This is a genomic window from Sphingopyxis sp. BE259, from assembly GCF_031457495.1.
Taxonomy (GTDB): Bacteria; Pseudomonadota; Alphaproteobacteria; order Sphingomonadales; family Sphingomonadaceae; genus Sphingopyxis.
Window position 1 is genome coordinate 1800131 of record NZ_JAVDWM010000001.1, and the last position, 55041, is coordinate 1855171.

The window sequence follows — 55041 nt, forward strand, 5'->3', positions numbered from 1 at the left end:
ATTCTCGCTCGACCGCTGTCGGTTTCGACGAGCAGGAAAAATCCTCGGTCTTTCGCCAGACGGCGCGCGGGGTGAACCTCTATCTTGGCAAGCCGATCGGGCGGGGTTTGCGCGTTGCGGCCAACTACCGTTATTCCGACGAGGATTTCCTGATCCGGCAAAAGAACGCCCAGTGCGACGTCGGCCTTCACGGCAGCCCCTTTTGCAATGCGCTTGGCCAATCGACCAGTTCGGTGGTCAGCGTCTCGCTCAGTCTCGACCGCCGCAACAGCACCGTCGATCCGACGCGCGGGTTCCAGCTGCGGGTGACGCAGGACCTCGCCGGGCCAGGCGGCACAACGCGCTACGCGCGGACGCGCGTCGGCGGCACATTTCATCATCGGCTGAGTGGCAATTTCGACGTCTCGCTGGGTGTCGAGGGCGGGCTGATGAAGCCGATCGGTGGCCGCGAGATTCCGCTGTTCGATCGCTTTTACATCGGCGGCAACAGCATGCGCGGTTTCGACCTGCGCGGTATCGGTCCGAAAGTGGTGCCGTTGACGGCCCCTGCGGGTCTGACGACGGCGGTCGGCGGCCGCGCCTATTATGTCGGGCGGTTGGAAGTATCGTTTCGGCTGGAAGGCGCGATGGACAGATTCGGCGTGTCGCCCAGCCTGTTCGTCGATGCCGGGTCGGTCTTTGGCGCCTCGAAAGCCGAGCTGTTGCCGGGCGAGCGGCTGATCGGCAATTCGGCGAAGCCGCGGGTCGCGGTCGGCCTTGGGCTGGCGTTCAACGCCGGCCCCGGCAAGCTGCGGTTCAATCTGGCGAAACCGGTCGTGCGGCAAGAGGGTGATCGATCGAAGACATTCTCGATCGCCTTGGGGACCGCCTTTTAGCGTCGATTTCCAAGACCGCGGACCGGCACTTGTGCGATCGCGGGACAGTCGCCCTTTTCACGTGTCCCCATCAGGGAATGACGGAAAACTGCGATTTACGGCATGTCTGCATCGATAGTGGCGCGGTGTTTGAGGGGGGCGTCAATGGATGCGAATGCCATCGGAGAAAAGGACGTCATATCAAGGCGAGCTTGTCTTGGCGCGGCGTTGATCAGCCGGTCGCCGTTCCGCTGGGCGCGACGGCGATGAGCGCCTCGGCCCACCCCATCGAATATGAAATGGTCGAACCCTTGCCGACGCGGCTGCGCCGGTTTCGCGAGCAATGCGGGATCAGCCGGTCGGAACTCGCGATGCGAACGGGGCTGAGCCGTCCGACGATCTGGGCCTGGGAGTCGGGCAAGACCCAGCCGCGGCTCAGCAATCTGCGGGTGCTGGCGAGCGTGCTGGGCATCTCGCAACTCGAGCTTGTTGGCGGTCTCGAGGCAGCGGTTCCCGATGACGATCTGGACGTGATGATTTCGACCGACTGGCAACATGGCGAGATTCCTGCCGGCCTGGCCAATCCGCAGCGGCTGAGCATCATGATCTATGCCGCAAAGCTGAGCATTGCGGCGCTCGCCGGGATCAAGGCGCAGAATGTAAAGATCTCGATCGAACTCTGACCGGGCGCGCCCGAGTTTGGCCCCGGCGCTATTGCCGGTAGGCGCCGACGCCTTCGCCCAGATATTGATTATTTTCTTCGCGCTGCGCCGCGGCGGCATCGTCATACAGAAATGGCAGAAATGCATAGCGCCGTCCGCGGGTGACCGGCGTCGCCTCGTGCAGCAGCCCGCAGCCAAAGACGATCGCACCGCCGGGGGCAGGGCGATAGGTCCGCGTGCCATATTCAGGGAAACGCAACTCGCCACCGTCGAAATCATCGTTGAGGTTGATCGTCACCGCAAAGCGGCGGTGTGCCGTGCCCATCGTCGTATTGTCGCGGTGGGCGCGAAAATGACCCGCGACCGATGCGTCATAACAGGCAACGATGTAGCGTTCCATGCGGGTCGCGTCGAAGTTGAAAGCGCGCTGGATCACCGGGCGCAGGCAATGGTTCACCCGCGCGCTGAGCGCGCGGCAAAAGTCCTGATCCTTGATCGTGACATCGGACCGGCGCTTGTGGCCATGATCGATGATCGACACTGTCTTGCCATCGACTTCGCGCATGAAGCCCGAATCCTGGCCGCCCTCGGCATCGTATAGCGCGATCAGTTTCTGGCAGGTTGCGCGGTCGAAGACGCGCGGCACCGACAGCACCGGCGCCCAGTCCTCGGGCTTGCCCTCTTCGGCCAGGCGATCGATCAGCGCGAGAGCTTTGTTGGCGTCGGGCAAGTGATAGCGGCCCGCGACGCGCAACTGCCGGTCGAGGACGATGATATAGGGCTCGTAATGATTGCTGCTCGCGCTGCAAGCGCCATAAGCGTCGCTGACCGCGCGGTCGCGGTCGAGGATGTAGCGTATCCCGGGGGTGCGGGTTTTGACCCGCCCCGCCGTTTCGTCGGCGGGGTCGACGGTAACGCCGAAAAAACAGCTGCGGCTGTCGTCGAACCGGTCGGTATCCGCCATCAATATCTTGTGCGCCGCCGCGACCGCATCACTTGCCGCCGATCCCATAAAGAACAGCACAACGGCGCGTCCGGCAACCGTGTGAAAAGTATATTGCGGGTTGACGTCCAGAACATGCGCCTTGAACCACGGCGCCGCCGATCCGACGACCGGCTTCGGGATTGAATCGACACTCGTCAGCAATTGATTCATGATTTGCCCCCGCCCCCGCGTGATGCTTTGCGTTTTTTAGCATCGCGAGCAACGGCATACAAGCACGCACAGGCGGTTGTGGGCTGACCGAAATCAGGACAGCAGCTGGTTGACCGGCAGGCGCACTAGGTCATCGCATCATTCGCCAGGGGATTGCAAAACAGTCGGAAATATCGTCCACCGCGGATGGTCAGACGGTGCCGTGCCTGCAAAGGTTGCACATCGCGGACATTATGGCCTCGCGCGTCGCGAGCGCGGACGCGCTGCCTTTGTGGGGGACGGATGAAAAAAGCAGGAACGCGCTGGCTGCTGGTGGCCATTGGAGCCGGTGGGCTTGGCGGCTGTGCTTCGACCGCGTCTCAGGTCGCGCCGCAGACTGGCGTCCCGGTCCCGGCGCAATGGTCCGACGGCGTCGAGGCCCGGCTCGAGGAGACGGCGCGCAACGACACCCCGCGATATTGGGCCGCGCTGAACGATCCGTTGATCGACCGCCATGTCGATCTCGCGCTCGCCAACAACCGCGACCTTGCGCAAGCGGCGGCGCGCGTGGGGCAGGCGCGTGCCGGCGTCCGCGCCGCCCGGGCGGGCTTTTTGCCGCGGGTGGATGCCTCGGGCGGCCTGCGCCGCGATGTCGGCGACCTGGCCGACGACCGGCTGCTGGTATCACTGAGCGCCGACGCGCAATGGGAAATCGATCTGTTCGGCCGCATCGGCAACGACGTCGCCGCCTCGCGCGCTGATCTGGCCGCGGCGGGATATGGCCTTGCCGATCTTCGGCGGCTGATCGTCGGCCAGGTCGCCCAGGCGACCATCGCGGCGCGGGCGCTGGCGGTGCAGCGCACGATCGCGCGCGACACGCTGGCGATCCAGGACGACAATCTTCAGATCGCCCGCTGGCGCTTGCAGGCTGGCCTGGTGTCCAGCCTCGACGTCGAGCAGGCGGCGGCGCAGCGCGCCCAGACTGCGGCCAGTATTCCCGCGCTCGACCGTGATTTTGCCCAGGCCGCCAATAGCATCTCGACGCTGATCGGTGAGCCGCCGGGGACGGTTCGGACCGCGCTGGCGGCGACCGTCGCCCCGATCCCGGCGCCGCCCGATGCCGTCGGCCGCGATACGCCCGCCGCCGTGTTGCGCAGTCGCCCCGACGTCCGGCAGGCCGAGGCGGCGCTGATCGCCGACAGCGCGCGGATCGGGGTGGCGCGTGCGCAATTGCTGCCGCTGGTGCGGTTGACGGGCAATGTCGGGACGTCGTCCTTTGGCATCGACAATCTGTTCGACGTCGTCACCGGCGGGCTGTTCGCGGGCGTCAGCCAGCTGCTGTTTGACGGTGGCGCCGCGCGGGCGCGGGTCGCGGGGGCCGAGGCGGCGGCGCAAGGCTCGCTGGCGGCCTGGGAGCAGGCGATCCTGCGGGCGCTGGAAGATGTCGAGAGCGCTGGCGCCGGGCTGAGTGCCGCGCGCGAACGGGTGGTGCTGTTCGGCGCCGCGCTGGATGCCGCGAACAATGCCGCGTTGCTCGCGCGCAGCCAGTATCGCGCGGGGCTGATCGATTTTCAGACCTTGCTGACCGCCGAGAACCAGCTGCTCAGCGCGCGCAACGCGCTGTCCGCCAGCGAGGCCGAGCGCGCCAATGCGTTTGTCGCGCTCAACCAGGCGCTCGGCGGCGGCTCGGACGCCGCGAATTTCAATCCGGACCGCGCCGGTCCGGGCGAGGGGATCCAATAATGACCGACACGACAGCCGGGCCGCCCGTGCTCGACGAATTTCTGGGCGCCCAGCCGCGGCCGCGCTGGCGGCGCTGGATGAAATATTGGCTCCCGGCGCTGCTCGTCCTGGTGGTGTTGCTCGGCGTCGCGACCTGTTCGCGCGGCAACGACGAACCGCAGTATATCACGCAAGCCGTGGTCGAACGGTCGCTGGTGCTCAGCGTGACCGCGACCGGCAATTTGCGCCCGACCAACCAGGTCGAGGTCGGATCGGAAGTGTCGGGCAAGCTCGACAATGTCTACGTCGATGTGAACGATCGGGTGGCGCGCGGCCAGGTTCTGGCGCAAATCAACACCGATGTGATCGAGGACCAGATCACGCAGGCGCAGGCCAATCTGAATGCGGCGCGCGCCCAAGTCGCGCAGGCGCAGGCGACGCTGGACGTCGACCGGGCGCAGCTGGCGCGGCTGGACAATGTCTTTCGCATTTCGGGCGGCAAGGTGCCATCGCAGGTCGAACTCGATCAGGCCAAAGCGGCGGTCAAGCGCGACGTCGCGGCGGTCGCCGCGGCGCAGGCGAATGTGCGCGCGGTGGACGCGCAGCTGTCGTCGGCGGTCACCAACCGCAACCGCGCGGTCATCCGCTCGCCCGTGTCGGGTGTGGTGCTGGCGCGGCAGGTCGAACCGGGCCAGACCGTGGCCGCCAGCTTCAACACGCCGACGCTGTTCATCATCGCCGAAGATCTGTCGGCGATGCAGTTGCGGGTGGAAATCGACGAAGCCGACGTCGGGCAAGTGCGCGAGGGCCAGGGCGCGAGCTTCACCGTCGATGCCTATCCGGGGCGCCGTTTCCCGGCGCGCGTCGAGCGCGTCGACCAGGCGTCGAGCAACACCGCGTCGCAGGCGAGCCAGCAATCAGCCGCGGCGACCGCGGGCAGCAACGCCGTGGTCAGTTACGAGGCGCGGCTGGCGGTGGCCAATAGCGAAGGGGTGCTGCGACCGGGGATGACCGCCACCGCGACGATCGCCACCGGCAGCACCGGCAAACGGCTGCTCGTCCCCAACGGCGCCCTCCGCTTTCAACCCGACGCCAAGGAAAAGGAAGACGCCAGCGTCCTCAATCCCGAAATCGGGCTCGAACAGAATGAACAGCGCGCTACGATCGGCGCCGGTAGCCGCCAGCGGGTGTGGGTGGTCGGCAGCGACGGCAAGCTGAAGCCGATCGATGTGGTGACGGGGCAAAGCGACGGGCGGTTGACCGCGGTTACCTCGTCGCAGTTGCGATCGGGCATGAAAGTCGTGACCGGCAAGGCGGCGGCGAGCCAGTGACCCCAACCGCCTCCCATCCCGCTTCCAGCACCGCGCCGCTGATCGAACTGGCGGCGATTACCAAGACCTTTGGTCAGGGACCGGCGGCGTTCCAGGCGCTCAAGGGTGTCGATATGCGGATCGACAGCGGCGATTTTGTTGCGGTGATGGGGCCATCGGGCTCGGGCAAATCGACGACGATGAATATCCTCGGTTGTCTGGACGTGCCGACAAGCGGCGTCTTCCGGTTCCAGGGGATCGAGGTCCAGGCGCTGGACCGGGACCAGCGCAGCCTGCTGCGCCGCCGCTATCTGGGGTTCGTGTTCCAGGGCTTTAACCTGCTGGCGCGGACCACCGCGGTCGAAAATGTCGAGCTGCCGTTGCTCTATCGCGGCGAGAAAAAGCGGGTGCGCCATGCCGCCGCAATGCGCGCGCTGGATCAGGTCGGGCTGGCGCCATGGGCCGATCACACCCCCGCCGAACTATCGGGGGGGCAGCAACAACGGGTCGCAATCGCGCGCGCCTTGGTCACCGAGCCCGCGGTGCTGCTGGCCGACGAGCCGACCGGCAATCTGGATACCGAACGGTCGCTGGAGATCATGGATTTGCTGACCCGGCTGAACCGGGACGGCATTACCATCCTGATGGTGACGCATGAAAAGGAAATGGCGGCGTTTGCGCGCACCATCGTCAATTTCCGCGACGGGCTGGTCGAAAATATCGAACGCGGCCTGCGCGCCGATGCGGCGACGACCGGCTGATGTTCGGCGCCACCCTGCTGCTCGCGTTCCGCGAAATCCGCCGCCATCTGCTGCGTTCGTTCCTGACCACGCTGGGCATCATTATCGGCGTCGCGGCGGTGATAACGATGGTCACCCTGGGCAATGGCGTCACCGCGTCGGTCAAGGATCAGATTTCATCGCTGGGATCGAATGTGCTGATCGTGTTTCCGGTGCGCGGCGATCGCGGCGCGCCGCGGCCGTTCAAGCAGGACGATATTGACGCCGCGCGCAAACAGATTGCCGGCGTCGACGATGTTGCGGGCAGCGTGTCGGCCAGCGCCACCGCATTTCATAACGGTCAGAGCTGGCAAACGAGTGTGCAGGGCGTGGAAAACGCGTTTCTGCGTGCCCGGTCGATCGAGGTTGCCGAGGGCCGCGCCTTTACCAACGACGAAGTAACTGCGGGCCGAAACGTCTGCCTGATCGGTCCAAAGGTGGTGCAGGCGGTGTTCGTCGCCGGGGCCAGCCCGCTGGGGGCCAAGATCCGGCTCGACAATGTGTCATGCACCGTCGTCGGCCTGCTGAAGGAACGCGGCGAAGGCGGCGGTCCCGATCAGGACAGCGACAATGTCGTGATGATGCCGCTCAAGACGGTGCAGCGGCGCTTTACCGGCAGCGACGATCTGCAATATTTCGTGATCAAATATGACAGCGCTTATGCCAGTGCCACGATTCAGTCGTCGCTCGTCGCCCTGCTTCGCGAACGGCGGCTGCTTCAGGGCAGCACGATCAACGATTTCAACGTCGTCGATACCGCGCAAGTCAATCAGGCGCTGGGCGCGGCGACCGGGGCGTTGACCGCGATGGTGGCGGTGATCGCGGGGATCAGCTTGCTGGTCGGCGGGATCGGGATCATGAACATCATGCTGGTGTCGGTGACCGAACGGACCCGCGAAATCGGCATCCGCCTCGCCATCGGGGCGCTGGCGCGCGAAGTGCAGTTGCAGTTCCTGACCGAAGCGGTGGTGCTGTGCTGTTTCGGCGGGGTGGTCGGCATCGTGCTGGCATTCCTACTGTCGTGGGGGCTGGCGGGCGTGATCGATGTGCCGTTCCTGTTCGATCCCGTCGTCAATATGCTGAGTTTCCTGTTCTCGGCGTTGATGGGGATCACGTTCGGCTTTTACCCGGCGCGGCGCGCGTCAAAGCTCGACCCCATCGACGCGCTGCGCCACGAATAGCCGCCGGGCGGCGAACGCAAAAATACGCCGGCAGAACGGCCGGCGTATTCCCTCTCACGATGACCAGCGTCAGTCGGCGCGGGCGCTGCCCCGATCGGCGCGATTGCTTTTCTGGGCGCCCTGCGATGTCGGCTGGCTCGCCGGCTGAACGGCTGACGGGCTCGCAGACTGGCTGGCGGGCGCGCTCGCGGCCCCATCCTGCTGGTCAGCGCTTTGCTGATCGGCGGCTTTTTTTAGCTGGCCCTTGGTCATGCCGGTGACCAGCACGTCGCCCGAACCCGCAAAACTGGCGGCGGGCAGCGTCGCGACGCGGTCGCCGACTTCAACGGTCACCGCCTGCACCACACCGCGGCCGGTCTGGCGCAGTTCCTGAACATAGCCGATCACTTTGCCGCGCGGGTCGGTGACCGGCATGCCGGGCTCGACCGCGAACATGCCGCTGCCGTTCGCCGCGCCGCTTCCCGCGGCGGCGAGCTCGCCCAGACTGCCCTGGAAGCTGCCCGCGATCGCGCCGGCGCCGCTGGCACTGCCTGAGACGCCTGACAGCGCGCCACCGGCCCGATCACGGACAGTCCCGACCGCACCGCGCGCGGTGCCGGTAACGGTCGAAGCGGTGCCCTGTGCGGTGCTGACTGCGCCGCGCGCCGTTTGACCGACAAAGTCGGTGCCGACCGCCTGGGCGTCGATGGCGCCGCTGCTCGCGGCGCTGCCCGACCCGGTGGCGCTGCCGCCCAGGCGGTTGCCGAGCAGGTCGCCCTTGCCGTTGGCCGATCCGTTGCCGCGCGCATCGGCGCTGCCCTTGCCCTGGACGCGGCCCGAGCGGCGATCGATCTGGGTGTCGCCGCGCCCCGACCCGCTGAGCTCACCGGCGGAGCCGAGGGTGCCGCCGATCGGCCCCGTCGGATTGCCGAGCGTCCCGCCCAGACCGCTGCCGAGCCCGCCGCCCAAACCGCCACCAAGCCCGCCGCTGCCGCCCAAGAGCTGCGCCGACGCGGGGGTCGAAAATGCCATTGCCGCCGCGGCCAGCGCGAGGCTCGAGATGAAAATACGATTTGCCATTGCTCGTCTCCTGAATTTGCGACCCGCAGGAGCGGGTCTGAGTGGAGAACGATGGGGCTGGCGAAATTCTTCCGAAAAAAAGACCGCCGGTGTTACCGACCGCCGCAACGCCCGCAGATCAGGCCATGGCCATAGATTTTGTCGCGGCCCGCCTTGCCCAAGTCGCGGGCCTCGACGACCAGCGCGGTGACGGCGGCGGCGATATGGTCGGTCGATACGGCGGGATAATGGTGGGCGAGGCGTCCGGCGACCAGCGGCGCGGCAAACGACGTGCCGCGCAGCCTTTCGGTCGCGGCGGCGCCGGTGGCGGCGAGTACCGCGGCGCCAGGGGCGGCGAAATCCACATGCAGCGCGCGTCCGGCTTCGGTCAGGACACGCTCTTTGGCGTCGACGCCGGTCACCGCGAACACTCCGTGATAAGAGGCCGGATACGCCGGGGGCGCCGCGGGGCCGTCGTTGCCGACCGCAGCGACGATCAACATGCCGCGCTGCTGGGCCCGCGACACCGCGATGGCGAGCAGCTTGTTGTCGGGGCCGACCAGGCTGATTGTTGTCACCGCCACGCGGCGCGCGGCGAGCCACCCGAGCGCCCGCGCGATGGCGCTTGCGTTGCCGCCGGCCGGGTCGGTGCCATAGACATCAGCGGCCAGCAGCGATTGTCCCGGCGCCGCGCCGCGCACATTGCCGTTGCCGATCAGCAGCGATGCGACCGCCGTCCCGTGGCGACTGGCTGTCGGCGCGCCACTGGCAAAGCCGCGCTGCTCGACCCGGCCGGCCACCGAAGGATGCGCGGCAACGCCGCCGTCGATCAGCCCCAGCGTAGGGACGGATGATCGCGCGGGAGCAGTCGCCAGCGCCGCGGTGGGCAGCAAACCGCCCGGTCCGCTTGCGAAATAGAGATGATCGGCATCGATGGCGGCATCGGGCAGGCGCTTGGCGAGGCGCTTTTGCGCCCGCGCCACACTTTGCCCGGGCGGCACGGCAAAGCGGGCGATTTCCAGATCGAGCCCGTCGATGCGTTCGCGCCCGATCAGTTTGAACCCGTCACTTTGCGCGCGCGCAATCATCGCGTCGTCGATACCGTGGCGATCAGGATGCCGCGAACCGCAGGCTCGCCATTGCGGTCAGGCTCGATCCGATCGCGTTGTGTGCGCAACAGGTCGGTCATCCGGCCCAGTCGTGCCTGGGCCAATGTATCGCCCACCGCGATCAGCGGCTGGTTACCAAGTTTGGGGAGCGTGGGCAGCGTGCGCGCCGCATCGGGCAGCTGGACCGAAGGCAGCGCAATCTGGGCGCGCAGCTGCGGCCCGTTGCTCAACAGCAGGCCGATCATCAGCAATAAAGCGGTCAGATAGCGCACGAAAATTCCTCGGTCGGGATGGGCGGTGTCAGGGCCAGCGGCAGTTTTCGGAAAAACTTTAGCATGTCGGGGAAGAAACGATAGGATCGCGTCGTTTCTTCCGCAGCTGTGATGAAAAGGCAGATATGCGCTTCGAAGACGAACTGGTGGCCCTGTTACCGCGCTTGCGCCGGTTTGCGCGCGGCTTGACGCGGCACGCCAGCGATGCCGACGACCTGTGTCAGGCGGCCATCGAACGCGCCTTGAAATCACGCGATCAGTGGCAACACGGAACAAGACTGGATAGCTGGATGTATCGCATCACTCGTAACCTCTGGATCGACGAGCGCCGCGCCGCCGGGCGCCGCGGCCCGCATCAATCGATTGACGGCGACGTTGTGCAGATCGCCGGCGACGGGATCGCCGAGGTCGAGGTCGGCGCTTTGCGCGGCGACGTCGATGGCGCGATGGCGCGGTTGCCCGACGAGCAGCGTGAGGTCGTCATGCTCGTGCTCGTCGAAGGCTATGCCTACCGCGAAGCCGCGGACATATTGGAGGTGCCGATCGGCACCGTCACCTCGCGCCTGGCGCGCGGGCGCGAAACATTGATCCATTATCTGGGAGAGGCAGCATGAGCTTTGACCCCGACATCGTCGCGGCGTTCGTCGACGGCGAACTCGACGACCTGACGGCACGCCGGGTCGAACGCGACGCGGCCAGCGACACGGCTTTGGCGGCAGAGATTGCGCGCCTGCGGGCGCTGCGAAGCCAATTGACCGCCCATTATGACCCCATTGCCGAAGAAGCCGTGCCCGAGCGCCTGCGCGCGCTGTTGGTCGCGGATGGCAAGGTCGATACCAGTTTGGACGCCCGCCGCGCCATCAAGCGGCCGCGCTTTGAAGCGATGCATTGGGGGGCGCTGGCGGCATCGCTGGTGATCGGCCTGACGATCGGGTTGCAGCCATGGGGGCCGACCGCCGATGTGACGAGCGACAATGGCGTGCTTGTGGCGTCTGGACCGCTGGCCGACGCGCTCGATACCCGGCTGGCATCGAACCAGGCCGCCGACGCTTCGGTACGGATCGGGCTCAGCTTCCGCGACAACGCCGGTCGCTATTGCCGCAGTTTCGAAAGCGGCACGATCGACGGTATCGGCTGCCGCGCCGACGGCGGCTGGCAACTGGAACGCACCCGGCGTGGGCAGCCGCGCGGCGACTATCGCCAGGCGGCGTCGGGCGAACTGGCGGCGATGGCGGCCAGCATGATGGTCGGCGAACCGCTGGGCGCCGAAGCCGAGCGCACCGCCCGCGACAGCGGGTGGGCGCCGCGATAGGTCGGCGGCCGGGCGTCGTGTCGCCTTGTGGCCGGCATCGGCCGCCAATCAGGCCGCCCACGGGTTGACCGGCTGATGCCGCGATGAAATGCTTTCAAATTGGGTCTTAATGTCGCCGTTGCGGCACCGTTAAAATATGCAAAATACGAAGTTTATTCACGGTTAGCGATCAGGTTCGTCTGTAATCCGCCTTGCTTCGCTTATTGAGAGTTAACTATGACCAGCAATAACGTTGAATAATAATGACTTTTTTGATATTATCATGGGCCAGGATTGATGTTTGTCGCGATATGGATCGGGAACTGTCGTTCCCTGACGCTGCTTCGATAAGGTGGACGACATGAATCAGCATCGCTTCTCCCCTCCTGCCGACGAGCGGGATGCTGCCGTCGCCGATACCGATCGCCGCGGCGCAGATCGGTATCGCACCGTCTGGCGGATCGCAAAGGTCATGCGGAATGGTGACGCGGGCCTGTGGCGGGTCCGCAATATGTCCGATCGCGGCATGATGCTGGCCGCTGATGTGCCGATCAGCGTCGGCGAACGGCTTGAAATCGCGTTGTCGGATACGGTGACACTGATCGGGCATGTCGTCTGGTCGAAAGAGGGGCGCTGCGGCGTCGCCTTCGACAAAGAGGTCGATGTCGCCGACGTTCTGAAACAATTGGCAGCCGAACAGCGCGCCACCGGCTATCGCCAGCCGCGCCTGCCGGTGCATAGCCGGGCGCAGGCGGTGACCGACGAGGGCACCGGCAACATCGAGCTCGTCGATTTGTCACAGCATGGCGCGGGTTTCCTCCACGACGGCCATTTCGAGGTGGGCAAGGAACTCGATCTGATCCTCGCGGGCGGGGTCAAGCGGCGGGCGATCGTGCGCTGGTCGCGGGCGGGCCGCGGCGGCCTGTGGCTGACCCAGCCGCTCGATCGCGCCGATCTGGAAAGCATCCACCGCTTTCAGGGCTGAGCCGACTCAGATGTCTTCGACGAGCCGTCCGTACAGCTGGGGTCGGCGGTCGCGGAAAAAGCCCATCCCGGCGCGGTGCTTGGCCGCGCGGTCGAGATCGATCGTCGCGACCAGCACCCCGGTTTCGCTGGCGCCAAATTCCTGGGTCAAATCGCCCCATTCGTCGCTGATGAAGCTGTGGCCATAGAAATTGGCGCCGCCCTCGCTGCCGATGCGGTTGGCGGCGATCACCGGCATACAGTTCGACACCGCATGGCCCTGCATCGCACGGCGCCACATGCGGCTGGTGTCGAGGTCGGCGTCATAGGGCTCGCTGCCGATCGCGGTTGGGTAGAATAGCAGTTCGGCGCCCATCAACGCCATGGCGCGCGCGCATTCGGGATACCATTGGTCCCAGCACACCCCGACGCCGATCCGCGCCCCGAACACATCCCACACCTTGAAGCCGCTGTTGCCGGGGCGGAAATAATATTTCTCTTCATAACCCGGACCGTCGGGAATGTGGCTCTTGCGATAGGTGCCCATGATCGCACCATCGGGGCCGATCATCGCCAGCGTGTTGTAATAATGATGCCCCTCGCGCTCGAAAAAGCTGGTCGGGATCGCGACCTTCAGCTTGGCTGCGAGCGCCTGCATGGCGATGACACTGGGATGCTCGGCAGTCGGACGGGCGCTGGCGAACAAGGCCTCATCCTCGACCTGACAGAAATAGGGGCCCTCAAACAGTTCGGGCGGCAGGATGACCTGCGCGCCCTGCGCCGCCGCTTCCTCGACGAGCGCGGTGACCGCGTCGATGTTCGGCTGGACGGGGCCGGGCAGGGGCAGCTGCAACGCGGCGACAGTGATGGTGCGGGTCATCGTCGCGCTATGCCGGAAGCTGTTGGCTCGAACAATGGAAACTGCCGCCCCCGGCGATGATGCCGAGCGCCGGAACGCCGACGACGCGGCGGTCCGGGAACAGCGCGCCGAGTGCATCGACCGCGGCTTGGTCGTTCGCGACGCCATAGGTCGGCACGACGACGACGCTGTTGCCGATATAGAAGTTCATATAGCTCGCCGCCGCGATTTCGCCGCCCACCTCGACCCGCCCGGGCGAGGGCAGGTCGACGATCTCGACGCCGCCGAACGCCGCGGTGCGCGCACGGGCGTCGGCATAGACGTGCGCGTTGGGATCATCTGCGCCCGCCGCTACCGGCAGCGCCAGCCGCCCTTCGCCAACGAAACGCGCCAGATTATCGACATGACCGTCGGTATGGTCACCGACCAGCCCGTTGCCCAGCCACAGCAGCCGCTCGATGCCCAGCGACTGACGCAGCCGCTCCGCGATGTCCTCGCGCGTCAGGGTCGGGTTGCGATTGCTGTTGAGAAGACATTCTTCGGTGGTCACGCACAGCCCGCGACCATCAACGTCGATGCCGCCGCCTTCCAGCACCCAGTCGAGGTGCTGGGTCGGCATATCTGCGTGCGCGGCCAGGATCGCCCCGATTTCCCGGTCGCCGGGCATCACGAACTTGTTGCCCCACCAATTGAAGTCGAAATTGCGCGCCTCGCGCCTGGTGCCGGTGCCGACGATGATCGGGCCTGTGTCGCGCAGCCAGATATCGCCGAAGGGAACGACGAATAGCTGTACACCTTCATCGACGAGCGTCTCGGCAATGTCGGCGTTGGCATGATCACGCACAAGCAGATGCACCGTCTCGCCGCGCCCGCCGTCGTGAACGGCATTGGCAAAGGCGGCGACATCGCGCCGCGCGGCGTCGATCTGCCCCGACCATTCGTCGGTGAGGTGCGGAAAGCCGATCCACACCGCTTCGTGCGGCGCCCATTCGGCGGGCATGCGTAAGGTCATGCGTTTTCTCGTTCTAAAGCGGCCCCATATTCCGTTCGCCCTGAGCCTGTCGAAGGGCCGTTCTTTCTTTCAACGCAAAAGAAAAACGGAGCTTCGACAAGCTCAGCACAAACGGAAGGGAAGGGACCCTTACTTCGCGGCGCGCGACTTGTCGCGGGCGGCGCGGAATTCGTCGCCCTCCACCCAGTTCGGCCACGCGTCGGTCATCGCCAGCATCCGGCCCGCGGCGTAATAGAGGCGCAGGTCGGCCATCATACCGCCCCAGTTGGTGATTGCCTCATATTCGTCACCGGGCGCGTGATAGCGGTTCTTTTCATAGTCTTCGGACGCTTTCTGACCCGCCTCGACGCCGCCCTCGACCAGCTCGTCGCCGCTGCCGAAGTTGAACATCGGGACGCCCAGCTTGGCAAAGCTGAAGTGATCGGAGCGGTAGTAGAAGCCCTTTTCGGGGGTCGGTTCGGCCTTGACCGTGCGGCCCTCCATCTTGGCGAGTTTTTCGACATAGGCGTCGAGTTCGGATTTGCCGCCGCCGACGACCACGATGTCCTTTGCCGGGCCGACCGAGTTCAGCGCGTCCATATTCACCCCGCCGACGGTCTGCGACAGCGGGAACACCGGGTTTTCGGCATAAAATTTCGACCCGAGCAGCCCCGATTCCTCCGCGGTCACGGCCAGGAACACGATGCTGCGGTCGGGCGCGCCCGCCTTGTTGAACGCCTGCGCCAACGTGACCAGGCCCGCGATGCCGGTGGCATTGTCGACCGCGCCGTTGCAGATGTCGTCGCCATCGACCGGGCTGCAGCGGCCCAGATGGTCCCAATGCCCGGTATAAAGCACATATTCGTCGGGACGCTTCGCCCCCGGCAACACGCCGATAACGTTGCGCGACATCTTTTTGGCGATCTCGTTATCAAAACCGAAGTTGGCCTTCACGCCCGTCAGCGCGACGGGCTTGAACCCCTTCTTCTTCGCCGCATCGCGCAGGGCGTCGAAATCCTGCCCGGCGCTGGCGAACAACTCTTTCGCCTTGGGCAGCTGAATCCAGCCGTTGGCGACGGTCTGGCTGGCGCCGCCGTCCTTGCTTTCGGCCAGATATTGGGTGCCGGTGTTGCTCGATTCGACGACGTTCCAGCCATAGGCGGCGGGTTCGGTGTCGTGGACGATCAGCACCGCGGCCGCGCCCTGCCGCGCCGCTTCCTCATATTTATACGACCAGCGGCCATAATAGGTCATCGCGCGGCCGTTGAATTCGCCCTTGGCTTCGGCGGTCTGCCAGTCGGGATCGTTGACCAGAACGACGACGGTCTTGCCCTTCACATCCAGGCCAGCATAGTCGTTCCAGCCCTTTTCGGGGGCGTTGATGCCATATCCGACAAAGACGACGTCGCTGTCCTTGACCGCGGTGGTCGGCTGCACCCGGTAACTGAACGCGACATAATCCTTCGCATATTGCGCGGTGACCGGGGTCTTGCCGCCGGTGAAGGTCAGCGGCGTCGCGTTTTTCGCGGTAATCTCGACCAGCGGCACATCCTGCGTCCAGCTGCCGTTGTTGCCGGGTTTCAGCCCCGCTTCCTGATATTTCTTGATCAGATAAGCGACGGTCTTTTCCTCGCCCGGCGTGCCCGGTGCGCGGCCTTCATAGGCGTCGAGCGACAGCTCTTTCGTGATTTCCTGCAACGTCGCGAGCGACAGTTCGGGGATTTCGACGTCGGGGATGGCAGTGGCGGCGGGCGCGGCCGCTTTGTCCGACGCGTTGCACGCGGCAACGGTCAAAAGAACCGCGAGCGCGGCGGTCGTTCGGGGGAAACGAAGCATGGCATGTCCTTGGGCTTTGGCGTGTGATTGCGGGGTTGTGCCAGCCGGGCGCGGCGGGCGCAAGCATCGCTGCCACGCTGCAACTTTTCGTCCTTGGAAATCGCTGATCGGCGCTCTAGCAGAGGAAAACGGGGCCATAAAACAGGGGGATATCGGATGCGGGGTCGCTGGCTGGGCGTGCTGGGGTTTGGACTGGCCACGGGTTCGGCACCGGTCGTGGCGCAAGAGGACGAAGTGGCGCGGCGCTTTGGCACGCTGGCCGGCGTCACCCAGGTCAGCCTGTCGCCGGATGGCGCCAAATTGGCGTTCGTCGCCCCGAGCAAGGGGCAGGCGAACGATCTTTATGTCGTCGACATCGCCGACGGCGCGACGCCGCGCCGCATATTGCGCGCCAGCGGCGACCCCGAAATGCTGTCCTGGTGTCGCTGGGCGACCGACGCCCGGATCATCTGCCAGGTTGGCGGCCGGCAGAAATATGGAGACGATATTTACGGCTTCACGACCTTGGTTAGTGTGGACTCCGCGGGCGGCGACGTTCGGACGTTGAGCACGCGGCGCGGCGCCAATGCGCTCGGCATCGATCTGCGCGGTGGCAGCGTGATCGATTGGCAGCCCGGCCCCGCCGGCGCCGTACTGGTGATGCGAAGCCATGTTCGCGAGGCCAACCGCGAGTCGGCGTCGCTGATCGTCAAGGATGACGAGGGCATGGGAGTCGATCTGATGGACGCCACCAGCGGCGCAATCAAGGTCGTCGAAAAACCCCGCCGCGACGCCGTCGAATATATAACCGACGGCAAGGGCAAGGTCCGGATCATGGGGACGCAGGGCCAAAAGGGGCAAACTGGCTATGTCAGTGGCGTGATCCGCTATTTTTTCAAGCCGGGCCAGGGCGGTGACTGGCAAACCCTCTCTGCCGTCAATGTCCTGACCAACGAGGGGTTCGACCCCGTGACCGTCGACGCCGCCACCGACCGCGCCATCGGCTTTGCCAAAGTGGACGGCCGCTTGGCGGTCAGCGCGGTCCGGCTCGACGGTAGCGGACGCGGCGATATCCTGTTTCGGCATCCCGAGGTTGATGTCGATGGACTGGTCCGCGTTGGGCGCGAGCGCCGGGTGGTCGGGGCCACTTACGCCACCGATCGTCGCAAGATGGTGACCACCGACACCAAGGTGGCGGCGATGGCCGGTGCATTATCCAAAGCGCTCGCGGGGCGCGACGTCTATTTCCTCGACGCTTCGGCGGATGAGAGTCAGTGGCTGGTCTGGGCGGGGTCGGATGTCGATGCCGGCCGCTATTATCGCTACACCCCCGCCGCAAAACAACTCCGCCCGCTGCTTGAGGATCGTCCGATGCTCGCCGACCAGGCGCTGTCGCCGGTCAAGGCGATCCAGTATCCGGCGGCCGACGGCACGGTGATTCCAGGCTATCTGACGCTGCCGCCCGGGCGCACGACTGCGAAGGGTCTGCCCGCTATCGTCATGCCGCACGGCGGGCCGTCGTCGCGCGACGAATGGGGGTTCGACTGGCTTTCGCAATATTTCGCGGCGCGCGGTTTTGCGGTGGTCCAGCCCAATTATCGCGGCTCTTCGGGCTATGGCGATCAATGGTACCAAAACAATGGTTTTCAATCGTGGCGGACCGCAATCGGCGATGTCACCGATGCCGGTCGCTGGTTGATCAGGGAAGGGGCCGACCCGGCAAAACTATCGATCGTCGGCTGGTCCTATGGTGGCTATGCGGCATTGCAATCGGGGGTCGTCGCGCCCGACCTGTTCCGTTCGATCGTCGCGATCGCTCCGGTCACCGATCTCGCCGAGCTGAAGCTCGAAAGCGAAAAATATCGATCGGGATCGATCACCCGCGATTTCATTGGTTCGGGTCCGCATGTTCGCGAAGGGTCGCCGGCGCAGAATGCGGAAAAAATTGGCGTTCCGGTGCTGATGTTTCACGGCACACTTGATCAGAATGTCGATATCGAACAGGCTCGCATGATGAAACGGGCGCTGGCGGCGTCGGGAAAGACCGTCGAATTGGTAGAATATCCCGGGCTGGCGCACAGCTTGACCGACAGCGACGTGCGAACCGCGATGCTGGCGCGCATCACGACCTTTCTGGCGCGTTAAAACCAAAAAAGGGGCGGCCCGTTGTCGGCCCGCCCCTTTTTGAAGTTCGTGATCGAACCGATCAGCGCGAATAGAATTCGACGACCAGATTGGGCTCCATCTTCACCGGATAGGGCACTTCGTCGAGCGTCGGGACGCGGACATAGGTCGATTTGGTGCCGTCAACCGACAGATATTCGGGCAGGTCGCGTTCGGGCAGGCTCTGCGCTTCGGCGACCAGCGCCATTTCCTGTGCCTTTTTGCCCAGGGTGACTTCGTCGCCCGGCTTCACCAGGCGGCTGGCGATGTTGCACTTCACGCCATTCACATAGACGTGACCGTGGCTGACCAACTGACGCGCCGAAAAGATCGTCGGGGTGAATTTCGAGCGATAGACGACCGCGTCGAGGCGGCGTTCGAGCAGGCCGATCAGGTTCTGGCCGGTGTCGCCCTTCATCCGCGACGCTTCGAAATAGTTCTTCTTGAACTGCTTTTCGGTGATGTCGCCGTAATAGCCCTTCAGCTTCTGCTTCGCGCGCAGCTGGATGCCGAAATCCGACACCTTGCCCTTGCGGCGCTGGCCGTGCTGGCCGGGGCCATATTCGCGGCGGTTGACCGGGCTCTTGGGGCGACCCCAGATGTTCTCGCCCATCCGGCGGTCGAGTTTATACTTGGCGCTCTGGCGCTTCGACATATGTCGTCTCCAATATGCTGTGTGCCGAAGGATTTCGGCGTGTCCCGGGTCGCACCATATGGGTATCTCGACAGGCTCGACACCATATGCGACCGCTGCTTCACCGGGGTGCAGGGTCCATTGCGAAGGCGCGCGGTTAGACCGGGCCGGGGGCAAAGTCAAGCGCGGCAGGGCAGCGTGGACGCATCCTCGACAGCATCGCAAAAACCGCTAAAGGCAGCGCGCATGACCGCTGCCAAATCTCCCGAAACCTGCGAAACCATGATCGATGTGCGCGCCGGGGTCGATGACGTCGATCGCCAGCTTGTCGCGCTGCTCGTCCGGCGGTTCGGCTATATGGACGCCGCCGCGCGGATCAAGGAAGACCGCGCCGCGGTGCGCGACGAAGCGCGCAAGGCCGAAGTGCTTGACAATGTCGCGCGCGAAGCCGCGGCCGCCGGGCTGGCGCCCGAACGGCTGCGCGCGGTATGGAACGAACTGGTCGAACAATCGATCGCGTATGAGGCCGCCAAGTGGGACCAAATCCGCGCCGATCGCTGAGCGAATGGATTAGTTGGCGGCGCCGTCCGACGGCAAGGCGCCATCGGCGCGGGCCGCGTCGGGGACAGGCTTGGCTGGTTCGGCGACGATGCGGCAGACGCGCTTCGGCACCGTGCTGCCGGTGACTTCGACTTTTTGGCATACCTTCTTGGGTTTGGCGGGCTTTGCGGGTTTGCTGACGCCGGTGGTCGCCGCTGGTGCGGCGGTGGCCGCATCCAGCGATGCCGCCGACAGGCTGAGGGAGAGCAACAAAATCATCATGCGAATCAGACTCCTGAATAACATGGTGGCATAGGCGCCGATCGCGCGATGGCCAAGTATACTGGTGCACTGCACCATCGACGCTGCGGCTCACGGCGACCAAGAGGCGGAGTTGCGGCGCGGGGGGCGCCCGCGCCGCCTATTTTGCGGTCATCGGCCGCTTGTTGATCGATTCGGCTTGGCGGTCCCAGGCTTCCTGCGTGCGGCAATCGCGCTCGGCGAGGCGGCTACCCAGACGGCTGTCGGCGTCGGCGATCCGGCGGCAAATCAGCTTCGGTTTCGCCTTTCCGGGCTTGGCGGCGGCTTCTGTCGGCGGCGGGACTGCCGGCGCTTCGGCGATCGGCGTTGCAAGCGCCAACGAAATCAACAGGGAAAGCATGGATCACGGCACTCCAGAGAGGGGAGCCGCCTGCTATCGTGGTCGCGGCGCTCTGCCAAGACTGGTGATGACCCCGTGCATCATCCTGATATCATTGTGCGACCACCCGGTCTTGGTCAGGGCGGTGCGCAGGGTGCGCAGCGTCGCCTCCGTCCGTTCCGGCGGCACGAAATAGCCGCTGGCGTCCAGATCGCGAACCAGATGCTGGATCAGTTCCTCCAGTTCAGCGTGCGGGGCGACGGGATCGAGCGGCACCTCCGGCGGGCTGGCCAGCGCTACACCGCCCTCGGCTTCGCTCGGCGCGTGTTTCGACCATTCATAGGCGAGCAGGATCACCGCCTGCGCCAGATTGAGCGACGCGAATTTGGGGTTGATCGGCACCGTGACGATGGCATGCGCCAGCGCGACATCGTCAGTATCGAGCCCCGATCGTTCGGCGCCAAAGACATAGGCCGAACGGCCCGCGCTGGCGTGGACTGCCTGCGCCGCGGCTTCGGGGGTCAGCACCGGCTTGGCGACGCCGCGCTTGCGCACCGTGGTGGCATAGATGGTGGTGCAATCGGCCACCGCCTCGGCAAGGCTGGCAAACACCTGCGCCTCTGCCAGCACAATGTCGGCACCTGCCGCCGCCGGACCCGCGTCAGGATTGGGCCAGCCGTCGCGCGGGGCGACCAGGCGCAATTCGGTCAGCCCGAAATTGAGCATCGCGCGCGCCGCCTTGCCGATATTTTCGCCAAGCTGCGGGCGGACGAGGATGATGACGGGGGGCAAGATTGTAGTCCTTCGAGACGCGCCTTCGCCGGGGCTCAGTCGCTCCTCAGGACGAACGGGGTTTGTCTGCGTCCGTTCGTCCTGAGGAGAGGCAGAGACTGAGCTTGGCGAAGGCTCTGCCTCGTTTCGAAGGATTTTCGCGCGGCTGGCGAGCCTTTGGATTGCGGGCCAGTCATCGCGTATCAGCGCTTCCTTTTTGGCGCGCGACCATCCCTTTATCTGCCGCTCAGCTTCAAGGGCTTCCGCGCGTGTCGAAAACTCAGCGCGCCAGACAAGTTCTACGGGCCGCCGCGTCGCGGTATAGCCGGGTATCTCCCCGGACTGATGCTGCCCGAACCTGAACTCGAGTTGATCTGTATGGCCGATATAGTAGCTGCCATCCCGGCAGCGCAGCATGTAAGTCCAGAATGTCATAGGCCGTCTGCTTCTACGGTTCTCGCTGCGCTCGAAATAGTCCCTCGTCTTCGCTCGGGAAATCGGAGAAGAAATGTCTAACTCTTATGCGCCGCTTCGGTCACCGACGACGCAAATTCTTCGAAATCCTTGGCTTCGGTGAATTCGCGGTAGACGCTGGCAAAGCGGATATAGGCGACACTGTCGAAGCCTTTCAGCGCTTCCATCACCATCGCGCCGATCTGCGCCGCCTGGACTTCGCTGTCGCCTGACGTTTCGAGCTGGCGCTGGATTCCGGACACCAGCCGTTCGATCCGCGCCCCGTCGATCGGGCGCTTGCGGCACGCGATCTGGATGCTGCGCATCAGTTTCTCGCGATCGAACGGCTCGCGGCGGCCATCGGCCTTGAGCACGCCGACTTCGCGCAGCTGAATACGCTCGAACGTCGTGAAGCGCGCGCCGCAATCCTCGCACTGGCGGCGGCGGCGAATCGCGGCGCCGTCCTCGGTTGGGCGGCTGTCCTTCACCTGGCTGTTTTCATGGCCGCAATAGGGGCAACGCATGGTCTAGCGACGCACCCGCATCAGCAGCGCAATCGCGGCGCCAGCGAACAGCCCGACCGGCCAGGTTATCGCGTCAAGCAGCAACCCGATGAACCCGCCGATGACGCCGCCGACCAGCACCGGGCGGGTCGACGGATGCGCGATGCCCTGCTTGGCCATCGCCTTGACCTCTTCGATCGTCAGCTCGGCCAGCGTCGGTTCCTCGGGATGTTGCCGCGCCATCGTGCTTATCCCTGATAGATCGGGAAGCGTTCGCACAGCGCGCGCACGCGGCCGCGCACATTGGCTTCGACATCGGCGTCGCCATGCTCGCCCTTGTCGCGCAGCGCTTCAAGCACATCGGCCACCATGTCGCCGATGTCCTCGAACTCGGCGACGCCGAAGCCGCGCGTCGTGCCTGCGGGCGAACCGACGCGGATGCCGCTGGTCTTGACCGGCGGCAGCGGATCGAACGGCACGCCATTCTTGTTGCAGGTGATCGCGCTGCGCTCCAGCGCCTCGTCGGCGTCGCGGCCGGTGATGCCCAGCGGGCGCAGGTCGACCAGCGCGAGGTGGGTATCGGTGCCGCCCGCGACGATGTCCGCGCCGCGTGCCTTCAACCGGGCCGCCAGCGCCTGCGCATTGGCGACGGTGGCCTTGGCATAATCCTTGAAATCGGGGCGCAGCGCTTCGCCGAACGCGACCGCTTTGGCGGCGATGACATGCATCAGCGGGCCGCCTTGCAGCCCAGGGAACACCGCCGAATTGATCCGCTTTGCGATCGCTTCGTCGTTGGTCAGGATCATGCCGCCGCGCGGGCCGCGGAGCGTCTTGTGCGTCGTCGTGGTGACGACATGCGCGTGCGGGAGCGGCGAGGGATGGACACCGCCTGCGACAAGGCCTGCAAAATGCGCCATGTCGACCATCAGCAGCGCGCCGACATCGTCGGCAATCTTGCGGAAGCGGGCAAAATCGAGCGTGCGCGGATAGGCCGAACCGCCCGCGATGATCAGGGCAGGGCGATGTTCCTTCGCCAGCGCCTCGACCCGATCGAAATCGACCAGATGGTCGTCGGCGCGCACGCCATATTGCACCGCGTTGAACCATTTGCCCGACATCGCGGGCGGTGCGCCGTGGGTCAGGTGGCCACCGGCGTCGAGACTCATCCCCAGGATCGTTGCGCCCGGCTTGGTCAGCGCGAGCATCACCGCGCCATTGGCCTGCGCCCCCGAATGCGGCTGGACATTGGCATAGCCGCAATCGAACAGCTGCTTCGCGCGGTCGATCGCGAGGGTTTCGACCTCGTCCGACGGGGCGCAGCCCTGATAGTAACGGCGGCCGGGATAGCCTTCGGCATATTTGTTGGTGAACACCGAGCCTTGCGCTTCGAGCACCGCTTTCGACACGATATTTTCGCTGGCGATCAGTTCGATCTGATATTGCTCGCGTTCAAGTTCATGCTTCATCGCCGCCGCGACCGCAGGATCGACCGTGCCGACGCCGTCGGTGAAATAGCCTGCCGATTTGATGGGCTTGTTCAGCGTGTCGGTGGTCATCGGCTGGTCTCCAGTTGAGGCGGATTAGATAGTTTGTCGACGCGGCGCGCGTGGCGGTCACCGGCGAATTCGGTGGTCAGGAACGCGGTCAGGCACGCCTTGGCCATATCGATGCCGGTCAGCCGGGCGCCCATCGCAATGACATTTGCGTCATTATGCTCGCGCGCCAGCTTGGCCGATAGCGGCTCGGACACCAAGGCGCAGCGCGCCGCCGGGTTGCGGTTGACCGAGATCGAGATGCCGATCCCCGACCCGCACAGCGCCACGCCGCGGTCGGCGCGGCCTGCGGCCATCGCTTCGCCCAGCGCATAGCCATAATCGGGGTAATCGACGCTGTCAGGGCCGTTGGTGCCCAGATCCTCCACCGCATGGCCTTCGCCGCGCAGCCAGTCGGCGAGCAGCGCCTTCAGCTCATAAGCGGCATGGTCAGAGGCAATCGCAATGCGCATCGGCGCGGCTCCCGCTTTGGACAAGGAATCGATGAGCGCGCTTTAGGCGAAGCCGCACGGATTGGCCATAAGCGAGGTGGCAAATTTGTGACGCGGCCGATAAAGCCGCATCATGTCCGACACTGTCATATCCGTGCTGATGCTCACCGGGGTCGTGCTGACCGGCGGCGCAGCCTATGTCTTTCGCCAGGGCGACCGCCGCCGCGCGCTGCTGATGCTGGTCGCGGCGCTGGTGATGTTCGCCAATGTCGCGATCTGGCTGGTGCCGGTGAAGTAAGCTGCACCAATCGCTCGTCATTGCGAGCGACGCGAAGCAATCCAGAGTGGCGCAGAACCGCCCCTGGATTGCCGCGTCGCCTTCGGCTCCTCGCAATGACGAGGCGAATTGAATCAGCGGATCGGCGAATCGGGGGCCAGCCGCATATCCAGATAATTGTCGAGCGACTTCATCAGCTGGTCGAGCTCATGCTCGAAGAAGTGATTGGCGCGCGGGATTTCGTCGTGATGGATCGTAATGCCTTTTTGCGTGCGCAGCTTGTCGACCAGCTTTTGCACCGCGACCGGCGGAACGATTTCGTCCTGGCCGCCCGCGACGATGATGCCCGACGATGGGCAGGGGGCAAGGAAGCTGAAGTCGTACATGTTGGCCGGCGGCGCGACCGACAGGAAGCCGCGGATTTCGGGGCGGCGCATCAGCAATTGCATGCCGATCCACGCACCAAAGCTGAAACCCGCGATCCACGTCGTCTGCGCTTCGGGATGGATCGACTGGACCCAGTCGAGCGCCGAAGCGGCATCGCTCAGCTCGCCGATGCCATTGTCGAACGTCCCCTGGCTGCGGCCGACGCCGCGAAAGTTGAAGCGCAGCACGGCAAAGCCGCGCGCGACGAAGCTCTTGTACATCGCCTGGGTGATGCGGTCGTTCATCGTGCCGCCTCCCTGCGGGTGCGGATGCAGGATCAGCGCAACCGGCGCGCGCGGGCGCGGCGGCGGCGAGAAACGGCCTTCGATACGGCCCTCGGGGCCGGGGAAAATCACGTCGGGCATGGAAGCACCTCTTGTCTTTTGCGGCTGACCGCCGAATCGCCGGGCTGGCAGGGTGGCGGAGCGAAGATGGCGCCTATACAGAAACAGCGTTGCAACATGCAACTTTTGCGAATTGCTCGCAATAAGGGCTCTCGAGCCACCCTCCAGTTTCCGTTCGTGTCGAGCGAAGTCGAGACACGCGAAGGCGTGCGCGACCCAACGTGTCTCGACTGCGCTCGACACGCGCGGGATAAGGGGGCAGATGCCGCGCATGATCTACCTCGATTACCAGGCCACGACGCCGCTCGCCCCCGAAGCGCGCGAGGCGATGATGCGCTGGCTTGACGATGACGGCTTTGCCAACCCATCGAGCACCCACAAGGCCGGGCGCGCCGCCGCCGCCGCGGTTGAGGTCGCGCGCGATCAGGTCGCGGCGCTACTCCCTGAAAATGGCCGCGTCTTTTTCACCTCCGGCGCTACCGAGGCGCTCAACTGGGCGTTGCTGCGCGGCGCCGAGATCATGCCGGGCGGTGTCGCGGGGCTGAGCATCGAACATGCCGCGTCGCTGCAATGCCTCGAACGGCTTCACGCCGCGATCCTGCCGGTCGATGCCGACGGCGTCGCGTTGCCGCCCGACGACGCGCTGATCCCCGATACCGGCATCGTCGCCGCAATGCTGGTGAACAATGAGGTCGGCACGATCCAGCCGGTCGCCGAACTTGCCGCCGCCGCCCATGCGAAGAACAGCCTGCTGCTCTGCGATGCGGTGCAGGGCTATGGCCGCGTCGCGATCCCCGACGGCGCCGACCTGATCGCCATCTCGGCGCACAAGGTTCACGGGCCCAAGGGCATCGGCGCGCTGTGGATTAAGGACGGGGTCGACCTGCCGCCGCTGATGTTCGGCGGCGCACAGGAACAGGGGATGCGATCGGGCACCGTGTCGCCCGCGCTGTGCGCCGGCTTCGGCGCCGCTGCGGCGCTGGCCGCCGAGCGACAGGATGAGGACGCGGCGCATGTCGAGCGGCTATGGTCGCTGGCGCGCGACATGCTGCCCGAATGGACGCTCAACGGCGATGCCGACGCGCGCTATCACGGCAACCTCAACATGCGGCGCGAGGGCGTCAGCGGCCTCCGCCTGATGTCCGACGCGCGCAATGTCGCCTTCTCGCTCGGCAGTGCGTGCGGCAGCGGGTCGGGCAAGGTCAGCCATGTGCTGCGCGCGATGGGGATCGGCGAGGCCGACGCGCGCGCCTCGATCCGCCTTGGCTGGGGGCGCTACACGTCGGAACAGGAATTGCGCGACGGCCTGACCGTGATCAAGGACGCCGCGCGGTTGCAAGGGGTTACTTGATGCGCGTCACTTTCATCCACGCCGATGGCAAAGAGCGCACCGAGGCAGAGGCGGAACCCGGCAGCATCCTGCTTGACGTCGCGCAGGCGCATCTGATGCCGCTGGAGGGGACGTGCGAGGGCCAAATGGCCTGCTCAACCTGCCATGTCATCGTCGCCAAAGAGGATTTTGACTGCCTGCCGCCCGCCAGCGAGATGGAGGAGGACATGCTCGACCTGGCCACGGGGGTGCGCCGGACCAGCCGTCTCGCGTGCCAGATTTTGCTGACCGAGGCGATGGACGGGCTGACGGTGCATATTCCGGGGGAAAGTCGCAATATGCAGGGGCCGCGGTGAACCCAACCCTTGTCATCCCGGCCTTCGCCGGGATGACAATTGAAGAGGCAACACAACTTGCATTTCCGCTCATCCCCCGCCATATGCGCCGCGGAAGTCGGGCGGACGTGGTCTTCGCCAACCCGGTCAGGTCCGGAAGGAAGCAGCCGCAACGAATTCGCCGCGGGTCGTTCCGGCTTCCACCAATTTCCCCCTTCGACAAGATCGCGCGCCGTCCCTAAGACGATGCCATGAGCGATTCCGCCGACGACGAACCGACGATGCTGGGGATGGACCTGCCCGAGGTGAAGCCGCAGGCTTCCAGCGGCCCGTACCGCGTTCTCGCCCGCAAATATCGCCCGCAAACCTTTGCCGAACTGATCGGGCAGGATGCGATGGTGCGCACCCTGGGCAATGCGATCGCGCGCGACCGGCTGGCGCATGCCTTTCTGATGACCGGGGTTCGCGGGGTTGGCAAGACGTCGACCGCGCGCCTGATTGCCAAGGCGCTCAATTGCATCGGCGCCGACGGGCAGGGCGGGCCGACGATCGACCCGTGCGGGGTGTGCGAGCCGTGCCGCGCGATCACCGAGGGTCGTCATATCGATGTGATCGAGATGGACGCCGCGTCGAACACCGGCGTCGACGATGTGCGCGAGATTATCGAGGCGGTGCGCTATGCCGCGGTGTCGGCGCGCTACAAGATCTATATCATCGACGAAGTGCATATGTTGTCGCGTAACGCCTTCAATGCGCTCTTGAAAACGCTCGAAGAACCGCCGCCGCATGTCAAATTCCTGTTCGCGACCACCGAAGTGAACAAGGTGCCGGTGACCGTGCTGTCGCGCTGCCAGCGGTTCGATTTGCGCCGCATCACCCCCGACATGCTGTTCGCCCATTTCAGCGCAATCCTGCAAAAGGAAGGCGTCGAGGCCGAGGCACCCGCGATCTGGCTGATCGCCAATGCGGCCGAAGGGTCGGTGCGCGACGGACTCTCGATCCTCGATCAGGCGATCGCGCATGCCGATCTCGACGGGGGCGGCATGATCAGCGCGGCGCAGGTGCGCGTGATGCTGGGCCTGTCGGACCGGACGTCGATCGCCCAGCTGATGGCGTCGATCCTGGAAGGGGATAGCGGCGCTGCCATCGATCTCGCCCGCGCGCAATATGCGCTGGGGATCGAGCCGGTGGCGATGGTGCGCGGGTTGATGGACCTGACCCACGCGGTGACGCTTGCGAAAGTGTCACGCCACGACGATCCCGCGCTGGCCGAGGCTGACCGCGAACGTATCGGTGACTGGGCGCAAAAGTTGGGCTTCGCGCCGCTGAACCGGCTGTGGCAGCTGCTGCTCAAGGGGCATGACGAGGTGCTGCGCGCCAACAATCCGCTCGAGCATCTGGAAATGCTGCTGCTGCGGGTGATTTATGCCGCGGCAATGCCCGATCCCGGCGAATTGGCGAAGCTGCTGGAATCGGGGCGGCTGCCGACGATGCCGCTGGCGGCGCCCGCGGCCGCGACGGGCTCGGAGACCGCGGTCGCAGCGCCGGTTGCCGAGGCCGCACCAGCGGCGGATGTCCCCGCAATGTCGTTGACGATCGCGCAAATCCACCAGTTGCTCGAAAGCAGTGGCAATCATCGCCTCGCCGTGCAGGTGCACGATCATTTGCGGGTCGTTGAACTTGAACCAGGGCAGCTGGTTTTCGCCGCCGTCCCGGCGCTGTCGCCAGCGTTTCCGCGCGACCTTGGCGACGCGCTGCTCGCTGCCACCGGCAGCCGCTGGCATGTTCGCGCCGGAGAGGGGGAGGCCCGGCCCAGCCTGGGCGAGGTGCGCGCCGCGACCGCTGCGGACAATGACGCGCGGATTCGTGAACTGCCGGTGGTGAAGGCCGCACTGGCGGCTTTTCCCGACGCCAGCCTTGAAGACCCCGCCGACAATCGCCATAAGTCCAATCCATGAAATCGATCGAAGAAATGATGAAGGCGGCGCAGGAAGCCGCCGCCACGGTGCAGGCCCAGATGCAGGAGGCGCAGGCGAAGCTCGATAGTGTCGAGGTCGAGGGCGTGTCAGGTGGCGGTCTGGTGCGGATTTTGGCCAGCGCCAAGGGCCGGATCAAGTCGATCAGCATCGACGACAGCCTGATCGTGCCTTCGGACAAGCAGATGCTCGAAGATTTGCTCGCCGCTGCGTTCAACGACGCGCGTGAAAAGGCCGACCGGGTCAGCAACGAGGAAATGGGCAAGATGACCAGCGGCCTGCCGCTGCCCCCGGGCTTCAAGCTGCCGTTTTAAGCAACACCGTCGCCCCCGTTCGCCCTGAGGAGCCATGGAGCTTGTCGAAATGGCGTCTCGAAGGGCTTGGACGTTGCGGTCCTTCGAGACGGGTCTTCGACAGGCTCATCCCCTCCTCAGGACGAACGGGACGGGATTCGGGGGTGTCATTCACCGCAGCGACATTGAATGCGTGCGAAGTTACGCCATATTAGCGATGAACACCCTATAAGAAGGGCGGTGCGTCCGGTCGTGGCGCCTGCCCAGGAGCCGTAATGACGCAATCTTTTCCCCTGCTGCCGCTGCGTGACATCGTCGTTTTCCCGCACATGATCGTGCCGCTGTTCGTCGGCCGCGACCGTTCGGTCGCGGCGCTCGAAACCGCGATGGAATCCGACAAGGAAATCTTCCTCGTTGCCCAGCTCGATCCGGGCGAGGATGATCCGCAGCGCGATGACCTGTACGACGTCGGCGTCATCGCCACCGTGCTCCAGCTTTTGAAGCTGCCCGACGGCACCGTTCGCGTGCTGGTCGAGGGCAAAGAGCGCGCCAAGCTGGTTGCGCTCAGCGAGGACCACAAGACGGTGATGGCGAGCGTCAAGCCGATCGATGACACGATCGATGACAGCGTTGATACCGCCGCGCTGATGCGCTCGGTTGTCGATCAGTTCGAAAATTACGCCAAACTCAACAAGAAGATGCCGGCCGAAACCGCGGTTCAGCTGTCGCAGATCGACGACGCCTCGCGCCTCGCCGACTCGGTCGCGGGCAACCTCAACATCAAGGTGTCTGACAAACAGGCGCTGCTGGTCGAAGACGCGCCGTCGAAGCGGCTCGAAATGGTGTTTGCCTTCATGGAGGGCGAGCTGGGTGTGCTGCAGGTCGAAAAGAAGATCCGCGGCCGCGTGAAGCGCCAGATGGAAAAGAGCCAGCGCGAATATTATCTCAACGAGCAGTTGAAAGCGATCCAGCGCGAGCTGGGCAACGACAATGGCGAAGGCGGCGACGACCTCGCCGAGTTGCAGCAAAAAATCGACGGCATGAAAATGTCGAAAGAGGCCAAGGCCAAGGCGAACGCCGAGCTGAAAAAGCTGCGCGCGATGGCGCCGATGTCGGCCGAGGCCACCGTCGTACGCAACTATCTCGACACGCTGATCGGCCTGCCGTGGGGCAAGAAGTCGAAGCTGAAAAAGGATATCGCCGCGGCGCAGGCGGTGCTCGACAACGACCATTATGCGCTCGAAAAGGTCAAGGACCGGATCGTCGAATATCTGGCGGTGCAGGCGCGCACCAACAAGCTGAAGGGGCCGATCCTGTGCCTCGTCGGCCCGCCGGGCGTCGGCAAGACGTCGCTGGGTAAATCGATCGCCAAGGCCACCGGCCGCGAATTTATCCGCCAGTCGCTGGGCGGCGTGCGCGACGAGGCCGAAATCCGCGGCCACCGCCGGACATATATCGGCTCGCTGCCGGGGAAGATCGTCACCAATCTGAAAAAGGCGGGGACGATGAACCCGCTGTTCCTGCTCGACGAAATCGACAAGCTGGGTCAGGATTTCCGCGGCGACCCGGCGTCAGCGCTGCTCGAAGTGCTCGACCCCGAACAGAATGGCAAATTCCAGGACCACTATCTGGAAATTGATGTCGATCTCAGCGACATCATGTTTGTCACGACGGCCAACTCGCTCAACCTGCCTCAGGCACTGCTCGACCGCATGGAGATCATCCGGCTGGAGGGTTATACCGAGGACGAGAAGGTCGAGATCGCCAAGCTGCACCTGATCGCCAAGCAGATCGAGGCGCATGGTCTGAAGGACGGCGAATTTACCCTGACCGACGAAGGTCTGCGCGACCTCATCCGTTACTACACCCGCGAGGCCGGCGTCCGCACCCTCGAGCGCGAAATTGCGCGGCTGGCGCGCAAGGCGCTGCGCCGCATCCTCGAAGGCAAGGCTGAAAGCGTTACCATTACCGCCGAAAACCTCAGCGAGTTTTCGGGCGTGCGCAAATATCGTCACGGTATGGGCGATCTGGAGGATCAGGTCGGCGCCGTCACCGGGCTGGCGTGGACCGAGGTCGGCGGCGAATTGCTGACGATCGAGGCGGTCACCGCGTCGGGCAAGGGCCAGGTCCGCACCACGGGTAAGCTCGGTGAAGTAATGACCGAATCGGTGCAGGCGGCGCTGTCGTTCGTGAAGGCGCGCGCCCCGGCCTATGGCATCAAGCCCAGCCTGTTCGCGCGCAAGGACATCCATATCCACTTGCCCGAAGGCGCGGTGCCAAAAGATGGCCCGTCGGCGGGTGTCGGCATGGTCACGGCGATGATTTCGACGCTCACGGGGATCGCGGTGCGCCGCGATGTCGCGATGACCGGCGAAGTCACGCTGCGCGGCCGTGTGCTGGCGATCGGCGGCTTGAAGGAAAAGCTGCTCGCGGCGCTGCGCGGCGGCATCACCACGGTGCTGATCCCCGAGGAAAATGAAAAGGATCTCGTCGAAATCCCGGCCAACATCACGACGGGATTGAAGATCATTCCGGTCAGCCATGTCGATGAGGTGCTGGCGGTGGCTTTGGTCAGTCCGGTTGTGCCGATCGAGTGGACCGAAGCCGACGAACTGGCCGCTTCGCCGCCGCTGGCGCCCGGCGCGGACCCCGAAACGACGATTCGCCACTGACCTTGAACGCTTGGGGTCTTTTGCGCGTGCTTTTCGTCGCAAAATGGTCGTTTAGCCGGGATTTTCGCCCCTTTTTGCTTTGACAAGAAGGGGCGAAACGGCGTTAGTGACGCCCCATGGCACGGCCATGAATCATTCAATCAACCAAAAGCAGGGGTTCCTTAGGCATGAACAAACAAGACCTGATCGCCGCCGTCGCTGACTCGAGCGGCCTCACCAAGGGCGACGCGAGCAAAGCCGTCGAAGCCGTGTTTGAAGCGATCACCGGTTCGCTGAAAAAGGGTGGCGAAGTTCGTCTCGTTGGTTTCGGCACCTTCGCAGTCAGCAAGCGCAAGGCATCGACCGGTCGCAACCCGCGCACCGGCGAAACGATGACCATTGCGGCGTCGAATCAGCCCAAGTTCAAGGCCGGCAAGGCGCTCAAGGACTCGGTCAACTGATTGACCAGCCCGCTGGGTAAACATTCGGGCCGCGGCGCAAGCTGCGGCCCGATTTGCATCCGCCGGCTTGTTTCGGTGAAATCGCCGTTGCAATCACCGACGCAGCGGCTATGGCCATCCGGCTTTCGGGGGTCGACCATTCGGTCGGACCCGGACGGGCGCGTAGCTCAGTGGTAGAGCACACCCTTCACACGGGTGGGGTCGCAGGTTCAATCCCTGCCGCGCCCACCATGGCTCGGGCCGTGGAGTGCAAGTTGAAACAGTGGCTGACGGGGTCATTCATCGCCTATTCAATGCCTTTGCGTTAGAGACACGGCCATGATCCGCACATTGATCCTTTCTGTCCTGTCCGTCCTGCTTCTCACTGCGGCTATGCCTGCCGCCGCGCGCAACGACCGAGACCAGGATAATTTGCGCAACGCCGCGGCGCAGGGACAGGTCGTGCCGCTAAACCGCTTGATTGCCGATGTTCGGTCGCGCGCGCCGTATAACAGCATGACCTATCTCGGCGGGCCGCAATTTGACGCGGGCCGCATGATCTATGCGCTGAAATTCATGGATGGCAGCCAGGTCGTCGTGGTCTATGTCGACGCCCGCACCGGCCGCATCGTCGGTCGCAAACCCTGAAATCCCTCCCTAACGAAATCCGGCGCCGACAATTCATCGCAACGACATTTTGCGATGAACGTTCGGACTTGATACACAGTCGAAACATGCGACCGGCGCCGTCCGGTCGGCCAGTGAAAGGCGTCTGAATGCGGATCCTGATTGTCGAAGACGAGCCCACCCTGGGTCCGCAGCTGAAGGCCACGCTGGAAAGCACCGGCTATGCGGTCGATCTGGCGACCGACGGCGAGGATGGGCATTTCCTCGGCTCGACCGAAAATTACGACGCCGCGATCCTCGACCTTGGGCTGCCCGAAATTGATGGGCTTACGGTGCTCGACCGTTGGCGCCGTGAAAAGCGCAATTTTCCGGTGCTGGTCCTGACCGCGCGCGACAGCTGGTCGGACAAGGTGGCGGGGCTCGATGCCGGCGCCGACGATTATCTGGCCAAGCCGTTCCAAACCGAAGAATTGATCGCACGCTTGCGCGCGCTGATCCGCCGCGCCGCGGGCAACGCGTCGAGCGAACTGACCGCGGGCGACGTTCGGCTGGACACGCGGTCGGGTCGCGTGACGCTGGCCGGTGAGGCGGTGAAGCTCACCGCGCAGGAATATAAGCTGCTGTCCTACCTGCTCCACCACAAGGGCAAGGTTGTGTCGCGCACCGAACTGATCGAGCATATTTACGACCAGGATTTCGATCGCGATTCGAACACGATCGAAGTGTTCGTGACGCGCATCCGAAAAAAGCTGGGCGCTGACATCATCACCACGATCCGCGGTCTGGGCTACCAGCTCGACGATCCGCAGGGCTGAACCGCTCGGCCATGGCCGAAATGGACCCAGCCCCGGCAACCGCGGCGGCGCCCGATGCAGCGGACAAGCCCGCCGCGCTGACCGGCCGTATGACCGGCTCGCTGGCGCGGCGCATGATCGCGATTGCGGCGCTGTGGATTTCGGTGCTGCTGGTCGGCGGCGGCTTTGCGCTCGACCGGGTGCTGACCGGGGCGATTACCCGCAATTTCGATTCCAGCCTGGAATATGTGCTGATCGCGATGATCCGATCGTCGGAAATCGGCCCCGACGGCGAGGTGCGGCTGGTCGAACCGCTCGGCGACCAACGCTTTCTGGAACCCTATAGCGGTCTGTACTGGCAGATCAGCGGCGGCGGGCAGGAACCTTATCGCTCGCGCTCGCTGTGGGAACGGTCGCTGAAGGCGCCAACCCCGCACATCGACGATCAGATTCACACCTATGACAGTAACCAGTTTCCCGACGAGGAACTGCGCGTGCTCGAACGAAATGTCATCCTGCCGGGTAGCAAGGTCAGCTGGCGGTATCAGATCGCACAATCGCGCGTCGCGCTTGACGCGCAAGTCGGGGCGGTGCGCGCGACCCTGATCCCCAGTCTGGCCCTGCTCGGGCTTGGGCTGATCATCCTCGCGGCGCTCCAGACCTTTTACGGGCTGTGGCCGCTACGCCATATCCGCCGCGCCATCGCAGCGATGCGCGGCGGCCAGAATCGGCGCGTCGATGCGCCGCTGCCGCTGGAGGTGCAGCCGATGGTCGACGAACTCAACGCGCTGCTCGCGCACAATGAAAAGCAGGCGGAGGAAGCGCGGCTGCACGCCGGTAATCTTGCGCATGCGCTCAAGACCCCGCTGACCGTGCTGCTCAACAGCGCGACCAGCCAGACGTCGCCGCTGGCCGATACGGTGCGTCGCGAGGCGGCGACGATGCAGCGGCAGGTCGAACATCATCTCGCCCGCGCCCGCGCCGTCGGGCGCCGCGGCGCTGCCCAGGCGCGCGCCAATGTCCGCGACAGCGTCGACAGCGTGACGCGCGCGGTGGCGCTGCTCTATCCCCAGGCGCGGCTCGACGCGGCGGGCGACAAGCAGCTGATTGCGCGGGTCGAGCGCCAGGATCTCGACGAATTGGTCGGCAATCTGCTGGAGAACGCGGCGAAATATGGCGGCGGTAGCGTTTTCGTGACCATCCAGCGCGACGGCGCGATGGCCGAAATCCTGGTCGAGGACGACGGCGCGGGAATTTCACCCGCCGACCGGACCCGTATCTTCGATCGCGGCGTGCGCCTCGACAGCGGCAAGCCGGGAACTGGTTTGGGGTTGGCCATCGTCCGCGACGTCGCCGAAATCTATGGCGGCAGCATCGCGCTTGAGGAAAGCGAGGATCTGGGCGGATTGCTGGTGCGGCTCCGGCTGCCGGCGGGCTAGAGCGAGATGACATTTGCGTCGATCGTCATTGCGAGGAGCGAAGCGACGCGGCAATCCAGAGTCGCGTAAGCCGCTCTGGATTGCTTCGCTTCCGCATCGCGGAAGTTTGCCCTGAGCGCCTGCGGGGCAGTCGAAGGGCTCGCAATGACGAGGGCTATCGACCTGAAGTCATCATGCTCTAGCCGTCGCGAGCCTGCTGGTGATGACGGATCACTTCCTCGATGATGAAGCGCAGAAATTTTTCGGTGAAGTCGGGGTCGAGGTCGGCGTCGCGCGCCAGTTCGCGCAGCCGCCCGATCTGCCGCTCCTCGCGTGAGGGGTCAGCGGGGGGCAGGCCGTCGCGCGCTTTCAGCTCGCCGACCGCCTTGGTCACCTTGAATCGCTCGGCCAGCATATAGACGAGCGCCGCATCGATATTGTCGATGCTCTGGCGAAAGCGGCTCAGTTGGTCGTCCATGCACGGCTCCTCTCAATCCCCGCCCGCTTGGCACCGCGCGGGGGGCCAAAGCAAGCCGAAAGTCGTTGCAAAATCGCGGCCGCGCGGCCAAGGCTCGCCGCATCATGACTGCCGAAATCCACCAGCTCTACGGCGAACGGCCCCCCTCGCTCGACCCGATGATGGCGCTTGTCGCCGCCGATATGAACGAGGTGAATTCGGTCATTCTTGAACGGATGCAATCCGAAGTGCCGCTGATCCCCGAACTCGCCGGTCACCTGATCGCCGGCGGTGGCAAGCGGATGCGGCCGATGCTGACTCTCGCGTGCGGCCAGCTGCTCGACTATCCGGGACGCCGTCACTGCAAGCTGGCGGCAGCGGTCGAGTTCATCCACACCGCCACGCTGCTCCACGACGATGTCGTCGACAAATCGGACCTGCGCCGCGGCCGTAAGACCGCGAACCTGATCTGGGGCAACAGTGCATCGGTGCTGGTCGGCGACTTCCTGTTCAGCCGCGCGTTCGAGGTGATGGTCGAGGACGGGTCGCTGAAGGTGCTCAAGATTCTCAGCCGCGCGTCGGCGGTGATCGCCGAGGGTGAGGTCAACCAGCTGTCGGCGCAGCGCCGCATCGAAACCAGCGAAGACCAGTATCTCGCGATCATCAACGCCAAGACCGCCGAACTGTTCGCCGCGGCGTGCAAGATCGCCGCGGTGGTCGCCGAACGCGACGAGGCGACCGAGGCCGCGCTCGACGCCTATGGCCGTAACCTCGGCATCGCGTTCCAGCTCGTCGACGATGCGATCGATTATGTTTCGGACGCCGAAACGATGGGCAAGGGGGTCGGCGACGATTTCCGCGATGGCAAGGTCACGTTGCCGGTCATCCTCGCCTATGCGCGCGGCAATGCCGAAGAACGGGAATTCTGGAAACTCGCGATCACCGGCCACCGGACATCGGACGAAGACCTCGCCCATGCGACGCGGCTGCTGCGCCAGCACGGCACGATCGACGATACGCTGGCGCGGGCGCGCCACTATGGCCAGCGCGCGGTTGATGCGATCGGCGGCTTCCGCGCCAGCCATGCGAAAGCGGCGCTGACCGAAGCGGTCGCCTTCGCAGTCGCGCGGGCTTATTGAGGCGGCTTTTCTATCGTCACCCCGGACTTGCTCCGGGGTGACGAGGATTGAATGATTTTGCCGCATATCGGGAACGACGAATGCCGATGATGGGTCCAGCCGCCGAAAGCCCTGACGCCTATATCGCCGCGCTGTCGGGGTGGCAGCGCGACCGCTGCGAAATGATGCGTGCGGCGATCCTGGCCACCGCCACTTTCGACGAAACCATCAAATGGACCAACCTCGTCTTCATGGCGAACGGCCCGTGCATCCTGATCCGCGCCGAAGAGCGTCGCGTGCTGCTCGGTTTCTGGCGCGGCAAGCGGCTGCGCGAGGTCGATCCGCGGATCAAGGCGAGCGGCAAATATGAACTCGGCAATCTGGTGATGGCCGAGGCGACCGAGGTGACGGCGGAGCAAGTCGCGATACTCGCCGCCGAGGCCTACCGCCTCAACCTCGAACTCGGCAACCCGGCGGCGCGGACCTGATGCAGCCGCTGCCGATCGACCAGGTTCTGCCCGACATCCTCGCGGCGCTGATCTTGAAGCCCAACGCCGTCGTCGTCGCGCCGCCGGGAGCGGGCAAGACGACGCGCGTGGCGCCCGCGCTGCTTTCCCAGCCGTGGTGCAGCGGCACCGTCTGGCTGCTTTCGCCCCGTCGGCTTGCAGCGCGCGCCGCGGCGGAGCGGATTGCCGACGAACTGGGCGAGCCGGTCGGCGGCAAGGTCGGCTATGCAACGCGGCTCGACAGCAAACAATCGGCAACGACGCGGCTGCTGGTGATGACGCCGGGGCTGTTCCGCAACCGCATCCTGGCCGATCCCGAACTCAGCGGCGTGTCGGCGGTGCTGTTCGACGAAGTGCATGAACGCAACCTCGACGGCGATTTCGCGCTCGCGCTCGCGATCGATGCGCAGCAGGGACTGCGTGACGATTTGCGGCTGGTCGCGATGTCGGCGACGCTCGACGGCGCGCGCTTCGGCGCGCTGCTCGGCAATGCGCCGGTGGTCAAAAGCGAAGGCAAGATTTTCCCGCTCGAGTTGCGCCACATTGGTCGCCGCGCCGAGGATCGGCCGGAGGCAAGCGTGCTGGTCGCGGTGCGGCAGGCGATAGCCGACGAGGCGGAAGGCGACATCCTGACCTTTCTGCCCGGCGCTGCCGACATCGAACGCGCCGCGGCGGCGGTCGAGGCGGCGGGACTGCCGCTCGTCGTCCACCGCCTGCACGGCCAGATCGATCCGGCGCTTCAGCGCAAGGCGCTCGTCCGCGATCCCGACGGCGGGCGCAAGCTGATCGTGGCAACGAGCATTGCCGAAACCAGCCTTACCATCGACGGGGTCCGCATCGTCATCGACGCCGGGCTGTCGCGGCGCCCGCGTTTCGATAAGGCGGCGGGCATCGCGCGGCTGGTCACCGAACGCGCCAGCCAGGCGTCGGCTACCCAGCGCGCTGGGCGCGCAGCGCGGCAGGGACCGGGGGTCGCCTACCGTTTGTGGGAAGCCGCCGCGACCACCGGCATGCCGCCGTTCGATCCGCCCGAAATCCACGAAAACGACCTGATGCCCGTCGTGCTCGATTGTGCCAGCTGGGGAATCATCGATCCGCGCCAATTGGGCTGGCTCGACCCGCCGTCACCCGCGGCGATCACCGACGCCAAGACGCGGTTGCAGGCGATCGGCGCGCTGGGCGACGACGGTCGGATTACCGCGCATGGCAAGGCGCTGGCCGCGATTCCGTTGCCGGTGCCGCTCGCGCATATGCTGCTCGATGCAGCGTGCGCGGGCGAGGGCGAGATGGCGGGGCGGCTCGCGGTGCTGCTCACCGAACCGGGGCTCGGCGGGCGCGGCGTCGATGTCGAGGCGCGGCTGTCGCGCTGGCGCGGACAGCGCGGCGACCGCAGCGAAGGCGCGGTGCGGCTGGCGCGGCGGCTGGCGGGAATCGGCGAAAAGCTGGCGGCGGGAACCGACCCGGTGCCATCGCGCTCAATCGGCGGCTGGATCGCGACCGCCTGGCCCGATCGCGTCGCGCGCCGGCGCGCGGGCCAGCGCGGCGAATATCTGAGCGTCGGCGGCCGCGCCTATCGCATCGACCCGGTCGAACCGCTCAGCGGTTGCGAATGGCTGGCAATCGCCGATGCGCAGGGCCATCCCGCGGGGGTTCGCATCCTCGCCGCCGCGCCGATCGAGCAGGCTGAGGTCGAGGCGATCTTTGCCGATCGCATCGTCGCCCACGCCGCGAGCAGCTATGATCCCGCCAGCGACCGCGTCGATCACCGCCGCGAACGGCGGCTCGGCGCGATCGCGCTGACCAGCGGGCAGGCGGGACGCAGCGACAATGCTGACGACGACATCGGGCTGCGGCTGGCGGCGGTGCGCGACAAGGGGCTCGGGCTGGTCGGTTGGGGACCGCAGTCGCAGGCGCTGCGCCAACGCGCCTCCTTTGCGGGGATCGATACGCTGTCGACCGGCGCGCTCGCCGACAGCCTCGATATCTGGTTGCCGCCGCTGCTCGCGGGATGCCGCGGTCTGCGCGACATTGGCGACCGCACGCTGACCGACGCGCTGATGGGACTGCTCGACTGGTCGGCGCGGCAATTGCTCGAAAAATATGCGCCCGCCGACTATGTCACTCCGGTCGGGAGCCGCCATCCGATCGATTATGGCGCCGACGGCGGGCCGACGGTCAGTGTGCGGGTGCAGGAACTCTACGGGCTGGCGCGCCATCCCACGGTCGGCGATCCGCCGGTGCCGCTGGTGCTCGCGCTGACCTCGCCCGCGCATCGCCCGATTCAGACGACGCGCGACCTCGTCAGCTTCTGGGGCGGCAGCTGGCACGATGTGGCGCGCGAGATGCGCGGACGTTATCCCAAGCACAGCTGGCCTGACGATCCCGCGAACGCGCGCCCGACCCTGCTGACCAAGGCGGCGCTGGCGCGGCGCGACGGCGCGTGACGTTGCCCCTTTTCGCGGCGCCGGGGAGCCGCTAAAGGATCGGTAAGCCAACCAACGCAGGACAGTCCCGATGAAAGCGCGCATTTTCCAGAAACCCAAAAATGCGATGCAGTCGGGACGCGCCGGAACCCAGCGCTGGACGCTGGAATTCGCTCCCGCCGAATCGCGCAAGCCCGATCCGCTGATGGGCTGGGCGGGCAGCGGCGATACGCAGCGGCAGATCCGGCTCGGCTTTGCGAGCCAGGATGAAGCGGTGGCTTATGCGGAGCGCAATGGCATTGACGCCGAGGTGGTTGCGCCGCCGGTTCGCACGCTGAAGATTCAGGCGTACGCGGATAATTTCCGCTGAGGCGGCGGCCGAAACAATAGACACCGTTTGTGCTGAGCTTGTCGAAGCACTGCTCTTCTTTTTGACGTCGCAAAAAAGAACGGCCCTTCGACAAGCTCAGGGCGAACGCGGCCTATTAATACCGTTAGCGCTTACTCGCTGTCCGGCTGCAACAGCTTGTGCAGATGCACGACCACATATTTCATTTCGGCATCGTCGACCGTGCGTTGCGCCGCGGCCCGCCACGCCTTTTCGGCTGACTTATAGTCGGGGAACAGGCCGACGACGTCGAGATGGTGGAGATCGACAAAGTCGGTGCCCTGCGGATCGCTGACGCGTCCGCCGAACACGAGATGCAATTTGCTCATGGCTGCTTTCCTTGCGGGCTGGCGCTGGGGAGGGGAGAAGGGGCGGCCCCTAACAGCGCGGCCCCGCTACGGCAAGCCGGTCAGTCGCCCTTGCGCCCCTTCGGCAGCAGCGAACCGAGCAGCGCGCCGATCGCAACCGCTCCCGCCACCAACGCCATCGGCTGTTTCTCAGCCGCATTCTTCAGCTTGCTGTTCGCGCGCTTGGCCTGAACCTTGCCCTTTTCATACACTTCACCGGCGGCCTCGCGGGCGACGCCAGCTTGTTCGCTGGCCTTCGCGGCGAAATCTTCGGTTGCGGCGCGGGCGCGGCCATAGCCGTCCTGGATGCGCGACTTCGCCGCTTCGGCGGTCAACCGCGCATTTTCGGCGGTTTTCTCGGCAAGTTCACTTGCTTTTGCGCGGGCGTCGCTGGCGGTTTCACTGAACGGCTTCATCGTCATTCTCCACTGGTTCGCTCATTTCGCCGTCATCGGCATATGTTTCATGGGCTGTTTCGTCGGTCGGTCGCAGTCGATCGGACACCGCACTCACCATGTCCTGAATCTTTTGGGTCAGTCGCGGCGCATGGTCCTTGATCGGTTCGCGCAGCAGCCACGCCACGCCCGCCACGGCAGCGAGCGCGATCGGCAGGCGGTTGTCGCGGAAACTCTCGCGCACCGCATGAGCGGCGTCGTCGATCTTGGCATTGACCCGGTACTTGCCGCGATCAACCAAGGCGCCAGGCTTGAACGCCGCCTTGGCAACATCGAGCCGGCGGTGCAGCTCGGCGCGCTGGAGCATCGAGCGGCGCGCGGCGGCGATCAGGCGATTACGCGTCCGCGGCATCGTCGAACCCCTCATTCGTCAGGTCGCGCCGCAGCGCGGTGCGAATATCGCCATAGCTGATATGCGCGCGCCACGCGGCACCGCCAGCAACTATCAGCAGCACACTCACCACGACCAGCGTCGCGAGCAGCGGGCCGATCTGCGGCGACAGCGCCAATATCGCGCCGAACGCCAGCGCCAGCAGCGCGACACCCGCCGCGGTGGCGGCAACCCCGCCCCAGATCGCCGCGCGACTGGCGCCATGCAGCGCCAACTCGCCGCGCGCTTCGATTAGCGCAAATTCTGCCTTTGCCGTCGCCGACAGATTGTCGACGACATCGCCGACAATCTGTTCGAGCGGCACCGGCGGCGGCGCCACCGGCGGCCCGTCGGGTGCGTAGCCGTGGCTTATGCCGCCAAAGCTGTGCGCATCGGGCGTCGATGGGGTGTTTTGATCAGGCGATGGCAACGGCCGGTCAATCGTTCGAGCCGCCCTTGAGCATCCGGGCCAGCACAAAGCCGATCACCGTGGCGGCGCCGACTGCAATCGCCGGGTTCTTCTTGACCATGTCCTTGGTCGAAGCCGCCAACTCGTCGAGATCTTTCTTGTCGAGCGTCGAGGCAAGGCCCGCGACGGTCGCCGCAGCCGAGCGCGCATAGTCGCCATATTGCTTGCCGAATTTGGTGTCGACGGTGCCCGCGCTGTCCTCGAGCATCTTGGCCAGATTACCGACGGTTTTGGCGGCCTTGTCCTTGCCCTTGGTCGCGGCTTTGCGCGCCTCGGTCGATGCCTGGTTGGCGAGCGTGGCGGCTTCACCCTTCAGCGATGCTGCCTTTTTCGACGCTTCCGACTTGATCGTGTCGCGGGTCGCGGCCAGCTGATCGCGGATCGGGTGATCCTTGGCGGCTTTCACCGTAGCGGGCTTGCGCGCGGGCGCGGCCTTGGTGGCGGCGGCCTTTGCAGGTGCCTTGGGACGCGGAGCGGCGACTTTTTTGGTCGCGGGAGTAGCGGCTTTGGCCATGGCGTTGTCCTCTTCTTCTTATGTCGGGCGCCGCATCGGCGAACATCCCTTTTGGTCCTGTCTGAATATATAGCAAGGCGCGGCGAATGGTTCCATAGGCCAGCAAAATTCCTATGCATTGTTGCGCTTCCGGCGCCGCGCCGATAACAGGCGGGCGCCATTCTCCACCGGCCTACCGCTGGCCGCCAGCAGGACATCATCCATGACCGCCATCATCGACATTCACGGCCGCGAAATCCTCGACAGCCGCGGCAATCCCACCGTCGAAGTCGATGTGCTGCTGGAGGACGGCAGCTTCGGCCGCGCTGCGGTGCCGTCGGGCGCGTCGACCGGCGCACATGAGGCGGTCGAACTGCGCGACGGCGACAAGAGCCGCTATCTCGGCAAGGGCGTCATCAAGGCGGTTGCCGCGGTCAACGGCGACATCGCCGAAGCGCTGATCGGCCTCGATGCCGAGGATCAGCGCGAACTCGACATGGCGATGATCGACCTCGATGGCACGCCGAACAAGAGCCGCCTCGGCGCCAACGCGATCCTCGGCGTCAGCCTCGCTGCCGCCAAGGCCGCGGCCGATGCGCGCGGCCTGCCGCTCTATCGCTATGTCGGCGGCGTGTCGGCGCGCACACTGCCGGTGCCGATGATGAATATCATCAACGGCGGCGAACATGCCGACAACCCGATCGACGTCCAGGAATTCATGATCATGCCGGTCGGTGCTGGCAGCATCGCCGAAGCGGTGCGCTGGGGCAGCGAGATTTTTCACACGCTGAAAAAAGGCCTGTCGTCAAAAGGTCTGGCGACCGCGGTCGGCGACGAGGGCGGCTTCGCCCCGAACCTCGCCTCGACGCGCGCCGCGCTCGATTTCATCGCCGCGTCGGTCGATCAGGCGGGCTTCAAGCTCGGCACTGATGTCGTCCTCGCCCTCGATTGCGCCGCGACCGAATTTTTCAAGAATGGCAAATATGAAATCAGCGGCGAAGGCCTGTCGCTCAGCCCGCAGCAGATGGCCGAATATCTCGCCGCGCTGGTGAAGGATTACCCGATCAAGTCGATCGAAGACGGAATGAGCGAAGATGATTTTGTGGGCTGGAAGGCGCTGACCGACCTGGTCGGCGACAAGTGCCAGCTCGTCGGCGACGATCTGTTCGTCACCAACCCCGTGCGCTTGGGGCAGGGGATCAAGGACGGCCTAGCCAACTCGCTCCTCGTCAAGGTCAACCAGATTGGCACGCTGTCCGAAACGCTCGACGCCGTCGATATGGCGCACCGCGCGCGCTACACAGCCGTCATGTCGCACCGCTCGGGCGAAACCGAAGATTCGACAATCGCCGACCTGGCGGTCGCAACCAACTGCGGCCAGATCAAGACCGGCAGCCTCGCGCGCTCGGACCGGCTCGCCAAATACAACCAGCTGATCCGTATCGAGGAAGAGCTGGGCGACATGGCGCGTTATCCGGGTGCGGCTATTTTCGCGTAAGGCGAAAGCTACTTTCTATTCGTCACCCCGGCGAAGGCCGGGATCTCGCCGTTGCGTTTTCACACGAGGTTGAGATCCCGGCCTTCGCCGGGATGACAATAATATGTGGCCAGACGCCTTGACGCCATGAATCAACTCTGATTCAAGAGTAGCAATGACGCAGCGCCATAAACTCCGCAAATCGATGAACCGGGCCGTCGGCCCCGCGGTCGCGGTGATCGCGGTGCTGGCGATGATCGGTTACATCATTTTGGGACCGACCGGGCTTTATGCCTGGGGGGACTATGGCCAGTCGGTCGAAAAGAAGCGCGTGATCCTGAGCGAACTGGCCAAGAAGGAAAGCGAGCTGCAAAATCGCGTCAACCTGCTCGACCGGCGGCGCGTCGATCCCGATCTGGCCGAAGAATATGTCCGCGAAAAGCTGGGCGCCTATCACCCCGACGAGGTGATCATTCCGATGGAGCCTGCGGCGAAGTAAGCCGCCTCCCGTCATTGCGAGCGCAGCGAAGCAATCCAGAGCGGTTTACGCCACTCTGGATTGCTTCGCTGCGCTCGCAATGACGGGATAATGCTGCATTCGTAATCGCTCCGTCCGTGCCGCCATGCGGGCGTTGCCAAACCCGGCGTGCGGCCCCTATAGGGAGCCTTGCCGTAAAGGCTAAATGCAAAGGAAACCTCCCTTGGCCAAAGCACCCGCGCGCACACCTGCGGCGCCGAAAAAGACCGCTTCCACTCCGTCGCCCGCGACCAATCGCGAAGGGCCGCGCGATCCCGCCCCCTATGACGCGACCCCGGCCGAGCTGGAGAAATTCTATCGCGAGATGCTGCTGATCCGCCGTTTCGAGGAAAAGGCGGGGCAGCTGTACGGCCTCGGCCTGATCGGCGGTTTTTGCCATCTGTATATCGGCCAGGAAGCCGTCGCGGTGGGCCTCCAGTCGGCGCTCGACGGCGACAAGGACAGCGTCATCACCGGTTATCGCGACCATGGCCATATGCTCGCTTACGGCATCGATCCCAAGGTCATCATGGCCGAACTGACCGGCCGCGCCGCCGGCATTTCGCGCGGCAAGGGCGGTTCGATGCATATGTTCAGCGTCGAGCATAAATTCTATGGCGGTCACGGCATCGTCGGGGCGCAGGTGTCGCTCGGCACCGGGCTCGCCTTCGCGCATAAGTACCGCGACGACGGCGGTGTCGCGATGTCCTATTTTGGCGACGGCGCGTCGAACCAGGGCCAGGTGTACGAGAGCTTCAACATGGCAGAGCTGTGGAAGCTGCCGATCATCTTCGTGATCGAAAATAACCAATATGCGATGGGCACCTCGGTCAATCGCTCGTCGGCCGAGGACCAGCTGTATCGCCGCGGCGAAAGTTTCCGCATCCCCGGTATGCAGGTTGACGGCATGGACGTGCTCGCGGTGCGCGGCGCCGCCGAGGCGGCGCTCGAATGGGTGCGCGCAGGCAAGGGGCCGGTGCTGATGGAGCTCAAAACCTATCGTTACCGCGGCCATTCGATGTCCGACCCCGCCAAATATCGCAGCCGCGAGGAAGTGCAGGCGGTGCGTGACAAGTCCGACGCGCTCGAACATCTGAAAAAGGTGATGCTCGACGCCGGGATCGGCGAGGACAAGATCAAGGATATCGACAAGGAAATCCGCGCGATCGTGGCGGAATCGGCGGACTTTGCCGAAAGCGCCCCCGAACCCGAACTTCACGACCTGTATACCGACGTGCTGGTGGAGCAATATTGAGATGGCCATCGAATTGAAGATGCCGGCGCTGTCGCCGACGATGGAAGAGGGCACACTCGCCAAGTGGCTCGTCAAGGAAGGCGATACGGTGAAGTCGGGCGACATCCTCGCCGAGATCGAGACCGACAAGGCGACGATGGAATTTGAAGCGATCGACGAAGGCACGATCGGCCAGATTCTGGTGGCCGAGGGCACCGACAATGTGAAAGTCGGCACCGTGATCGCGACGATTACGGGTGAGGGGGAAGAGGCGGCTGCCAGCCCCGCCCCCCCATCCGTTCGTGCTGAGCCTGTCGAAGCACCGTCCTTGTCTTCGTCGCCGCCCGAAGAAAAGAGCAGCCCTTCGACAAGCTCAGGGCAAACGGAAGAAAAGGTAGCGAAACCCGCCGCCACCGAACGCGCCTCCGACCCCGCGATCCCCGCCGGCACCGCCATGGTCCGCCTGACCGTCCGCGAAGCGCTGCGCGACGCGATGGCGGAAGAAATGCGCGCCGACGACCGCGTGTTCGTGATGGGCGAGGAAGTCGCCGAATATCAGGGCGCGTACAAAGTCACGCAGGGCTTGCTCGACGAATTCGGTGCGCGCCGCGTCATCGACACCCCGATCACCGAATATGGCTTTGCCGGGCTGGGCGCGGGCGCCGCGATGGGCGGGCTGAAGCCGGTCATCGAATTCATGACCTTCAACTTTGCGATGCAGGCGATCGACCATATCATCAACTCGGCGGCCAAGACCAACTATATGTCGGGCGGCCAGATGCGCTGTCCGATCGTGTTCCGCGGCCCCAACGGCGCGGCGTCACGCGTCGGCGCGCAGCACAGCCAGAATTTCGCGCCCTGGTACGCCAGCGTCCCCGGCCTGATCGTGATTTCGCCCTATGACGCCGCCGATGCCAAGGGGTTGATGAAGGCCGCGATCCGCAGCGAAGACCCCGTCGTCTTCCTCGAAAACGAGCTGCTCTATGGCCGCAGTTTCGACGTTCCCGACCTCGACGACCATGTCCTGCCGATCGGCAAGGCGCGGATTATGCGCGCGGGCAGCGACGTGACCGTCGTCAGCTATTCGATCGGCGTCGGGCTCGCGCTCGAAGCCGCCGACAGCCTGGCGGGCGAGGGGATCGACGCCGAGGTCATCGATCTGCGCACGCTGCGCCCGCTCGACACCGCGACGGTACTCGCCAGCCTCAAGAAGACGAACCACCTCGTCATCGTCGAGGAAGGCTGGCCGACTTGCTCGATCGCCAGCGAACTCGCGATGGTCGCGATGGAGCAGGGCTTCGACGATCTCGACGCGCCCGTGATGCGCGTGTGCAACGAAGATGTGCCGCTGCCCTATGCTGCGAATCTGGAGAAGGCCGCGCTGATCGATGTGCCGCGCGTTGTGGCGGCGGTGAAGGCGGTTCGCAATCGCGGCTAATCGCCCTCGTCATTGCGAGGAGCGAAGCGACGAAGCAATCCAGAGTGGCGTAAACCGCTCTGGATTGCTTCGCTTCGCTCGCAATGACGATGGCGTAGTGATACCGCGCGGCGCATGAGCGTCAACCTCGAAGCTAGCCTTTACCCCGACATCCGCGATCCGCGGGTAATGGTCGCCGTCCCCCGCGAACGGCGCACCGCAATCGCGACGCTGTGGGCGTTCGCCGAGCGGCTCACCCGGCTCCTGATCGACGCGCGCGAACCCTTGATCGGCCAGATCAAGCTCGCCTGGTGGCGCGACATGGCCGCGATGCTGGCGCGCGATCCAGAGGGCTTGCCCAAAGGCGAACCCTTGCTCGCCGAACTGACTGCGACATGGGCCGGGCAGGGGGGGCTCGATACAATTGTCGATGCGGCGGAGGCGATGCTGCTGGCCGAGGATGCCGCCGACCGCCGCACCGCCGCCGCAGATTTCGGCGCACGTCTTTTTGCGCTTTCGGGCGGCGATGCCGACGGCGGTCGGCGGTGGGGGCTGCTGTGGGGCGCCAGCGTTCAGGGAGGGGCGGAGGAAGCGCGCGAGTTGCTCGCCGCCGCGCGCGATTGTGCGCCGCCGCCGCGCAGCATTTTTGCAGCAAGCCGCGCGCTGCTGATGCTCGATCGCTGGGCCGCGACGATCGCTGAAAGTGACGGCGAACGGCGCTGGCGGCGCGAGGGATTGCTGCTGCTGCGGATCGGGCTGATCGGCCGCTGACGACAAAAAATGTCGCGGGGGTGGAAATGCGCCCGTCGAACATCTATCTTGGCCGGTACAAAATAGGGTCGCAGGGGACAGTTTATGTTCAACGGGCTGATCGCCTATCTCGATTCGATCAAGGCGCGCGATCCCGCGCCGCGGTCGCGCTGGGAAATTCTACTCTACCCGGGCCTGGTCGCGGTAGGCATGCACCGCATCGCGCACTGGCTGTTCGAGGCGCGGCTGTTCTTCCTTGCGCGCTTCGTCAATCACCTATCGCGCTGGATGACCGCGATCGACATTCATCCCGGCGCCAAGATCGGTCGCCACCTGTTCATTGATCATGGCTTTACCGTCATCGGCGAGACCGCCGAGATCGGCGACAATGTCACCATCTATCAGTGCGTGACGCTGGGCGGCACCGATCCCGCCAATGGCATCGCGGGCAAGCGCCACCCGACGCTGGCCGACGACGTCATCGTCGGATCGGGCGCGCAGATCCTGGGCCCGATCACCGTCAACCCGCGCGCGCGCATCGGCGCCAATGCGGTGGTCACCAAGGATGTGCCAGAGGGCGCGGTGATGGTCGGCATCCCCGCGCGCTCGACCTTGGTCGATGCCGCCGAATATGCGCGCGAATTCGTGCCCTATGGCACCTGCAACGAAACGTTCGACCCGGCGACGCAAAAGGTCGAGTTGTTGCAATGCCAGTTGGAGCAGATGCAGAAACAGCTAGCGGCGCTGATCGCCGAACGCGACGCCGATGGCGAGGATGAAGCGCCGCGGCGCAAGGGGAGCCGGAAAAGCGCCTGATGGGAACGGTGACGCCTCTGCCGTTCGCGACCAAGGCGATACCGCAGCAGACCGGTTTCGAACGCCCCGAATTGATGCGTATCCTCGACCTCTACGGCCGGATGGTCGCGGCGGGGCATTGGCGCGACTATGCCATGGATTTCCACCGCGACGCCGCCATTTTCTCGGCGTTTCGCCGCGCCGCAGAGCGCCCCGAATATCGCATCGAAAAACGCCCCGCCTTGCGAAGCCGTCAAGGCATGTGGGCCTTGGTCTCCGAAGCCGGGGCGATCTTGAAGCGCGGGGACGAGCTGTCGAACATACTCGCCCCCGTCGAACGCAAACTTATGAAGCTGGTATCGGACTGACGGTCCGCGTCGTCGCCGGCAACTGGTTCGCCAGATTGTCGGGCAGCAACCCGACCACCACCGCGCGCGCATTCTGCCAGAAGGCCGACAGCAGCAGCAGCGCCGAACCGATCACGAACGCAGTCAGCGCGACATTGAGTTCGACCGCGCCAAATTCGCGGAACAACTGGGTTAGTGCGAACAGCACATAGGCGAGCGCGGACACCAGCAAGGCGCGGCGGTCGATCGCCAGCGCGATCAGCCCGAACAGCACATAGATGGCGACGACCATTACTGCCGCGCCGCTGCCGATATCATTGCCTTCGGTGACGCCGAGCAGGTGGAAGATCGGATGCGCGATCATCGGTGCGGCGAGCAGGTGGAGCCAGAAGGCGACGTCGCTGCGCCGCGTCTGACGCACCCGGTCGCTGCGGTCCCACCACATCGCCAGCGCAAACACGCCGATGCCTGCGGTCAGCACCAGCGACATCACCAGCGCGTCGGGGCGCTCCGGCATCCCGGTGATCGACAGCACCAGTGCCACAGCGGTTGCGGCCAGCGCCGCGGTGCCCGCGGCGACGGTGATGGGGACCATGAAACGCTTCCAGTGCGCCCAGGTCGCCGCCGCGGTGATCAGCGCCATCGAACCGAACAGGATCGCACCGACGGTGTCGCCAAGATGATTGCCGAATATTGCTTCGCCATGTTCGAACAGAAAGCCGACCATCGTCGCAAAGACACCGCCCGAAAAGGCGAGGACCAGCACGATGCTGGGCAGCGCCATCCGGCGTTGGCGGGTGAAATATTCGGCCAGGAACCACGCCGACAAGGCGACGAACGCGCCGCCGAGCGCGGTGTGGATCGACTGGCCGATCCACGCGACCGCGACGAGCAGGATGACCGCCGCGATACTGACGAAAATATCATTGAAACCGGTGATCAGGCGGAAGGATTCCTCATCCGCACCGGGGGTGGAGCGGACCGACGCGATGTGCGACCGGAATGCCGTGGCGGCCTCCGGTGTCAAAACCTTCGCATCGACCGCAGCTTGCAGGTCGCTTTCACTATACATCGGGGTCGTCCTTGTTAGACCGATCCCCTTGCCCCGCCGCCGCTATGCCATGGGCGTGTTGCTGTGTCAATACAGTGTGGCGCCTGCATGCGCGAACCAGGTTGTTGCACCACACTTCGTCATGCCGGGCTTGACCCGGCACCCGCCTTTCTTCTCTCAAAGAGAAGGCAGGCCCCGTATCAAGTCCGGGGTGACGATAGAAATAGGGGCGATCACCCCAGCGCCATCAACGCCTTCATGACATTCATCGACTGTTCGCTGCCCGACTGCGGCACGATCTCTCCGCTGCGATCGACAATCTGCTCCCACGCTGCGGCGACGCCCTCAGGGGTGCGCTCGCCTTCGGGCAGGGCGACGCCGGGGGTCATCGTGACATAGGCGGCGTGATACGCGCCCGCGCCTGCACCGATGATCATGTTGGTCGGTGCGTCTTCGCTGACCAGATAGAGCGCAGCAGGCACGACATTTTCGGGGGTGAATTTCTCGAACAATTCGGCGGGAAAAATATCCTCGGTCATCCGCGTGCCCGCGACCGGCGCGATCGTGTTGCAGCGGATGTTATATTTTGCGCCTTCCAGATGCAGCGTCTTGGTCAGCCCGGCGAGGCCCAGCTTTGCCGCGCCATAATTGGCCTGCCCGAAATTGCCGTATAGGCCGGTCGATGATGCCGTCATCAGGATGCGGCCATAGGCCTGTTCGCGCATCAGATCCCAGCACGCCTTGGTGACATTGGCGCTGCCCGACACATGCACCTTCAGCACCAGGTCGAAATCCTCGGGCTCCATCTTGGCAAAACTCTTGTCCTTGAGGATGCCCGCGTTGTTGATCAGGACATGGACGCCGCCCCAGGCTTCCTTCGCCTTGGCGACCATTTCGACCATCTGGTCATATTCGGTGACGCTGCCGCCGTTCGACATCGCGGTGCCGCCCGCGGCCTTGATTTCCTCGACCACCTGCAAGGCGGCGTCCGAATGGCCGGTGCCGTCGCGCGATCCGCCCAGATCGTTGACCACCACCTTCGCCCCGCGCCGCGCCAGTTCGAGCGCATAGGCACGGCCCAGGCCCCCGCCGGCGCCGGTGACAATGGCAACACGCCCGTCAAATTTGATCGTCATGATGGTCTCCCGCATGGGGCTGCCCCCAAAAGGGTTGCCCGAAAAAACTGACACGTCCTTAGCCGCTCACGCTTCGCAGGCAAGGGGGACAAAAAATGACGACTGAAACATAAATGTCATCCAAATGACGTGCATCTGTCACGTAAGCGTCATAGCAGCGCCACCAGTTTGTCACCTTTCCCAACGGAGCAAATCCCTCATGCGCCACGCCCTGACCGCCGCCCTGCTGGCGACGTCCATGTTCTGCCTGCCCACGACCGCGCACGCGCAGGCGATGACGGCTGCCGAAGCGGCGCAGCTGCGAGCCGAACTGGCGGCGTTGAAGGCGCAGGTGCAGACGCTGGAAACCCGGCTCGATGCCGCGACCGCGCAGCCGACGCCTGCGCCTGCGCCGACGACCGTGCCGCCCTCGGTGACCGCCAAACCCGCGACCGAGATCAGCTGGAAAGGCGCCCCCGAAATCAAGACCGCCGATGGCTGGAGCTTCAAACCGCGTGGCCGCGTTCAGCTCGATATGGCGTCGGTCGATGCGCCCGCCGGGGTGACCGGCATCCGCGGCGGCCTCGCGACCGAGTTCCGCCGCGTCTATTTGGGCGTAGATGGCAAGATTCCCGGCGGCATTTCCTACCGCGTCGAGGCCGACATCGCGAACAGCGAGGTCGAACTGACCGACGTTTACATGAGCTATGGCACCGGTCCGCTGACGGTGACCGCGGGGCAGGTCAAACCCTTTTGGGGGCTCGACGACATGACCAGCGACCTGTTCACCAGCTTCATGGAACGCGCCGCGTTCGTCCAGGCGTTCGGCTTCGAACGCCGCGTCGGGCTGTCGGCGCAGTATAAGGGCAAGGCGCTGCTGGTGCAGGGCGGGGTATTCGGCGACAACGCCCGCGACCTGCTCAGCGACAGCAACCAGAGCCTCAGCGTCGACGGCCGCATCGTGTTCATGCCCAAGCTCGGCGAAACGCAGCTCCACCTTGGCGCGTCGGGCCATTGGCGCGACCCAAACGATCCCGCCGCGACTGCGCGCTACCGGGCGCGGCCGTTCGTCCACACCACAGACGTGCGGCTGGTCGACACCGGCTTGCTCGATGTGCAGAGCGAACGCGGCGTCGGGCTGGAAGGCGCGGTGATCGCCGGTCCGTTCCACGTCGCGGGCGAAGCCTATTGGCAGACACTGAAACGCAGCGGAGCCGCCGACCCGACCTTCTTTGGCGGCTATGCCGAGGTCGGCATGGTGCTGACCGGCGGCGACGCGCGCGGATATAAGGATGGCGCGTTCGACCGGCTCAAGCCGTCAAAGCCGATCACCGCGGGCGGCATCGGCGCGATCGAGATCAACGCGCGCTACGACCATCTCGACCTCAATGACGGGCCGATCGTCGGCGGGCGGCAACAGGCGGCGCTGATCGGGCTGGTGTGGGCGCCGATCGACTATATCCGCATTACCGCCAACTACGGCAAACTGTGGATCGACGATGCGCGCGTCGCGACCGCGACGGGGGATCGCGATTATACGGCAGATACGTTCGGGCTCAGGACACAGATCGATTTTTGATCTGCAACGCTGCTTTGGGGTGGGGAGCTGCCATACCCCACCCTCGTCATTCCCGCGAAAGCGGGAACCCAGGGACAGGCCCGCGGACGCACGCTCTGGATCCCCGCTTTCGCGGGGATGACGAATTCAAGAAATGCGGACCATCCGCAATCGGGCGCGTCCAGTCCTTAGCCAGCCTTCCCCGAATCCAGCGCATAACCCGCCGACCGTACCGTCCGGATGATGTCGCTCGTCCCCGGCAGGTTGATCGCTTTCCTGAGCCGCCGGATATGAACATCGACGGTCCGCAATTCGATGTCGCTGTCCTGGCCCCACACGCTGTCGAGCAACTGGCCGCGCGAGAATACCCGGCCCGGATGTTCCATGAAATGGCGTAGCAGGCGGAATTCGGTCGGCCCCATATTCACTGTCTGGCTATTGCGGGTCACCTTGTGCGCCACCGAATCCAGCTCGATGTCGGCATAGGTCAGCAGCTCGCCGGCCAGCGCGGGGCGCAGGCGGCGGAGCACCGCCGACACACGCGCAACCAGTTCGCGCGGGCTGAACGGCTTGGTGACATAATCGTCGGCGCCGGTTTCCAGCCCGCGGATGCGGTCCTCTTCCTCGCCGCGCGCGGTCAGCATGATGATCGGCACGTTCGCCGATTTCGGATTGCGGCGCAGGCGGCGGCACACTTCGATGCCGGGCAGGCTTTCGATCATCCAGTCGAGCAGGACGATGTCGGGGACACGCTCCTCGACCAGCACCAGCGCCTGTTCGCCGTCGGGCGTTTGCCGGACCGAAAAACCCTCGCGTGCGAAATGCCAGACGATGAGTTCGGCGATCGCCTCGTCATCCTCGATCAGCAGCAGGTCGGGCTGCGGCATCAGCCTTGCTCCTGCTCCGCGGCGCCATCTTCGGGCTGCTCGCCGCGCTCGCGTTCCTCCATATGTTCGCCGGTCACGACATAATAGACCATCTCGGCGATATTGGTCGCATGGTCGCCCATCCGTTCCAGATTCTTGGCGACGAACAGCAGGTGGGCGCTTTCCGAAATATATTTCGGATTTTCCATCATGAAGGTCACGAGGGTGCGAAAGATGCTGTTGTAGAAATCGTCGACATTCTTGTCGCGCACCGTCACCCGCACCGCGAGTTCGGCGTCGCGCGCCGCAAAGCTGTCGAGCGCGTCGTGGATCAGTTCGGCGACGATCGACGACATCGACATCAGCAGCGGGATCGCCTCGATCGACCGCGTCTGGTCCATCAGCGCGACGCGCTTGGCGATGTTCTTGGCATAATCGCCGATGCGTTCGACGACCGACACGATCTTCAGCGCCGCGATCATTTCGCGCAGATCATCGGCCATCGGCGCGCGCAGCGCAATCGTCTGCACCGCTAGCTGCTCGACTTCGCTTTCCAGCGCGTCGATCTTCTTGTCGTCGCGCACGACCTGCGCCGCCAGGTCGAGGTCGCCCTTGTGGAGCGCGGTCATCGCCTGGAGCAGCGCCTGTTCGGCGCGCCCGCCCATCTCGCTGATCAACCCGCGCAGGCGGTTGAGGTCTTCGTCGAAGGCTTTGACCGTATGATCGTTCGTTAATGCCATCACTGTCGTCCTGTTGCGCTACGGATCAACCGTAACGGCCGGTGATATAATCCTTGGTGCGTTCCTGCTTCGGGTTGGTGAAGATGTCGGTGGTCTTGCCATATTCGACCAGCGTCCCGAGGTGGAAGAATGCGGTGCGCTGCGACACGCGGGCCGCCTGCTGCATATTGTGCGTGACGATCACGATCGCATATTTGCCGCGCAGTTCGTGGATCAGTTCCTCGATCTTGGCGGTCGCGATCGGGTCGAGCGCCGAACAGGGCTCGTCCATCAAAATGACCTCGGGATCGACGGCGATCGCGCGCGCGATGCACAGCCGCTGTTGCTGGCCACCCGACAGCGCGGTGCCGCTTTCGAGCAACCGGTCCTTGACCTCGTCCCACAGCCCGGCGCGAACCAGCGCGCGTTCGACGATGACATCCAGGTCGGCCTTGCTCGGCGCCAGCCCATGGATGCGCGGGCCGTAACCGACATTGTCATAGATCGACTTGGGGAAGGGGTTCGGTTTCTGGAACACCATCCCGACGCGCGCGCGCAGCTGCACCACGTCCATCGACGGCGCATAGATATCCTCGCCATCCAGCTCGATGCGGCCGGTGACCTTCGCGCTGGCGACGGTGTCGTTCATCCGGTTGAGCGAACGCAGGAAGGTCGACTTGCCGCAGCCCGACGGGCCGATGAAGGCGGTGACCAGGTCGGTGCCGACGTCGATCGACACATTGTTGATCGCCTGTTTGTCGCCGTAGAATACGTCGACGCCGGCGGCCTTCATCTTGGGATCGGCGATGGTTAGATCGTCTTGGGTCGTTGCCATAATCGTCAGACTCACCAGCGTTTTTCGAATTTGTTGCGAAGATAGATCGCAAAGGCGTTCATCGACAGCAGCACGATAAGCAGCACGATGATCGCGGCGGAGGTTTTCTCGACAAAGCCCCGGTCGACTTCGTCCGACCAGAGGAAGATCTGCATCGGTAGCACCGTCGACGGCGAACAGACACCGCCCGGCACGTCGCCGATAAAGGCGCGCATCCCGATCAGGAGCAGCGGCGCGGTTTCGCCCAGCGCGCGCGCCATGCCGATGATCGTGCCGGTCAGGATGCCGGGGAGAGCGAGCGGTAGGACGTGGTGGAACACCACCTGCACCGGGCTGGCACCCACGCCCAGCGCCGCATCGCGGATCGACGGCGGCACCGATTTGATCGCGTTGCGGCTGGCAATGACGATCACCGGCATCGTCATCAGCGCCAGCGTCAGCCCGCCGACCAGCGGGCTCGCCTGGCAGATGCCGAACCAGTTGATGAACACCGCGAGCGCGAGCAGGCCAAAGATGATCGACGGCACCGCGGCCAGGTTGTTGATCGACACCTCGATCAGGTCGGTCCAGCGGTTCTTTGCCGCATATTCTTCCAGATACAGCGCCGCAAGCACGCCGGTGGGGAAGGCGATCAGGAAGGCGATAAAGATCGTCAGCACCGATCCCTTCAATGCGCCCCAGATCCCCGCCACCGCGGGATCGGTCGCGTCGGCGTTCTTGAAGAAAGGCCAGTGGATGCCGGTCGACAGCTTGC

At 64.9% G+C, this 55041-nt stretch carries 61 protein-coding genes, 1 tRNA gene, 1 other RNA gene and 1 pseudogene (2 of these 64 only partly in view); 35 read left to right on the plus strand and 29 right to left on the minus strand.

Annotated features, from left to right (window positions below; genetic code table 11):
• Positions 1–875, plus strand: partial view of a BamA/TamA family outer membrane protein gene (locus J2X44_RS08685; protein WP_310089112.1) — the 3' portion only. It extends 1351 nt beyond the left edge of the window; 875 of the gene's 2226 nt are visible here — the last part of the coding sequence; its start codon lies off the left edge, out of view; the stop codon is at positions 873–875.
• Positions 876–1120: 245 nt separating this feature from the next.
• On the plus strand, positions 1121–1537 hold the full coding sequence (locus tag J2X44_RS08690; protein WP_310089113.1) for a helix-turn-helix transcriptional regulator: 417 nt from the start codon (positions 1121–1123) through the stop codon (positions 1535–1537).
• Between the two features lie 28 nt (positions 1538–1565).
• Here the strand turns inward: J2X44_RS08690 and J2X44_RS08695 are convergent, their stop codons facing one another.
• Entirely contained in the window at positions 1566–2672 is a 1107-nt protein-coding gene (locus tag J2X44_RS08695) for a 2OG-Fe(II) oxygenase (RefSeq protein ID WP_310089114.1), read from the minus strand.
• Positions 2673–2954: 282 nt separating this feature from the next.
• Between J2X44_RS08695 and J2X44_RS08700 the strand changes: the two genes are divergently transcribed.
• Genes J2X44_RS08700 through J2X44_RS08715 form a run of 4 tightly spaced genes read left to right on the plus strand, consistent with a single transcriptional unit; the run spans position 2955 to position 7643 of the window.
• Positions 2955–4394: an efflux transporter outer membrane subunit gene (locus J2X44_RS08700; RefSeq protein ID WP_310089115.1), complete on the plus strand. Its 1440-nt coding sequence runs from the start codon at positions 2955–2957 to the stop codon at positions 4392–4394.
• Positions 4394–5704 (plus strand): efflux RND transporter periplasmic adaptor subunit, encoded by a 1311-nt coding sequence (locus J2X44_RS08705; protein WP_310089116.1) that lies wholly within the window; start codon positions 4394–4396, stop codon positions 5702–5704. The genes J2X44_RS08700 and J2X44_RS08705 overlap by 1 nt, the downstream gene beginning before the upstream one ends.
• Positions 5701–6444, plus strand: coding sequence for an ABC transporter ATP-binding protein (locus J2X44_RS08710; protein WP_310089117.1), 744 nt, complete (start codon positions 5701–5703; stop codon positions 6442–6444). Before J2X44_RS08705 ends, J2X44_RS08710 begins: the two co-directional genes overlap by 4 nt.
• Positions 6444–7643, plus strand: a complete 1200-nt coding sequence (locus J2X44_RS08715) for an ABC transporter permease (protein WP_310089118.1) — start codon at positions 6444–6446, stop codon at positions 7641–7643. Before J2X44_RS08710 ends, J2X44_RS08715 begins: the two co-directional genes overlap by 1 nt.
• A 69-nt stretch (positions 7644–7712) precedes the next feature.
• Here J2X44_RS08715 and J2X44_RS08720 read toward each other — a convergent pair whose 3' ends face one another.
• From J2X44_RS08720 to J2X44_RS08730, 3 genes are all read right to left on the minus strand, one after another.
• The gene (locus J2X44_RS08720) at positions 7713–8702 is read right to left on the minus strand and encodes a hypothetical protein (RefSeq protein WP_310089119.1); all 990 of its coding nucleotides are present in this window, start codon (positions 8700–8702) and stop codon (positions 7713–7715) included.
• Between the two features lie 92 nt (positions 8703–8794).
• Positions 8795–9769, minus strand: a complete 975-nt coding sequence (locus tag J2X44_RS08725) for a S8 family serine peptidase (protein WP_310089120.1) — start codon at positions 9767–9769, stop codon at positions 8795–8797.
• Positions 9766–10062 (minus strand): hypothetical protein, encoded by a 297-nt coding sequence (locus J2X44_RS08730; protein WP_310089121.1) that lies wholly within the window; start codon positions 10060–10062, stop codon positions 9766–9768. The genes J2X44_RS08725 and J2X44_RS08730 overlap by 4 nt, the downstream gene beginning before the upstream one ends.
• 125 nt (positions 10063–10187) lie before the next feature.
• Between J2X44_RS08730 and J2X44_RS08735 the strand changes: the two genes are divergently transcribed.
• From J2X44_RS08735 to J2X44_RS08745, 3 genes are all read left to right on the plus strand, one after another.
• Positions 10188–10676 carry an RNA polymerase sigma factor gene (locus J2X44_RS08735; protein WP_310089122.1) on the plus strand — a complete coding sequence of 163 codons (489 nt, stop codon included), beginning with the start codon at positions 10188–10190 and terminating at the stop codon, positions 10674–10676.
• Complete coding sequence (locus tag J2X44_RS08740; protein WP_310089123.1) at positions 10673–11374, plus strand: anti-sigma factor; 702 nt, start codon at positions 10673–10675, stop codon at positions 11372–11374. The genes J2X44_RS08735 and J2X44_RS08740 overlap by 4 nt, the downstream gene beginning before the upstream one ends.
• A 340-nt stretch (positions 11375–11714) precedes the next feature.
• Positions 11715–12338 carry a PilZ domain-containing protein gene (locus J2X44_RS08745; protein WP_310089124.1) on the plus strand — a complete coding sequence of 208 codons (624 nt, stop codon included), beginning with the start codon at positions 11715–11717 and terminating at the stop codon, positions 12336–12338.
• 6 nt (positions 12339–12344) lie between these two features.
• On the opposite strand, the gene aguB is transcribed toward J2X44_RS08745, so the two are convergent.
• The 3 genes from aguB to J2X44_RS08760 form a co-directional block, all read right to left on the minus strand.
• Positions 12345–13196, minus strand: coding sequence for an N-carbamoylputrescine amidase (gene aguB, locus J2X44_RS08750; RefSeq protein ID WP_310089125.1), 852 nt, complete (start codon positions 13194–13196; stop codon positions 12345–12347).
• 7 nt (positions 13197–13203) lie between these two features.
• Positions 13204–14187: an agmatine deiminase family protein gene (locus tag J2X44_RS08755; RefSeq protein ID WP_310089126.1), complete on the minus strand. Its 984-nt coding sequence runs from the start codon at positions 14185–14187 to the stop codon at positions 13204–13206.
• A 129-nt stretch (positions 14188–14316) separates the two neighbouring features.
• Entirely contained in the window at positions 14317–16002 is a 1686-nt protein-coding gene (locus J2X44_RS08760; protein WP_310089127.1) for a M28 family metallopeptidase, read from the minus strand.
• A 156-nt stretch (positions 16003–16158) separates the two neighbouring features.
• Between J2X44_RS08760 and J2X44_RS08765 the strand changes: the two genes are divergently transcribed.
• Entirely contained in the window at positions 16159–18126 is a 1968-nt protein-coding gene (locus J2X44_RS08765; RefSeq protein WP_310089128.1) for a S9 family peptidase, read from the plus strand.
• A 61-nt stretch (positions 18127–18187) separates the two neighbouring features.
• Here the strand turns inward: J2X44_RS08765 and rpsD are convergent, their stop codons facing one another.
• Complete coding sequence (rpsD, locus tag J2X44_RS08770; RefSeq protein ID WP_310089129.1) at positions 18188–18799, minus strand: 30S ribosomal protein S4; 612 nt, start codon at positions 18797–18799, stop codon at positions 18188–18190.
• Positions 18800–19024: 225 nt separating this feature from the next.
• Here rpsD and J2X44_RS08775 point away from each other — a divergent pair, with 225 nt between their 5' ends.
• On the plus strand, positions 19025–19339 hold the full coding sequence (locus J2X44_RS08775; RefSeq protein WP_310089130.1) for a chorismate mutase: 315 nt from the start codon (positions 19025–19027) through the stop codon (positions 19337–19339).
• A gap of 9 nt (positions 19340–19348) precedes the next feature.
• Here J2X44_RS08775 and J2X44_RS08780 read toward each other — a convergent pair whose 3' ends face one another.
• The 8 genes and pseudogenes from J2X44_RS08780 to rpiB all read right to left on the minus strand — a co-directional run bounded on the left by J2X44_RS08780 (position 19349) and on the right by rpiB (position 23690).
• Positions 19349–19600: a hypothetical protein gene (locus J2X44_RS08780; protein ID WP_310089131.1), complete on the minus strand. Its 252-nt coding sequence runs from the start codon at positions 19598–19600 to the stop codon at positions 19349–19351.
• Between the two features lie 139 nt (positions 19601–19739).
• Entirely contained in the window at positions 19740–19979 is a 240-nt protein-coding gene (locus tag J2X44_RS08785) for a hypothetical protein (protein WP_310089132.1), read from the minus strand.
• 33 nt (positions 19980–20012) lie between these two features.
• Positions 20013–20750: a TrmH family RNA methyltransferase gene (locus tag J2X44_RS08790; RefSeq protein WP_310089376.1), complete on the minus strand. Its 738-nt coding sequence runs from the start codon at positions 20748–20750 to the stop codon at positions 20013–20015.
• 204 nt (positions 20751–20954) lie between these two features.
• Positions 20955–21164 (minus strand): annotated as a pseudogene (locus tag J2X44_RS08795) (GIY-YIG nuclease family protein); the annotation flags it as partial.
• A gap of 77 nt (positions 21165–21241) precedes the next feature.
• Entirely contained in the window at positions 21242–21706 is a 465-nt protein-coding gene (gene nrdR / locus J2X44_RS08800) for a transcriptional regulator NrdR (RefSeq protein ID WP_310089133.1), read from the minus strand.
• Positions 21707–21709: 3 nt separating this feature from the next.
• Positions 21710–21928 carry a hypothetical protein gene (locus J2X44_RS08805; protein WP_310089134.1) on the minus strand — a complete coding sequence of 73 codons (219 nt, stop codon included), beginning with the start codon at positions 21926–21928 and terminating at the stop codon, positions 21710–21712.
• A gap of 5 nt (positions 21929–21933) precedes the next feature.
• Positions 21934–23241 (minus strand): serine hydroxymethyltransferase, encoded by a 1308-nt coding sequence (gene glyA, locus J2X44_RS08810; protein WP_310089135.1) that lies wholly within the window; start codon positions 23239–23241, stop codon positions 21934–21936.
• Positions 23238–23690, minus strand: coding sequence for a ribose 5-phosphate isomerase B (gene rpiB, locus J2X44_RS08815; RefSeq protein WP_310089136.1), 453 nt, complete (start codon positions 23688–23690; stop codon positions 23238–23240). Before rpiB ends, glyA begins: the two co-directional genes overlap by 4 nt.
• A gap of 112 nt (positions 23691–23802) precedes the next feature.
• Here rpiB and J2X44_RS08820 point away from each other — a divergent pair, with 112 nt between their 5' ends.
• Complete coding sequence (locus tag J2X44_RS08820) at positions 23803–23967, plus strand: hypothetical protein (protein ID WP_310089137.1); 165 nt, start codon at positions 23803–23805, stop codon at positions 23965–23967.
• A gap of 113 nt (positions 23968–24080) precedes the next feature.
• Here the strand turns inward: J2X44_RS08820 and J2X44_RS08825 are convergent, their stop codons facing one another.
• Positions 24081–24737 (minus strand): alpha/beta hydrolase, encoded by a 657-nt coding sequence (locus J2X44_RS08825; protein WP_137753710.1) that lies wholly within the window; start codon positions 24735–24737, stop codon positions 24081–24083.
• A gap of 250 nt (positions 24738–24987) precedes the next feature.
• On the opposite strand from J2X44_RS08825, the gene J2X44_RS08830 reads away from it, so the two are divergent.
• The 11 genes from J2X44_RS08830 (at position 24988) to J2X44_RS08880 (ending at position 34601) form a co-directional block, all read left to right on the plus strand.
• Positions 24988–26067 carry an aminotransferase class V-fold PLP-dependent enzyme gene (locus tag J2X44_RS08830; RefSeq protein WP_310089138.1) on the plus strand — a complete coding sequence of 360 codons (1080 nt, stop codon included), beginning with the start codon at positions 24988–24990 and terminating at the stop codon, positions 26065–26067.
• Positions 26064–26402 (plus strand): 2Fe-2S iron-sulfur cluster-binding protein, encoded by a 339-nt coding sequence (locus J2X44_RS08835; protein WP_310089139.1) that lies wholly within the window; start codon positions 26064–26066, stop codon positions 26400–26402. Before J2X44_RS08830 ends, J2X44_RS08835 begins: the two co-directional genes overlap by 4 nt.
• 89 nt (positions 26403–26491) lie before the next feature.
• Positions 26492–26589: signal recognition particle sRNA small type (gene ffs, locus J2X44_RS08840), an RNA gene on the plus strand.
• Between the two features lie 43 nt (positions 26590–26632).
• On the plus strand, positions 26633–28339 hold the full coding sequence (locus J2X44_RS08845; protein WP_405053355.1) for a DNA polymerase III subunit gamma/tau: 1707 nt from the start codon (positions 26633–26635) through the stop codon (positions 28337–28339).
• A complete protein-coding gene (locus J2X44_RS08850) occupies positions 28336–28671 on the plus strand; it encodes a YbaB/EbfC family nucleoid-associated protein (protein WP_310089140.1) in 336 nt (111 codons plus the stop codon). The genes J2X44_RS08845 and J2X44_RS08850 overlap by 4 nt, the downstream gene beginning before the upstream one ends.
• A gap of 254 nt (positions 28672–28925) precedes the next feature.
• Entirely contained in the window at positions 28926–31322 is a 2397-nt protein-coding gene (gene lon, locus J2X44_RS08855) for an endopeptidase La (protein WP_310089141.1), read from the plus strand.
• A gap of 167 nt (positions 31323–31489) precedes the next feature.
• Complete coding sequence (locus tag J2X44_RS08860) at positions 31490–31762, plus strand: HU family DNA-binding protein (protein ID WP_310089142.1); 273 nt, start codon at positions 31490–31492, stop codon at positions 31760–31762.
• 156 nt (positions 31763–31918) lie between these two features.
• Positions 31919–31993: transfer RNA gene (locus tag J2X44_RS08865), tRNA-Val, on the plus strand.
• A gap of 141 nt (positions 31994–32134) precedes the next feature.
• Positions 32135–32389, plus strand: coding sequence for a hypothetical protein (locus J2X44_RS08870; protein ID WP_310249249.1), 255 nt, complete (start codon positions 32135–32137; stop codon positions 32387–32389).
• Between the two features lie 128 nt (positions 32390–32517).
• Positions 32518–33183 (plus strand): response regulator transcription factor, encoded by a 666-nt coding sequence (locus tag J2X44_RS08875; RefSeq protein ID WP_310089144.1) that lies wholly within the window; start codon positions 32518–32520, stop codon positions 33181–33183.
• A 113-nt stretch (positions 33184–33296) separates the two neighbouring features.
• Positions 33297–34601 (plus strand): sensor histidine kinase, encoded by a 1305-nt coding sequence (locus J2X44_RS08880; RefSeq protein WP_405053401.1) that lies wholly within the window; start codon positions 33297–33299, stop codon positions 34599–34601.
• A gap of 178 nt (positions 34602–34779) precedes the next feature.
• Here J2X44_RS08880 and J2X44_RS08885 read toward each other — a convergent pair whose 3' ends face one another.
• Positions 34780–35058, minus strand: a complete 279-nt coding sequence (locus J2X44_RS08885; protein WP_310089145.1) for a chorismate mutase — start codon at positions 35056–35058, stop codon at positions 34780–34782.
• Positions 35059–35162: 104 nt separating this feature from the next.
• Between J2X44_RS08885 and J2X44_RS08890 the strand changes: the two genes are divergently transcribed.
• The 4 genes from J2X44_RS08890 to J2X44_RS08905 all read left to right on the plus strand — a co-directional run bounded on the left by J2X44_RS08890 (position 35163) and on the right by J2X44_RS08905 (position 39454).
• On the plus strand, positions 35163–36176 hold the full coding sequence (locus J2X44_RS08890; RefSeq protein WP_310089146.1) for a polyprenyl synthetase family protein: 1014 nt from the start codon (positions 35163–35165) through the stop codon (positions 36174–36176).
• A gap of 86 nt (positions 36177–36262) precedes the next feature.
• The gene (locus J2X44_RS08895) at positions 36263–36643 is read left to right on the plus strand and encodes a DUF1801 domain-containing protein (protein ID WP_310089147.1); all 381 of its coding nucleotides are present in this window, start codon (positions 36263–36265) and stop codon (positions 36641–36643) included.
• Positions 36643–39105 (plus strand): ATP-dependent helicase HrpB, encoded by a 2463-nt coding sequence (gene hrpB, locus J2X44_RS08900; protein WP_310089148.1) that lies wholly within the window; start codon positions 36643–36645, stop codon positions 39103–39105. The genes J2X44_RS08895 and hrpB overlap by 1 nt, the downstream gene beginning before the upstream one ends.
• A 70-nt stretch (positions 39106–39175) precedes the next feature.
• Positions 39176–39454, plus strand: a complete 279-nt coding sequence (locus J2X44_RS08905; protein ID WP_310089149.1) for an ETC complex I subunit — start codon at positions 39176–39178, stop codon at positions 39452–39454.
• A 131-nt stretch (positions 39455–39585) separates the two neighbouring features.
• On the opposite strand, the gene J2X44_RS08910 is transcribed toward J2X44_RS08905, so the two are convergent.
• The 5 genes from J2X44_RS08910 to J2X44_RS08930 form a co-directional block, all read right to left on the minus strand.
• Entirely contained in the window at positions 39586–39801 is a 216-nt protein-coding gene (locus J2X44_RS08910; protein ID WP_310089150.1) for a DUF4170 domain-containing protein, read from the minus strand.
• Between the two features lie 80 nt (positions 39802–39881).
• The gene (locus J2X44_RS08915) at positions 39882–40235 is read right to left on the minus strand and encodes a hypothetical protein (RefSeq protein WP_310089151.1); all 354 of its coding nucleotides are present in this window, start codon (positions 40233–40235) and stop codon (positions 39882–39884) included.
• The gene (locus J2X44_RS08920) at positions 40219–40626 is read right to left on the minus strand and encodes a hypothetical protein (protein ID WP_310089152.1); all 408 of its coding nucleotides are present in this window, start codon (positions 40624–40626) and stop codon (positions 40219–40221) included. The genes J2X44_RS08915 and J2X44_RS08920 overlap by 17 nt, the downstream gene beginning before the upstream one ends.
• The gene (locus tag J2X44_RS08925; protein WP_310089153.1) at positions 40610–41074 is read right to left on the minus strand and encodes a phage holin family protein; all 465 of its coding nucleotides are present in this window, start codon (positions 41072–41074) and stop codon (positions 40610–40612) included. The genes J2X44_RS08920 and J2X44_RS08925 overlap by 17 nt, the downstream gene beginning before the upstream one ends.
• Positions 41075–41081: 7 nt before the next feature.
• A complete protein-coding gene (locus tag J2X44_RS08930; RefSeq protein WP_310089154.1) occupies positions 41082–41627 on the minus strand; it encodes a hypothetical protein in 546 nt (181 codons plus the stop codon).
• 202 nt (positions 41628–41829) lie between these two features.
• On the opposite strand from J2X44_RS08930, the gene eno reads away from it, so the two are divergent.
• The 7 genes from eno to J2X44_RS08965 all read left to right on the plus strand — a co-directional run bounded on the left by eno (position 41830) and on the right by J2X44_RS08965 (position 48164).
• Complete coding sequence (eno, locus tag J2X44_RS08935; protein ID WP_310089155.1) at positions 41830–43104, plus strand: phosphopyruvate hydratase; 1275 nt, start codon at positions 41830–41832, stop codon at positions 43102–43104.
• A gap of 154 nt (positions 43105–43258) precedes the next feature.
• Positions 43259–43582, plus strand: coding sequence for a septum formation initiator family protein (locus tag J2X44_RS08940; protein ID WP_310089156.1), 324 nt, complete (start codon positions 43259–43261; stop codon positions 43580–43582).
• A 202-nt stretch (positions 43583–43784) separates the two neighbouring features.
• On the plus strand, positions 43785–44855 hold the full coding sequence (gene pdhA, locus J2X44_RS08945; RefSeq protein ID WP_310089157.1) for a pyruvate dehydrogenase (acetyl-transferring) E1 component subunit alpha: 1071 nt from the start codon (positions 43785–43787) through the stop codon (positions 44853–44855).
• Between the two features lies 1 nt (position 44856).
• On the plus strand, positions 44857–46272 hold the full coding sequence (locus tag J2X44_RS08950) for a pyruvate dehydrogenase complex E1 component subunit beta (RefSeq protein ID WP_310089158.1): 1416 nt from the start codon (positions 44857–44859) through the stop codon (positions 46270–46272).
• 114 nt (positions 46273–46386) lie between these two features.
• Positions 46387–47022 (plus strand): hypothetical protein, encoded by a 636-nt coding sequence (locus J2X44_RS08955; protein ID WP_310089159.1) that lies wholly within the window; start codon positions 46387–46389, stop codon positions 47020–47022.
• Between the two features lie 84 nt (positions 47023–47106).
• Positions 47107–47817, plus strand: coding sequence for a serine O-acetyltransferase EpsC (gene epsC, locus J2X44_RS08960; protein ID WP_310089160.1), 711 nt, complete (start codon positions 47107–47109; stop codon positions 47815–47817).
• A complete protein-coding gene (locus J2X44_RS08965) occupies positions 47817–48164 on the plus strand; it encodes a DUF2794 domain-containing protein (protein WP_310089161.1) in 348 nt (115 codons plus the stop codon). The genes epsC and J2X44_RS08965 overlap by 1 nt, the downstream gene beginning before the upstream one ends.
• Here the strand turns inward: J2X44_RS08965 and J2X44_RS08970 are convergent.
• Positions 48142–49215 carry a hypothetical protein gene (locus J2X44_RS08970; protein WP_310089162.1) on the minus strand — a complete coding sequence of 358 codons (1074 nt, stop codon included), beginning with the start codon at positions 49213–49215 and terminating at the stop codon, positions 48142–48144. The two genes, J2X44_RS08965 and J2X44_RS08970, sit on opposite strands and share 23 nt — an antisense overlap.
• Positions 49216–49427: 212 nt before the next feature.
• Entirely contained in the window at positions 49428–50330 is a 903-nt protein-coding gene (locus J2X44_RS08975; protein WP_310089163.1) for an SDR family oxidoreductase, read from the minus strand.
• A gap of 199 nt (positions 50331–50529) precedes the next feature.
• Here J2X44_RS08975 and J2X44_RS08980 point away from each other — a divergent pair, with 199 nt between their 5' ends.
• Positions 50530–51888, plus strand: coding sequence for a porin (locus J2X44_RS08980; protein ID WP_310089164.1), 1359 nt, complete (start codon positions 50530–50532; stop codon positions 51886–51888).
• Positions 51889–52055: 167 nt separating this feature from the next.
• On the opposite strand, the gene phoB is transcribed toward J2X44_RS08980, so the two are convergent.
• The 4 genes in view from phoB to pstA are tightly spaced (at most 25 nt apart) and all read right to left on the minus strand, a layout consistent with a single transcriptional unit that may run on beyond the window.
• Positions 52056–52754, minus strand: a complete 699-nt coding sequence (gene phoB, locus J2X44_RS08985; RefSeq protein WP_310089165.1) for a phosphate regulon transcriptional regulator PhoB — start codon at positions 52752–52754, stop codon at positions 52056–52058.
• Entirely contained in the window at positions 52754–53473 is a 720-nt protein-coding gene (phoU, locus tag J2X44_RS08990) for a phosphate signaling complex protein PhoU (RefSeq protein WP_310089166.1), read from the minus strand. Before phoU ends, phoB begins: the two co-directional genes overlap by 1 nt.
• Before the next feature lie 25 nt (positions 53474–53498).
• Positions 53499–54287, minus strand: coding sequence for a phosphate ABC transporter ATP-binding protein PstB (gene pstB / locus J2X44_RS08995; protein WP_310089379.1), 789 nt, complete (start codon positions 54285–54287; stop codon positions 53499–53501).
• An 11-nt stretch (positions 54288–54298) separates the two neighbouring features.
• Positions 54299–55041, minus strand: the 3' portion of a protein-coding gene (pstA, locus tag J2X44_RS09000) for a phosphate ABC transporter permease PstA (protein WP_310089167.1). The gene runs 514 nt beyond the window's last position; only the last 743 of its 1257 coding nucleotides appear in the window; the start codon falls outside the window, past its right edge — the gene reads right to left on this strand; its stop codon occupies positions 54299–54301.

Coding starts and splice junctions, on each gene's coding strand:
- J2X44_RS08690 (WP_310089113.1), top strand. CDS start 1,121: ATGAGCGCCTCGGCCCACCCCATCGAATATGAAATGGTCGAACCCTTG.
- J2X44_RS08695 (WP_310089114.1), bottom strand. CDS start 2,672: ATGAATCAATTGCTGACGAGTGTCGATTCAATCCCGAAGCCGGTCGTC.
- J2X44_RS08700 (WP_310089115.1), top strand. CDS start 2,955: ATGAAAAAAGCAGGAACGCGCTGGCTGCTGGTGGCCATTGGAGCCGGT.
- J2X44_RS08705 (WP_310089116.1), top strand. CDS start 4,394: ATGACCGACACGACAGCCGGGCCGCCCGTGCTCGACGAATTTCTGGGC.
- J2X44_RS08715 (WP_310089118.1), top strand. CDS start 6,444: ATGTTCGGCGCCACCCTGCTGCTCGCGTTCCGCGAAATCCGCCGCCAT.
- J2X44_RS08720 (WP_310089119.1), bottom strand. CDS start 8,702: ATGGCAAATCGTATTTTCATCTCGAGCCTCGCGCTGGCCGCGGCGGCA.
- J2X44_RS08725 (WP_310089120.1), bottom strand. CDS start 9,769: ATGATTGCGCGCGCGCAAAGTGACGGGTTCAAACTGATCGGGCGCGAA.
- J2X44_RS08735 (WP_310089122.1), top strand. CDS start 10,188: ATGCGCTTCGAAGACGAACTGGTGGCCCTGTTACCGCGCTTGCGCCGG.
- J2X44_RS08740 (WP_310089123.1), top strand. CDS start 10,673: ATGAGCTTTGACCCCGACATCGTCGCGGCGTTCGTCGACGGCGAACTC.
- J2X44_RS08745 (WP_310089124.1), top strand. CDS start 11,715: ATGAATCAGCATCGCTTCTCCCCTCCTGCCGACGAGCGGGATGCTGCC.
- aguB (WP_310089125.1), bottom strand. CDS start 13,196: ATGACCCGCACCATCACTGTCGCCGCGTTGCAGCTGCCCCTGCCCGGC.
- J2X44_RS08755 (WP_310089126.1), bottom strand. CDS start 14,187: ATGACCTTACGCATGCCCGCCGAATGGGCGCCGCACGAAGCGGTGTGG.
- J2X44_RS08760 (WP_310089127.1), bottom strand. CDS start 16,002: ATGCTTCGTTTCCCCCGAACGACCGCCGCGCTCGCGGTTCTTTTGACC.
- J2X44_RS08765 (WP_310089128.1), top strand. CDS start 16,159: ATGCGGGGTCGCTGGCTGGGCGTGCTGGGGTTTGGACTGGCCACGGGT.
- rpsD (WP_310089129.1), bottom strand. CDS start 18,799: ATGTCGAAGCGCCAGAGCGCCAAGTATAAACTCGACCGCCGGATGGGC.
- J2X44_RS08775 (WP_310089130.1), top strand. CDS start 19,025: ATGACCGCTGCCAAATCTCCCGAAACCTGCGAAACCATGATCGATGTG.
- J2X44_RS08780 (WP_310089131.1), bottom strand. CDS start 19,600: ATGATGATTTTGTTGCTCTCCCTCAGCCTGTCGGCGGCATCGCTGGAT.
- J2X44_RS08785 (WP_310089132.1), bottom strand. CDS start 19,979: ATGCTTTCCCTGTTGATTTCGTTGGCGCTTGCAACGCCGATCGCCGAA.
- nrdR (WP_310089133.1), bottom strand. CDS start 21,706: ATGCGTTGCCCCTATTGCGGCCATGAAAACAGCCAGGTGAAGGACAGC.
- J2X44_RS08805 (WP_310089134.1), bottom strand. CDS start 21,928: ATGGCGCGGCAACATCCCGAGGAACCGACGCTGGCCGAGCTGACGATC.
- glyA (WP_310089135.1), bottom strand. CDS start 23,241: ATGACCACCGACACGCTGAACAAGCCCATCAAATCGGCAGGCTATTTC.
- rpiB (WP_310089136.1), bottom strand. CDS start 23,690: ATGCGCATTGCGATTGCCTCTGACCATGCCGCTTATGAGCTGAAGGCG.
- J2X44_RS08820 (WP_310089137.1), top strand. CDS start 23,803: ATGTCCGACACTGTCATATCCGTGCTGATGCTCACCGGGGTCGTGCTG.
- J2X44_RS08825 (WP_137753710.1), bottom strand. CDS start 24,737: ATGCCCGACGTGATTTTCCCCGGCCCCGAGGGCCGTATCGAAGGCCGT.
- J2X44_RS08830 (WP_310089138.1), top strand. CDS start 24,988: ATGATCTACCTCGATTACCAGGCCACGACGCCGCTCGCCCCCGAAGCG.
- J2X44_RS08845 (WP_405053355.1), top strand. CDS start 26,633: ATGAGCGATTCCGCCGACGACGAACCGACGATGCTGGGGATGGACCTG.
- J2X44_RS08850 (WP_310089140.1), top strand. CDS start 28,336: ATGAAATCGATCGAAGAAATGATGAAGGCGGCGCAGGAAGCCGCCGCC.
- lon (WP_310089141.1), top strand. CDS start 28,926: ATGACGCAATCTTTTCCCCTGCTGCCGCTGCGTGACATCGTCGTTTTC.
- J2X44_RS08860 (WP_310089142.1), top strand. CDS start 31,490: ATGAACAAACAAGACCTGATCGCCGCCGTCGCTGACTCGAGCGGCCTC.
- J2X44_RS08870 (WP_310249249.1), top strand. CDS start 32,135: ATGCCTGCCGCCGCGCGCAACGACCGAGACCAGGATAATTTGCGCAAC.
- J2X44_RS08875 (WP_310089144.1), top strand. CDS start 32,518: ATGCGGATCCTGATTGTCGAAGACGAGCCCACCCTGGGTCCGCAGCTG.
- J2X44_RS08880 (WP_405053401.1), top strand. CDS start 33,297: ATGATCGCGATTGCGGCGCTGTGGATTTCGGTGCTGCTGGTCGGCGGC.
- J2X44_RS08885 (WP_310089145.1), bottom strand. CDS start 35,058: ATGGACGACCAACTGAGCCGCTTTCGCCAGAGCATCGACAATATCGAT.
- J2X44_RS08890 (WP_310089146.1), top strand. CDS start 35,163: ATGACTGCCGAAATCCACCAGCTCTACGGCGAACGGCCCCCCTCGCTC.
- J2X44_RS08895 (WP_310089147.1), top strand. CDS start 36,263: ATGATGGGTCCAGCCGCCGAAAGCCCTGACGCCTATATCGCCGCGCTG.
- hrpB (WP_310089148.1), top strand. CDS start 36,643: ATGCAGCCGCTGCCGATCGACCAGGTTCTGCCCGACATCCTCGCGGCG.
- J2X44_RS08905 (WP_310089149.1), top strand. CDS start 39,176: ATGAAAGCGCGCATTTTCCAGAAACCCAAAAATGCGATGCAGTCGGGA.
- J2X44_RS08910 (WP_310089150.1), bottom strand. CDS start 39,801: ATGAGCAAATTGCATCTCGTGTTCGGCGGACGCGTCAGCGATCCGCAG.
- J2X44_RS08915 (WP_310089151.1), bottom strand. CDS start 40,235: ATGAAGCCGTTCAGTGAAACCGCCAGCGACGCCCGCGCAAAAGCAAGT.
- J2X44_RS08920 (WP_310089152.1), bottom strand. CDS start 40,626: ATGCCGCGGACGCGTAATCGCCTGATCGCCGCCGCGCGCCGCTCGATG.
- J2X44_RS08930 (WP_310089154.1), bottom strand. CDS start 41,627: ATGGCCAAAGCCGCTACTCCCGCGACCAAAAAAGTCGCCGCTCCGCGT.
- eno (WP_310089155.1), top strand. CDS start 41,830: ATGACCGCCATCATCGACATTCACGGCCGCGAAATCCTCGACAGCCGC.
- J2X44_RS08940 (WP_310089156.1), top strand. CDS start 43,259: ATGACGCAGCGCCATAAACTCCGCAAATCGATGAACCGGGCCGTCGGC.
- J2X44_RS08950 (WP_310089158.1), top strand. CDS start 44,857: ATGGCCATCGAATTGAAGATGCCGGCGCTGTCGCCGACGATGGAAGAG.
- J2X44_RS08955 (WP_310089159.1), top strand. CDS start 46,387: ATGAGCGTCAACCTCGAAGCTAGCCTTTACCCCGACATCCGCGATCCG.
- epsC (WP_310089160.1), top strand. CDS start 47,107: ATGTTCAACGGGCTGATCGCCTATCTCGATTCGATCAAGGCGCGCGAT.
- J2X44_RS08965 (WP_310089161.1), top strand. CDS start 47,817: ATGGGAACGGTGACGCCTCTGCCGTTCGCGACCAAGGCGATACCGCAG.
- J2X44_RS08970 (WP_310089162.1), bottom strand. CDS start 49,215: ATGTATAGTGAAAGCGACCTGCAAGCTGCGGTCGATGCGAAGGTTTTG.
- J2X44_RS08975 (WP_310089163.1), bottom strand. CDS start 50,330: ATGACGATCAAATTTGACGGGCGTGTTGCCATTGTCACCGGCGCCGGC.
- J2X44_RS08980 (WP_310089164.1), top strand. CDS start 50,530: ATGCGCCACGCCCTGACCGCCGCCCTGCTGGCGACGTCCATGTTCTGC.
- phoB (WP_310089165.1), bottom strand. CDS start 52,754: ATGCCGCAGCCCGACCTGCTGCTGATCGAGGATGACGAGGCGATCGCC.
- phoU (WP_310089166.1), bottom strand. CDS start 53,473: ATGGCATTAACGAACGATCATACGGTCAAAGCCTTCGACGAAGACCTC.
- pstB (WP_310089379.1), bottom strand. CDS start 54,287: ATGGCAACGACCCAAGACGATCTAACCATCGCCGATCCCAAGATGAAG.